Genomic DNA, 57,671 nt, shown 5'->3' on the forward strand with positions numbered 1-57,671 from the left:
GCTACAATGTCTCTGGCACTTTTACCAAATTTACTCATCTTACCTAAGAGATTCCAGACTTCATCTTTTACCTTGTTGTAGGTTTTTGAAGTAGTTATATCTGTTAGATACTCTTTTAATGCACCCACATTGGGGTCTATGGCCATGCAGTTGTCATTGAGAATTATCAGCAAGTTAGCATCTTCAATGGAACCTGCATGATTCATGCCTTCAAATGCTAGTCCAGCTGTAAGAGCTCCGTCACCAATTACTGCAATATGTTGACGGTGTTTTTCTCCATTGTGCATAGAACCCATTGCCATGCCTAAAGCAGCAGATATAGATGTGGATGAATGACCTACACCAAAGGAATCGTACTCGCTTTCTTTTCTTTTAGGAAAACCAGAAATGCCGCCATAAATGCGATTGGTATAGAATTTTTCTTTTCTTCCAGTTAAAATTTTATGTCCGTAGGCTTGGTGTCCAACATCCCAAATGAGTTGGTCGTCAGGTGTGTTGAAAACATAATGCAAGGCTACCGTAAGCTCAACCACTCCCAAACTTGCACCAAAATGACCACCATGGACCGAAACCATATCGATAATATATTGTCTCAATTCCTGACAAACCTGATGCATTTGGTCTGGCCTAAGTTTTTTCAAATCCTCTGGCAGATTGATGTCTTTTAGAAGATCGCCCTGGGTAATTAGCATATAGCGTTTATTTATTTCATTTTAACTTTTACAAAAGCCAAAATGTTTAATTTGTTTTCATCAGTTAGTCTTTTCGTTGACTAGCCCTGTATAATCTGTTTTTTTCTTCTTTGGATAAACTTTCGTACCCGCCACCTTTGTTTATTTTATCCAAAAGATAATCTATTTCCTCTTGATTAGGGATATTGTTGTCATCAAAAAATTGTCCCCCACTATATTCTCCTACTGAACTGTATTTTTTTACTACCACTTTCTTCTTGGGTTTACTTAAATTAGAAAGCCAAATGAAAAAGTTTTCTATAGGTTGTGTAACATTGAGGCCTGTTCTCATAAATTTGACTTGGAGATATCCGAAGGTTGCGGCTCCTAAGTTTAAAACACCTGCATGAGGGTTGAGCAATAGAGACAGTACCAAGAAAGCGATGGCCAAGATTCTTAGTTTTATAAAAAATCTAAAAAACATTAGCTCATATTCGGGTAATAATGCTACAGCTGCAAACATCACTGCATAAATACCGGCCGATGACCCGTAAAGAATAGATGGATTTCCAGTGTTTTGATTTAAGATATGCAAAATTGACCAAACTCCCATGTAAAAGAACACCGAGAAAATAGCACCGGTGATATAGATTATCATGGTTTTTCGTCCACCTAAAAAGTCAACCAGGATATTGCCAAACCAAAATAGAGCTAATCCATTAAATAAGACATCTAAGATACCCGAGTTGGTAAATGGGAAGGCAATTAATGTCCATGGCCTTCTGATAAGCTCTAAAAATGAGGAGTTGACGTAAAAGTTTTTCTGAACAAACGCATGGTAGATATTTGGGTCAGCCAAGAATTTAAAACTGAAATTAAGAAGTGCCAGAAATAAGAATACAAAAATATTAATCAAGATCAATTGGATGATTTGATTGTTATTTTTTTTAAAAGCATTCAATATGTCTAAAAATACGCTTCTCATTAGCTATGGTATTGAACGAAAACGAATACGAATTTAATAATAATTTCTTTTCGAAAAGCCAAAAAACTTTAATAAAATAAATCCAGTGAGCAATCCGCCCAAATGTGCGAAATGTGCTATGCCAGATTGAAGGCCTGCTGTACCTTGTACCAATTCATATACGCCATACATTGCAACAAAATATTTGGCTTTAATAGGAAACGGAAAAAACAGCAACATCATCTCTACATTAGGGAAAAGAAATCCAAAAGCCATCAAAATACCGAAAATAGCTCCCGAAGCTCCCACCATTGGAATTTGTGCTTGTCTTAAATATTCAATGCTATCAACCGAAATATTTGACATTTCGTAGTAATCTAAAGCAGAATTTAAAAATGCTGCTCCAACTCCGCAAATCAAATAGTATATCAAGAACTTCTTAGAACCCATAAATGTTTCGAGTGCCGAACCGAATATAAAAAGTCCAAACATGTTACTAAACAAATGTCCTAGGCCACCATGAAGAAACATATAACTCACAAACTGCCAAGGTTTAAACAATGGGTTGAGTAATTCAGGAGAGTTGGGTAAAAGTGGATTGAAAAATGCAAAATATTGATGAATAAAATCAGTTGAATACAAACCAGCAAATACATGCACAGCAATATTTATAATCAAAAGGTTTTTCACCATGGGTGTTATTCGGTCAAACATATTTTTTTAGTTTTTGATAGTTAAAGTTTTTTCTTTTGTAATTGGTTCAAAACTCATCAATTCAACAACAAGGTAGCTATTTTTTCTAAACTTAATATACGCATTACAGGTTTGCCATCTGGACTTACTGAAGGCATGGAGGTTTCAAAAAGCTGATTAATCAGGCCAGACATTTCGGGTTTTGTGAGAGGTTTGGACATTTTGGTAGCGTTTCTTTTCGCAAGCGTTTTTGCCAAAGCTTCTTTTTTATCCATTTTCTGGTTATTTTCGTTGATTTTGTATTGTTCAATGATGCTTTTAAATAGCATACCTTCGTCTTCATCCATAAATTGACTCGGAACACCATTGATCAAGTACGTATTTTGTCCGAATTCCTCTACATTAAAACCGATGTTTCTGATCATGTCTATGATTTCGAAACTCATCGCATAATCTATGGCTGTTAAAGTAACGGTTTTCGGAAACAATAGTTGTTGCGAAGCACTCGGATGTGTATTGATTTCTTTTAAGTATTTCTCGTAAAAAATTCGTTCATAAGCACTTTGCTGATCGATGAGCATGAGTCCACTTTTTACTTGGGCGATAATGAACTGAAAGTGAACTTGTATGGCGTTAATGTCTGTGCCGTCTTTGGGAAGCTGGACAATCTCCTCAATTCTATTCACTTTACTACTGAAAATCAATTGCTGCGGTTCGTCTTCCGCTTGATTAATTTTCGGCCCAAATCCTTCAAAGAGTTTCTCCCAATTGTTTCGATTGCTCTTTTCGTTAATTTCTGCCAAAGATTTTGGTTCTCGCTCAAAAGCAGAGATGGATTTGCCCGAATCTTGCCTAAAGTTAGGGTTTGAGGGCAAAGTATTAATGAAATTTCCGATGTTTATGTCAGCCTCAAAATCAATGCTTGGTGTGAGGTTATATACACCAATGGCTTGTTTTACTGCTGATCTCAATATGGCATAAATGGCTTTTTCGTCATCAAATTTAATTTCTGTTTTGGTAGGGTGAATATTGATGTCGATGTGGCTCGGGTCAATCTCAATAAAAAGTGCGTAAAAGGGATGTGAACCTTGAGGAATTGTAGATTCAAAAGCCCCAGTAACAGCATGGTGTAAATAACTACTTTTTATAAATCGTTTGTTTACAAAGAAAAACTGTTCACCTCGGGCTTTTTTTGCAGTTTGAGGATTGCCCACATATCCATTTATCTTAATAAAACTAGAATCTATTTGACATTGAGCTAATTGGTCGCGGTAGCTTTTGTCTAGGACGTCGACGATTCTCTTACTCAGCTTGGCTTCTGGAAGATTGTAGATTTCTATTTCGTTATGAAAAAGTGAAAACTGTACTTCTGGGTGTGCCAATGCTATCCGCTGAAACTCCTCAATGATGTGTTTCATTTCCACAGGATTGCTTTTTAGGAAATTCCGTCTAGCAGGAACATTAAAAAAAAGATTTTTAATGGCCAAATTTGTGCCTTGTGGGCTTTGAATAAACTCCTGACTTTTTACTTCTGAACCCTCAATTTTTATTAAGGTAGCAAGTTCGTCGTCGCTTCTTTTTGTTTTAAGTTCTACTTGAGCTACTGCTGCAATTGAAGCCAATGCTTCGCCACGGAAGCCCATAGTCCGGATATTAAACAGGTCAGCCGATTCTTTTATTTTTGAGGTAGCGTGCCTTTCAAAGCACATTCGGGCGTCGGTTGGAGACATTCCCAAGCCATTGTCAATCACCTGAATTAGTACTTTTCCGGAATCTTTTACAATTAGTTGGATAGAAGTCGCTTTTGCGTCTATGGAGTTTTCCATGAGTTCTTTCACCACTGAAGCGGGTCTTTGTACTACCTCGCCGGCCGCTATTTGGTTGGCGATTGAGTCAGAAAGAAGTCTTATTACATCCATTTATTTTTGATAAAAATTAAATGGCAAAGGTCAGAAATTTGGCAGTAAATTCCGAATAGCATTTCAAAAGTATTTCTATTTGCACAAAACCTGCAAAAAATTATCTTTCGAAAATCAACAAAATGCCTTGTTCAATTTTGTTATTTACTTTTGAAAGAGATATTTTGGGCTCATTTAATCTGTTCCAGCAATAGCCAAGTTTTATTGGAATAGGAAACCCACGTTTTTCAAAAATTTGATAGAAGACAAAATCAAATAATTCGTTGCTTTCTTCCTCGGAATTTAAGTATATATCAACTTGGATTTTTTCAAGTTTATTGAAAATGTTTTTAAAGTACAAAATATCAATAGTTTCCATCTTGGAGTTAGTAAATGACACGCCAACGTAGTCTTTTTCTCTTTCGAAAACTTTGAATTTTTCTTTTAAAATTATCTCATCTAAGTCCTGTCCAAATTCAAATCCTCGAAAAACTCCTTCGGAATTGCCGAAAATTTTATTGGCTAGTTTAGAAATCGAAGCATTTACGCTCCTTTTTTTAGGGTAGGTTAAGGCTAAGGTACTCAAGTTTCTAGTTACAGGTTGGTTAGAAAAAACACCGCTAAATTACTAATAAAAAGGTTTTTAAAAAAAATATTAATATACTTTTTAGATATCTCTAGAGATTCCAAAAAAGAATTTTCTCTCACCCATTTGATTTATTGAATAATACATTTTGACGTTACTATTGTACCAAGTCACAAGGTCAAGGCCAAATCCACCACCTTTTAGGAGTATATTGGATAATTTAGAATTGCTATAAATTGGATAATAGTTTTTGATGTATCCAATGTCAAAATATGCGTTGGGGTAAATGGCCAAAGGAAGCGTGCTGAATTGTGATAGTTTTATGAATTTTTTAAGATTGAATTCCTTTTTTAACAATTCATATTTCAGTGTATTTTTCCATAAACCGTAGTGTTGACCATCAATTACATAAAGTTCGTATCCTCTTACTAAATTGTTTGAATATCCCAAACCTGTAATTAAAGGATAGTATTGTTTTTTAGGATTTGAGAATTTTACCCTTGCACTACTTTCCCAAAATAATGACTTTTTTAGCGGTTGAAATAATGAATACAATCCAAAAATATTGGTTTGGTTATAACCACCTTTGACATAAAAATTGCTAAGTTGAGTATACAACAATCGACCTTTTAATGGATACTGCCGGTTGTCACGTTGATCAAAACGGTAATCATAGGTAAAACTAAAGACCTCCTGGTTATTTGTATTGGTCTCAAAATAATTTGGATTGAGCCTTGTAATGGTATCGGCCAGTGTGGTGTTGGTGTAGCCCAAGTTGATAGCATGGAAATGATAAAGGGCATTTCGGAGTCTGAGTTCAAAAATGGCTCCCTTACGCTCTCTCATCCGTTTTTCGCTAACAAAAAAGTCAAGTTTATCATTCCATGTTCTGTAGGCCATGGTGCGTTGCGTAGAATAAAAAACGCCAGTTCTAATGCCTATGCGTTTGCGTTTGTCAATATACGGTTTGGCATATGACAGCTCAAAATAAGGTATGAAACCACCCATTATTTTGGCTTTCAGTTGGTCGTTGTTTCCCGAGAGATTAAAGTGTTTGGCATTGATGCCATAGGTTAGTCGAGTAAGGTCGCGGTTGCGTTCATACCACCATTCGTTGAAACTCCTGTCCGCTAATAATACCTCTGGAAGCACGACCAAATACCATCTTTCTTTTAGAGCTATGTAAACATCAATGAATTGGTCGCTAGAATTATAAAGAATATTTACAGTTAAGAAAAGATTGGTGTTGATGAGATTTTGCTTGCTTTTTTCTATATATTTTTCAATGTCGGTTGCAGATAGACTGTCTTTCAGTTTAAAGTTTAACTCTCTGAGAATGATTTCCTCTTTGGTTTTTGAATTACCTGAAACTTCTATTTTCCTAATTTTCAAAAGGTTTTGGGCAGATAAGTTTCCGCAAAACAATGCAATCAAAACAAGAGCTATGATACTTTTTACGCTTCCAATCTTCATTCTTCAAATCTATTCCACTACCAGCCAAATCACAATATTACTCAATTATATTTTAATAAATATTCAAAAGAATCAACTAGAATATAATTTTTTTAATTTGTTTTGTAAAAATACTAACATTTGAACCTATGAATATGAACTTTAAACCCAAGCTTACTTTTGCCAACATTATCAACATGAACGTTGGATTTTTCGGCATTCAGTATAGTTTTGGACTGCAACAGAGTGCTGTAAATCCCATTTATGACATGCTCGGAGCCAGCCCTGACCAAATTCCGATTTTGAATCTTGCTGGTCCAATGACGGGTCTTTTGATTCAACCTATAATTGGAGCAATGTCTGATAAGACTTGGTCGCCGAAGTTTGGTAGAAGAAAACCTTATTTTTTTATAGGGGCAGTTATGTGCAGTTTGGCCTTGTTTCTCTATCCGTTTAGTAGTTCACTTTGGATGGCAGCCGGTCTTTTGTGGCTTTTGGATGTAGGGAACAATACTGCGATGGAACCTTATAGGGCATTTATAGCAGATAAGCTCGATTCTTCTCAGCAACCCACTGGTTTTCAGGCTCAAAGTTTTTTTACGGGTTTAGGTCAAACCTTGGTCAATTTGTCCATTTTTGTCTTTCCGATGATATTTCTCGGGACAAAGGGGTCATTGCCTACATGGGTTTATGCATCGTTTTTTTTAGGAGCAATTTGTTCTGTAGGATCGGTTTGGTGGAGTATGCGTACAACCGCTGAAATACCGCCGACAGATGAAGAATTGGCTGAAATGAAATCTTCCCCATTGAGCCTGTTAACACCATTTAAAGAAATACCAAAAGCAATTATGGAAATGCCAAAAGTGATGTGGCAGTTAGCCTTAGTGTATCTTTTTCAGTGGTATGCCTTGTTTTGTTATTGGCAAAATTCAGCCAAAAGTATTGCTCAATCTGTTTGGAAAACCAATGTTTATCAAGACAATCCTGTTTATAATGAAGCTGTTAGTTGGTCGGGATTGGTAAATGGCTGGTACAATATAGTGATGTTTTTAGTGGCCTTTAGTTTGGTTTATTTTGCAAAAAAGTATTCTCCAAAAATGGTCCATGCATTTTGTTTGGTTCTGGCAGGGTTGGGGTTTTTAGCTTTTCCGATGATAGAGAATAAATACCTGCTGTTTCCAGCCATTACTGGCTTTGGAATAGGCTGGGCCAGTATGATGGGAATACCCTATTTAATAGTGGTGGGTGCCATTCCGAAGGAAAGATACGGCGTTTATATGGGTATTATCAATATGATGATTGTAATACCCATGCTCATTCAAACATTGTCATTTGGCTATATTTTAAAGAATTTCCTGAATAATGATCCAGGAAAGGCCATAACTTTTGCAGGTGTGTTGTTGTTGATTTCGGCGGTGGCCACATTGCTGATAAAGTCAGACAATAAAGTGGATATCGGAAATATTCCGATGTCTGGTGGTGGCCATTAATAATAGATATTGTAATAGGAAAAAACCGTGATTCTATGGTGTAATCACGGTTTTTGTGTTTAAATGGTCATTAAATTGTTGTAAGTCATAAATACAATGGTGCATTTTCGTACTTTTGTATTTTATTTTAGAATATAAAAATATATAGAAAAAATGAATTACTCGCTTTCGCAAGTGCCCGAGCGTACGGTTCAACCTCGAAATGAGGGTCTTACCATGGTTATGGATAAAGGCCTTAGTATCAGAGAGACCGAAGACATGCTGAGCATCTCATCAAACTACATTGATATAGTTAAATTAGGCTGGGCTACATCTTTTGTAACCCCTAACGTACATGAAAAACTCGCTATTTACAAATCTGCCAATATACCTGTTTATTTCGGAGGTACTTTGTTCGAGGCATTTGTGGTACGTGGTCAATTTGAAGACTACATGCGTGTTTTGGATAAGTTCGGATTGGAACATGCAGAGGTTTCTGATGGCTCCATTACCTTACCTCATGACGAAAAATGCCACTATATCAAGGAGTTAGCTAAAAGAGGAAAGGTGCTTTCTGAGGTGGGTTCTAAAGACGCCGAAAAGATTTTTGCTCCATATAAATGGATTGAAATGATGAAGGCTGAACTAGAAGCTGGTGCCTGGAAAGTAATTGGTGAGGCACGTGAAGGTGGGAATATTGGTCTTTATAGAAGTTCTGGCGAAGTAAGACAAGGTTTAGTTGACGAAATAATTCACGCCATTTCTGCCGAAAATATCATTTGGGAAGCCCCACAAAAATCACAACAAGTATATTTTGTGAAATTGGTGGGTACCAACGTAAACCTTGGAAACATTGCTCCGAATGAGATTATACCTTTAGAAACCATTCGTTTGGGCTTGAGAGGAGATACTTTTGCTACTTTTCTGACAGATGAGGTGAAACAAAAATATAAATTAGGTAGATATTATCAGGACGACCGAATCAGACAAGACGACTAACATATGGAATTGATACATTTTTTGTTGGAGTTTTTAAAAGATCCATTAACCACACTGGAGGGTTTCTTAGCCGAGTACGATAAGCTGACATACGCTTTGCTATTTTTGGTTATTTTTGTAGAAACTGGATTTATTGTAATGCCCTTATTACCAGGTGATTCTTTGCTTTTTGCTGTAGGTTTACTGGCTGCCACCACTGGACAGCTGGACATAGCGATAGTTATTCCTTTATTGATTCTAGCGGCTCTTTTAGGAGACAATGTCAATTATTTTGTAGGAAGGCGATTCAGTGATTTTATAAAATCAAGAGACAAAATACTCTTTCTAAAACGGGAATATATTACGCAAACAGAGGAGTTTTATGTAAAACATGGGCCGAAAGCAGTGATAATTGCAAGATTTATGCCTATTATTCGTACCATCGCTCCTTTTGTAGCGGGTGCAGCCAGCATGAAATATTCGAGATATATTCTTTTTTGTGTGATAGGTGCTGTATTATGGGTAACGAGCATCACTATGGTTGGTTATTTATTAGGCAACAATGTATGGGTGAAAGATAATTTCGAAAAAGTGGTTTTAGGAATTGTTTTCGTTTCAATTATGCCTATGCTTTGGGGGTTCATCAAAGTTAAATTTCTCAACAAAGCATGAAAAATTTTGGCCTCGTAGGTTTTCCGCTTTCTCATTCTTTTTCTAAGAAATATTTTACAGAAAAATTTCAGAGTTTAGGTATTTCAGACGATCATCAATATAATTTGTATGAAATCGAAGATATTGTTGAGCTAAAGAATATTGTTAAAAATACGGAGGGTTTGAAAGGTTTGAATGTCACTATTCCATACAAAGTTGCTGTCAAGCCTTTTTTGAATGAAATAGATTCAGCCGCAGAACGCATTGGGGCAGTGAATGTGATAAAGATTTTAGACAATAAAAAACTAAAAGGCTACAATTCTGACTACTTCGGATTTCGTAAATCATTAGAAGAATTTCTTGGAAATGCTAAAGGTATAAAAGCTTTGGTATTGGGTAATGGAGGTGCTGCCAAAGCGGTTTGTGTGGTTTTGGAAGATATGGGAATCGAGTATAAATTGGTTTCAAGAAGAGCCTCTGACGATACCATCAATTATAGAAAAGCCAATGAACTTTTAGCAGAATCTAAATTGATTATCAACTGCACACCACTGGGTACTTACCCAAATGTTACGAGTTTTCCAGATTTGGATTATGAAAATATAGGAAATGGGCATTTCTGTTTTGATTTGGTTTACAATCCATCAGAAACGAAATTTCTCCAAAAATCTAAATCAAATGGAGCCAATACTATCAATGGCTATGATATGTTGGTGTATCAAGCAGAGAAATCTTGGGAGATTTGGAATTCGTGAGTTGGTTATTGGTGGATTTGTTATTAGTCAATTGGTTACTATTAACTGGCACTGATCACAATGAAATTCAAATGATAGTCTGAATGAAATTGCAACGGAGAGGTCACGAAGTGGTTATTGGAGAGGGACCGGGATAGATTTTCTGCTAATTAGAGAAGTCGAGGTAGGTTTTTGGTGATTATTGTAAAGAAATTTAAAACTTCGTTATATAAAAAAATAGCAAAATGAAATATACAAAACACGTTTTTGTTTGTACGAATGACAAAGAAGCTCCTAAGAAATGTTGTGGAAGCGAGCGAGGAATGGAGCTAGTGAATGCTTTTAAAGAAGGATTGAAATCGAAAGGGTTAGATATTGAAATTAGAGCTCAAAGAGCGGGCTGTTTGGATACTTGTGGAAAGGGCCCTTCGGTGGTGGTATATCCTGAGGGAGTTTTTTATGGCTTTGTAACGCCCGAAGATGTAAATGAGATTATTGAGAAGCACTTGGTGGGCAATGAGCCTGTGGAGCGATTGGTGATTGCCTAATTTCAAAGAAATTATTTTGGTGCCTGATTTTTCTATTCTATTTTGCAAAATATTAAAAATGCAAAATATAATATTTTGAAAATCAGGCATTTGTTTTTTGACCTCGACCATACACTTTGGGATTTTGAGAAAAATTCAGAAATATGTATTCGCCAAATCTACGAACAGCATAAGGGCATTTTTCCTGATAATGTTGATTTTGATTTTTTCTTTCAAAAATTCTCAACTATAAATTCCGCTATGTGGAATCAGCTAGATTTGAGTCTGATTACACATGATTATCTCCGAACTTTCAGATTTCAGAAAGTCCTTCAGGCAATAGAAATTGAAATAGACGAGCGTTTTTCTTTAGAACTCAATCAAGTACTATTGGATCTTTTGCCACATCAGCATCATCTAATGGACGACGCATTTGATACTTTAGAGGTTTTGGCCGCAAGAGATTATAAAATGCACATCATCAGCAACGGCTATCAGGATATCCAGATAAAGAAAATGAAAAGCGGAGGTATTTATCATTTTTTCGACCAAATCATCACCAACGATATTGCAGGTGCCAGAAAACCCGAAAAGGCGATTTTTGATTTTGCTCTTGATAGAGCTAATGCAGATATAGAGAACAGTATAATGATTGGCGACAATCTGATAGCAGATATTGAAGGAGCTAGAAATGCCGGTTTACGCACCATCTATTTCAATCCCGAACTCGGAGGAAATGACTCAGAAAATATTTCGGAGTTGAAGTATTTGTTAGAAATACTTTAGGATTCTCTTATTCAATAGAAAAGCTCAATTCTACTTTCCCGTTCGACTTTATTTTGTCAATATGTCCCATAGTATTCTTGTCTTTACTCAAAAAATGGGCGTGAATAAAACTATCTTTGTGGGTGTAGATTCCCTGATGTTTTTGAGAATAGAAAACTAGAATTTCACCTTCGATTTGCTCAAAATCATAATCGGCTTGTTTTTTATTTGCTTGATATCCAGGAATGTCCATTGAGCGGGGCATCACAATATGCGTAGTGAGTTGGTCAAATTTGCCTTTTATTTTTATCACCAAAGGGGCATCTGTTTTATAAGCCTTTACTTTTACAATATTTTCAATGGCTTTTTGCAGGTCGTTTAAGTTTCGGCAGTTCAGATTAACCTTATACTTTTTCCACTTAGAAACATTGGCATATACAAAAAAAGGGGCTTCAATATTCCAGTTTTTAGAAACAACTCCTATACCATCAGCATTTACTTCACTGAAATACGGCACGCCATCCCATACACTAATTTCACCTTGCATTTTGCCATAAGGTCCCATACCGAAAAGATGCCTTTTGTTGGTGATGGTATCTAATCTAATATGAGGAGCAAAGTTTTCTTTGCTCATATCGGTCATTGAACCTGTGTTTTTTACAGTTTGAGCGAAGGCAACAAAAGGAAGAAGGAAAATTAAAAAGTAGGAGAAAGTGTTTTTCATAATTCTATATTGTTCCGTATTTATTGATAATTGACATTTGACCAGCATGATAAGCGGTATGTGAAACTATTCTTCCGAAAGCCTCTGCTTTGGTTTTTGTTCCAAATTCTTTGGTACTTATTTCTGTGTTCCAATCTTCATCGGTTTGTTTTTCGACAATATTTTTCAATGTTTCAAACGAATATTTTACATAGTCTTGTAGTTCTTGGAGATTTGTCCATTCTCCAGAATCATATTTATCAATCACAGTTTTGGCAGTAACTTTTACATAAGTTGCACCAAATACGTTCTTTGCAAAAAGTAACTCTACATCACCAATGTGCCTGATTAGGAAACCAATCGAGTTTACTGAAGGGGCGAGTTTTTTTTGTAAATCATCTCTTTGAATAACCAATAATTGATTTGAAAATCTACTCCTCGCCTCTTCCCAAAGTGTCAAAAGTGTTTCTGTTTTTGTCATTGTATTTGAAAATTACCCTTCTTTTTATTTGTATATTGCAATATTACGATATAATTTTGTTGTCTCAAAGAATTCACTCTCTAAATTTTAAGATAGTTAATAATGTGAAGTCTTGATAATTTCAAACAAAATATAATTATGTCTTTTATTTTAAATATTTTAATTCTCTTTTTTATGCGGAACTCAGAACAGCAAGCAAATACAATCGATGAAAAAATACTTTTATATGTAAAATCTAATACTTTGGATTTCAGTGGAATAAGTGCCGAAAGAAAAGCGGATTTAGATAAGATTGCGGATTATGTTTCAATGAAAATCAAAGGAAATGAAACCGCCGAATTGGTATATATCTGTACGCACAATTCACGTAGGAGTCATTTTGGGCAAATTTGGGGTGCTACGGCTGCGGCATTTTATGGAATATCGAATGTGAAGACATTTTCGGGTGGTACTGAAGCGACGGCTTGTAACGAAAGATCAGTGGCAGCTTTGAAAAGAGTTGGTTTTATTATAGAAAAAACAACCGAAACTTCCAATCCAATCTATCATATTCAATATGTTTTGGATGGACCTAAACAAGTGGCTTTTTCAAAAAAGTATGATGATGAGGCAAATCCAAAAAAAGGTTTTTGTGCAATTATGACTTGCTCGAGTGCCGACGAAGCCTGTCCGGTAGTATTTGGAGCTGCTAAAAGAGTTTCCACACCTTACCAAGACCCGAAGGCATTTGACGGCACTCTAGACGAAGCCAAAATGTACGATGAAAGATGCAATCAGATAGCCACGGAGACCTTTTACGTGTTTTCTAAAGTTAAAAAATAATGGGAATCACCAAAACCGAGTTTTTTACACAAAAACAAAATGATACGGCTTTGCTCATGAAAGCGTTGGGCCACCCTGCGAGAATTGCTATAATTGAATATTTAATGTCAGTTGATGCTTGTATTTGCGGGGATATTGTAAACGAACTAGCTCTCGCTCAGCCAACAGTGTCTCAACATTTAAAAGAATTGAAAAACGCAGGTTTAATAAAAGGGAATATTTCTGGTAATGCCATTTGTTACTGCATAGACGATACTGCCATAAATACGCTTCGAGGGTATTTTTTGGAAATATCCGATAATTTAGAAAAAAAGAAAAACATGTGTTGTTAAAAAATAAATATTTAAAAAAATGAAACTTTCTGGCATAAATAAACTACTAACGACAGTAGAATCGGTAGATTTTAAATTGCAAAATGGTGAAATGGTGCCTGAACATTTCCATGTGACTGAAGTGGGCCTTATTACCAAACATTTTATAGATTGCGGAGGTACGGAAAGAATTGAAAAAGTGGCGAATTTCCAACTTTGGAATGCCAACGACTACGAACACCGACTGAAACCACAAAAATTATTGAATATAATCGAACTTTCAGAGCGTAAACTGGGTATGGGTGATTTGGAGGTAGAAGTTGAATATCAGTCAGATACAATCGGGAAGTATGGTTTGGATTTCGACGGCAAAATATTTGTACTTACCAACAAAAAGACTGCTTGTTTGGCTTCTGATTCGTGTGGAATTCCACCAGAAAAACTAAAAATGAAACTTTCAGATTTGCAACCAACTGAACAATCTTGCTGTACTCCAGGTAGTGCTTGTTGTTAATTAAAAATAAAAATACCATCTATGTCTGCAAATAATTGTGCTCCGGTGGTGGAGCGAAAAAAACTTGGTTTTTTAGATAGATTTCTGACGCTTTGGATATTTTTGGCCATGGTTGTTGGGGTTGCTATCGGGAATTTATTTCCACAATCTTCAAATTTTATCAACACCTTTTCTTCAGGAACTACGAATATTCCGTTAGCCATTGGTTTGATATTGATGATGTATCCGCCACTGGCCAAAGTTAAATATGAACAAATGGGCGAGGTCTTTAAAAACACGAAAGTTTTAGGTGCTTCCCTGTTTCTAAACTGGATTGTTGGACCAATTTTTATGTTTCTTTTGGCCATTACTTTCTTGCAAAATTATCCTGAATACATGGTGGGCTTGATACTCATTGGTATAGCTCGGTGCATTGCCATGGTGGTGGTTTGGAACGATTTGGCTGACGGAAATAGAGAATATTCAGCTGGTTTGATAGCCTTAAATAGTATTTTTCAGGTACTTCTATATAGCGTTTATGCATATTTTTTCATTACGGTTTTGCCGCCTTATTTTGGTTTTAAAGGCTTAGAAATTGATATCAGCATTGCTCAAATCGCTGAAAGTGTGGGTATTTACCTTGGTATTCCATTTCTGTTGGGCATTCTGAGCAGATACTCGCTTATCAAACTCAAAGGCGAAATGTGGTTTAATACCAAATTTGTACCTATTATTTCTCCAATTACGTTGATTGCTCTTCTTTTTACTATTCTGATCATGTTTAGCCTCAAAGGCGAACTCATCGTTCATATTCCGTTGGATGTTTTTAGGATTGCAGTTCCTTTAGTTATCTACTTTTCGGTGATGTTTGTGATAAGTTTCTTTATCGGAAAATACTTTGGAGCTGATTATTCGAAAAGCACTTCTATTGCTTTTACGGCCACAGGAAACAATTTTGAATTGGCCATTGCGGTAGCCATAGGCGTTTTTGGCATCAACAGCGGCCAAGCTTTTGCGGGTGTCATTGGTCCATTGGTTGAAGTTCCTGCACTGATAGCCCTGGTAAATTTGGCATTTTGGTTTAGGAAGCGGTATTTTTCTAATGATTTTTTTTAACTCTTTGTAAATCCTTTTTTAAAAAAACACAGATTTTGGATTTGTCAGGTCAGTCAATAATTTCTAAAGTAAGTGAGTTCCTAATAAATTCTTTTCTATCTATCCTTCCAACCAAACCTTAAAATCATTAACCCGATCTCGACTGACTATATTTGCCTCGCCTTTTAACAAATTGGAAGTGATAGATAAGCGACCATTAAAGTAGGTACTGACTTTTTCAATGGCTTTTATGTGAAGGATTATTTTTCTGTTTATTCGAAAAAAATCTTTGGGCGAAACGATACGCTCGATTTGGTCTAGCGTATAATCAATGGCATAACGGCTGCCTCTGTTGGTTACTAAAAAAGACAAGCTTTCTTGGGTCTCAAAATGATGGATATCTTCGGTTTGAATGGTATCAATCGTTTGCCCTGATTTGACCAAAAAACGACTTTTATATGGTTTGTTGAGTTGCTGGTAGGCAGTTGTAATATTTTCAATGAGTTGTTTATTGTTGGTTTGTTGCTGTTTTTTGTATTTTTCAAGTGCAAATTTTAAATCTTGTATTGAAATAGGCTTTAAAAGATAATCTATGCTATTTTGCTTAAAGGCCTGAATGGCATAATTGTCATAAGCTGTTGTGAATATGATGGGAATGTCGGGTTGAACATAATTAAATATCTCAAAACTATTTCCATCAGCCAAGTGAATATCCAGAAAAAGCAAATCTGCATCAAGTCCTTTCTTAAATGCATCCGTGGTAGACTTCACAGCATCGAAATATTGAACTACCTGAATATTTTTGTCTATTCGTTGTAACAACAAACTCAAATGTTCTGCAGATAGTTTTTCGTCTTCTACAATTACTACTTTCATTTTTTTGCAATTAATGGCAAGCTTACCGTAAAAACACTTTCATTATGAATAATTTCTATTTTTTCATCGGTGAAAAATTGGTACCGAGTTTTCATGTTTTCTAATCCAGTCTGCGAACTTTCAGACTTATCGCTACGGGGTTGAATTGGATTGCTTACAATTAAGCGATTATTTTTGGCAATAATAGATACGTTTAAAGGCTTTGCTTGTGAGGTTTCGTTGTGTTGTATGGTGTTTTCTACCAACATTTGAAGGCACATGGGCGGTAAAAAGCAAATCAGACTTTCCTCAATCTGAATATTAAAGATAATATTTTCTCCGAAACGTATTTTTAGTAAATAAATGTAATGCTCCAAAAAGTCCAACTCTTCTTGTAAACTCACTAACTCCGCATTTTTATTATCTAAAACATAGCGATAAACTTTCGATAATTCATTGATAAAATCTACCGCTTTATCTTGGTTTTGGTACACCAACGAACTCAAAACACTGAGATTATTAAATAAAAAATGGGGATTGAGTTGGTTTTTTAGATTTTGCAATTGAGCATTGGCACTTTCAGTTTTGTGCTTTTCTACTTCCAATAAACTTTGTTTCCAAGCCTTTAAAAACTGACCAGAAATGTAAATTACCAAGCTCAAAAAGGTAATTATTATGGCTGGAACAAACATTTGTCTGATCGCTCGATTGAATAATCTTATTTCGTTGAATTTGGTAAAATGCATCAAATTCATCAATATAAATAGGGTTATGGCACTAAATATAAGACTCAGAAAAAATTGGATAACTATTCTTTGAGTGGGATTAGACAACCAACTGTATTTTTTTTCTAATTGTTTATCTATGTAAAGATTACCTTCCCAAAGTATAAATACTATGAAAGGAATAACAAGCAAGTCTGGTTCTAGAAAATCGGGTAACCTAAAAAATAGTAATTTGAAAGCAATCGCTGCCAAGATAGATATTCCGATTTTTTTTAGGACATGACTTAAATTGTTTTTCACGCTATTCTGCTTTTAGTGTCTTAATATCATCAATCAATTGAAGCATTTCCAAGGTTAAAGTACCGTTATAAACGCCACGAATTCTTTTGGATTTGTCCACCAAGATAAAGTGTTCGGTATGCAAAAATTCGGTGCTGTCTTTGCTAAAACCAATATCTTCTTCGGCAAAATAAGATTGCCTTGCCAACTGATAAATAGCGGTTCTGTTTCCTGTCAAAAAGTGCCAATTGGGATTTGTTATGTTGTTTTTTGCCTTAAATTTCTTTAAAACAGAGGGTTTGTCTATCCATGGTGTGACTGAAAAAGACAATAAAACAACTTCATTTTTTAACCTATCACTCACCATTTTCATGTTTTTGGTCATGGTCGGGCAAATGCTCCCACAAGATGTAAAAATGAAATTGGCCACATGGATTTTTCCTTCAATATTTTGCTGAGAAACCTTAAGGCTATCTTCATTCAAGAAAGAAAAATCACCAATCTTATGAGAGATTTTGGTTTGTACTTCTGATTTGTTTTCAATAAAAATTGGTGTAAAATCTGGCTCATTATAATAAGGCAATGCGATTGTGCTTGATTTTTCATCATCGCAACTGATGGCCAAACAACTACCTAACAACAAAAATACTATCCGATACATTTTTACAGTTTTTAGTGCCGAGTAATCCATATCTTTTGCCTTTAATGACCACATAATTTGCCCGAATTTTACCATTATCATACCACATTTTTTGCGAGCCTTCCTCTTGTCCTTTCACATAATTTGCCAAATGAAACATTTGTCCATTTTCACTATATTCTCTCAATTCTCCTTCGTAAGCATCATTTTTAGCAAAAAACTCGAATTTTTTATGGCCGTTTTGCCAAAATGCAATTTGTCTTCCGTTTTTCTGTCCGCCCAAATAATGCCTTTCCTCCATTAGTTGTTTCTTAGAATACCATTTTTTACACACGCCATTCAATAACCCGTCGATGTATCCTTCTACCAAAATGGTATCTTTACTTGTATCTAATTCAAACAAAAAACCTGAATATTTTTTATTATCTAGTAAAACGACATCATTTTTTATCGAGATTTTGTCTGAAGATTTTCTGAAATAGTTTTTCGGAATTTCCTGAATAAGTGTCTGTTTTGGATTATTGCATGAATAAATCAAAGTAAGCACTATTATTATGGTTATTGGTTTCATTTATTGTGTTACTGTTCCTGGAGTTCCATAATAGCCGCTTCCGTTCAAATATGGGGCATCAGCAGTGAAATGATAATGATATGTGCCTTTTGGATAATCAATGGTAGTGTGCGTATGACCGTGATAGGCATCTAATAGACTGCTCGTTACGGTTGTGCCGTTTTCTTCTTGTGGTCCATAAACAGGGAAACCATCTAACAAAAAGCCCATTAAGCCTGATTTTGTTGATTTGAAGGTAGTTAAATACAATGGTTCAACGTGATAATGATACACACCCGAATTCTGCGGATGTCCATAATATTTATCAAAACTAACGATTTCATTGGTCAATGCCTGATTGTTTGGGCCTGCATATTGATTAAAAAACGCCACACCATTCAAAGCAATGCCAATGGCCCCCAAAGGTGTAGCAGCATGAGCGGCATCCACTTTAGGATTAAGCGGAATCTTGACCGTTACTGAAAGTTCTGAAATCGTATTTGGATTTTTTTTGAAAGCATTTCCTCCAAAAGTTGTTCCTGTATAGGCTTCATACAAGGCATTGCTGGTTGCATAATATGGGCTTTTGTGGTCGGGCAAGTTTTTTGTTTTGAATGTAATATAAGTGCCATCGCTGGTAATACTGGTTGCCCCATATACTTTTTTGTAAACTGCTGGCACTTCTGCGGACGAGGTAGCTGGCGTGGCAGTATCGTCTTCACTACAACTTGCCAAATTCAGTGAAATTGTGGCTAAAAATGCAATTTTTAGGATTTTCATACTTTGATTTTGTTAATTGTTAAAATTAAGAACTTTTGTTTTGGTATTTTTTAGAAAAATAATTGTGCCTATCAATAGAACTAAAGCTAATACTATACTCAGAATGATTTTTAAATCAACCCTGTTAATTTTTTCGTAATTCTCCAAACTCCATTTGCCATTTTCAAGCTTTAATTTTATTTCATTGTTGTTTTCCTTTGATAATATAAATTGTTGTTTGGGTAATTTTTCTCCTGTAAATATTAAAATGCATTGATTTTGAGGCATTTCTTTAAATATATCGTTTCTAATTTGGATTGAATATGAATCCTTTGGCATATTTAAAACTTCAGCAATCAGCTTAGTTTCATGCCCTAACATGACTTTTGTGTTACCAAAACTCATCTCGTTTTGATTGTTGGATTCCATTGAAAAACGTTCTTGAAACAGTTTGATAAACAATCCTTTAAACTCTTCTGGCGTTTTGTAGCTATTTTTTCCATATTTATAATCGACCATGCTTTCAAATGCCACCAACGAACTGGACAATTGCAGGAAATATTTTCCATCGGCATTTTGATAAATCATCAACATCGACAAATCGGGTTGATGAGCCTGGGCTGTCAAACTCATCAAAATTAACAAAAATATGGCATATAGTTTTTTCATAAATCTACAATCAGTTTGCGTATGCACCTTTCAGGCAATTTATGAAATTGTTCGAACCTGCTTTGTCAACATGATAATGATAGCCTCTGGTGTCGTCAGAATGTCCACGGCAAGCGTCCAAATCGGTATATTCTTTACCCGAAGCATCTAATCTTTCATACAGTCCATGACCATCCATGGCATAGCCAATCATAGCTGAATGTCCATCAGTTTGAGCTATTTTTTTTGAAATTCCCGTGGCGGCATGGTAGTGGTAGCCTGCAGCGAGGTTGATATGTCCGCCAGCGTCGTCAAATGGAGCAAGTGTATAGGCACCTAAAATGGCATTGACGGGAGCAGGTGCATCAAATCTTACGCCATTAAATGCCAGGCCTCGCACAGATGGTCCACTGGACATGGGCCCGTTTCCGAAAGATGTAGTTGAGGTTAATTTTACAGGAGTAACAGGAATGTAATAGGTTTGGGTTAAATTGGCCACATAAGACGGCAAACATTCTACACAAAAGTTTTTATATTCTGCACCAACATTTGGGTTTGCTGCTGCTTGGCACTCTGCTTGGGTTTTAGTTTTGGTGATTACACCCGTTGTCGCATTGTACAACATCCAAGTTTTATCTGAATAAAAATTGGCTAAGTTTTTTACAAAAGCCCCATCTACATCATAAACATTGCCATTTTCAAGCCAAATCCCACCTGCACTTGCATTGTCCGTGATATTACTGGGGCACCACGGCCCCATATTATGGTCGGTTGGAATGCCTCTGGCAACTATTTTGTAGCATTCAACGGTAGAACCATTGGAGAGCGTGCGAGAAACAACGCTGATGGGTTCGGCTAAACCATCTGAAATAAAATTAGCCGATTGTACCTTTACAATTGTGCCAGAAGCATCAACTTCGGCTTCATCAGTGTTGCAACTCAATGTTGTATTGAGTGTGATGAGTGATAGTACAACATGAAGGATTTTTGATTTTTTGAAATTCATTTTTTGTTTCATGAAATTGAAATTATTTCAGATGTTTAGTTGTCAAAACTAACATTATTATTCATTTTCATAAAACACTCTACCTTTGAGTTGTATAAATTCAAGGTCGAATTGTAGAATAAGTAAGTTGAATGATTGATTCAAAGTTGAATCAAGTCTATAAGTTAGGCGAAAGATGAGGTGGCTAATGCTATTTCAACCCCTCCAAATATCCAATCAAATCCAAATATTCAGTTTCTTTCAAGGGAAAAGCTGGCATTAGCGAGGTTTCCATTTTAGTAGCCGATTTTACTTGGTTTTTTTTGTAGGCTACAATTTGGGACTGACCAGGCATTTTTACCAAGTATTCGTCATTGGTTTTGCTAGTGATGATTCCTTGAAACACAGATCCATCTGTAAGTGAAATATTGTAGCCTTCATAACCAAAGCTCACGCCTTGACTTGGATTCACGATGGCATTATAAATGCTTTCTTTGGTAAGTTTTTTTCCGATTTGGCTGAGTGCTGGGCCAAAATCCATGCCATTGCCATTGACGACATGGCAGGTGGCACAATACATCCCGAACAATTCTTTTCCCTTAACAGCGTTACCATTTTTATTCAAGAAATTGGCTTTTATGGCTAATTGATGTTGTTGAGGTTTGCCAAATTTCTGCTCAAACTGCACTTTCAGGTCGCTGTGGAAAGTTTTGGTAAACACCACTTTTGCCGCTGGAATGAGCTCTTTGGGTACTTTATTTATTTTCACCAAATTCCATAGTTTGACATCGCTTTGGTAGCCTTCCATGGCCAATATTGCGGCTTCTCTTATTTTAAAGGGGTATTTTTTGTTTGAAAATATTAAAATAAGCTGTTTGGAAATGGTCTCGTTGTCTACCAAACCCAATCTCTGAATGGCTTTTATGGCTTTGTCTTCATTCAGTGGTTTTTGCGATATGGCTTCTTTGAGCGGAGCTACCCCAAAAAGCTGAGAAAGGACTAACGCTGCTTTCTCATAAACATCAGGCTTCGTACTTTCTAAAACAATTTTTTCGAGTCGCGTTCTTTGATTTTGAAGACCATATTTCGATACGATATCTATAAAGTCAACATCGTTTTTGATATTTTCAAGTACTTTCGGAAGGATACTGTTAAATTCTATATCTTTAACGATGGTTTCGGCATCAAAATGTTTGAATATGAGCAAACTTAATTCTTCTGATTTTGAGTTTTTTAAAAGTCCCAAAAGTGCCTGATTTTTGTAGGTTTTAACCTGAAAATCAAATGCCCTAAAGTACCTGTAAGTCTCTTTTATATGGAGGTTAGATATTATTTTTGCTAAATATGCTGAAGTTTTCTTAGAGCGACTTCTCCAAATAATATCTTTGGCGGATTCGTCATTTATCCAATTTTTACCTTTCAGGAAAGCCTCTAAATATTTATCCCACTGTCCATCAGCTCCTATTCCAATGGATTCTAAAAACCATTTATCGCCTGGTTTGTAGCTATTTGCAAGGTTTATCCAGGATAGTTGATTGTCAGTTTTGTAAATGGCTGAACCAACCGCCTGTTTAACTTGAAAAGAATCGTCAGTGGCCATTTGAGTAAAAAACGAACTGTTATTTTCTCTTTTCGCCATTCTTACGGCAGCTGCTCTAATTTGCTCATTTGTATTTTTACTTGCTTCTAAAACATACTTTTCATCCAGTTTAGAAAGTAACCAATAGGCTCGTGCCTGAAAAATAGGATTAGTAGATTTGGTAAGTTTCGCTAATTCGCTTTCAGCATTTTTACCCATTTTTGATAAAGCCGAATAAGCCAAATATCTGACAGAATTAGATGGGTTTTGCAAGGCCTCTACACATGAAGAAACAGACTTGAAATCATAGGTTGGGATTTTGTAGTCAATCTTATTGCTTGATAATCTGTAGATTCTGCCTTTTTCAAGGTCGCCAATAAAATGTCCACCCACACCTGAATCGTACCAATCCGCTACGAAAACCGAGCCGTCTGGTGCGGTACAAATGTCCGAAGGACGAAACCACATGTCTTTTTTTGTGGCATCTAAAATGAGGTTTTGTTTTATGGTATATCCCGCTCCATCATTGATTCTTTCATAGCTCGAAACATCATTGGTTCCAGCATCTGCCAAGAATAAACCATTTCTGTATTTTTCTGGCAGTAAAGAGCCTTCATAAATAAATATGCCAGTAGGGGAGCCGTAGCCCGTAACTTTAAGATTAGGAATCACACCGGGATCATTTTGATGCCAGTGTTGGTTAATAACGGAGTCCTCTAGATTCGTACGGTTTACTCGCCAATCGGCACCAGTCATTTCATCTTTGTATCCATAATTACCTCCTGGCATCACATAGTTTATTCGGTTGGCTTTTTTGCCATCGTCGTCGTTGTCAGACTGCCAGATTCTTCCATAAGAATCGATACAGAGTTCGTAGTTGTTTCTAAAATTCCAAGCCAAAACTTCGAAGTTTTTTCCGTCTATATCACATCTCAGAGCCATTCCGTCTTGAAATGGTGCTTTGGTTTGGCCAATTAATCTTCCATAAATGTCTTTGATGGGTTGGTTATTTTTGTCCAAAAGCCCTTCTCCAAAGTTTCCGAAGTTGAAATAAAGTTTTCCATCCGGGCCAAAAACGCAAGAATGTACGCCGTGGTCACTTTGTAAACCAGCAATGGTTTTGAAAAGAATTTCTTTTTTATCAGGAATGTCGTCTCCATTTTCATCAGTAAAGACAAATACATTTGGGCTACAAGAAACGATAGTTTTGTTGCCTAAGACCGTTATTCCTAATGCTGAATTTATGTCTTCTCCCTGATAAAATACTTTGGTTTTGTCAGATTTTCCGTCGGCGTTTGTGTCTTCGAGAATCAAGATTTTATCGCCTTTTTTGTTGTAGGGTACGTTGTTTACATCGTTTCTATAATTATAAGCTTCACAAATCCAGATTCTTCCTTTATGGTCAATGTCCATGTTGGTAGGATTAAAGAGGTCTGGTTCAGAAGCAAAGAGGGTCAGTTGCAGGTTATTATCTTTGAGGTCTATTCCTTCTAAATTTATGTTTTCTTTTGTTTTTCCCTCTGGAAAACGGTCATAAGAACCCTCTTGGCTTTTTTGACAGGCCAGAGTTAACAAGCAAAGAAAGGAAATTATAAGATTCTTTAGCATATTATTATTCCGTTTCAAAAGAAACTGAGATTTGTACCAAAAGTTTATACAAATGTAGTTCTGGATATACATTAAAGCAATTGTGAGACCTTATGATTTCAACCAAATTAGTCGATATTTTTTTTAATAATGGTCATCAATTCAACCTCATTTGACAACAAATCCTCCAATAAAATCCTTTGATTTTTTGCTCTGTTGAGGTTGTGTTCGGGGTATTTTATGGGATAGTAAATATCATCATTGAGGTAATCTGTTAGAAAACGAAGACCTTGCATATAAATCATAAATGGTCCTGCAAAAAACAAATTTTCCTTTTCAGCAGGAGAGATGAGGGATTTCATTTGACTCAAATAACCATTCATCAGTGCTTCAAAATATTCGGTTCGGATTTTTATTTTTTCAAACTCAGTGCTTTCTTCTGATTCTTCACAAATATATGTTCGCACCATATCACCAATATCAGAAATTATTTTACCTGGCATTAAAGTGTCCAAATCACAAACACAAAGGCTTTTGTTGGTGGTTTTGTCAAACAAGACATTGTTGATTTTGGTATCATGATGAATCATTCTGGTTGGATACTCAGGGTTTTGAATGATATTTTGGTAAACCTCCACCAAATGTTTTTGACTTTTTATGAATTCTATTTCCTGTGCGACTTCTGAAATACGATTTTGATTTCCGTTTTTAAGAGATTCCTCAAACTGCTGATAACGCCAAGCCAAATCATGAAAACCAGGAATACTGGCTTGCAATCCTTCCAAAGGCATGTGGTGAAGATTTTTAGTCAGTAATCCAAAAGCTTTACCTGCTTCGTAGGCCATTTGGGGTTCTGAAACGCTGTTGATAGAATAAGAATTTGGAATAAATGGACTTAAACGCCAATATTCACCATCAACAAAGGCTAAATCTTCTCCGTTTACGGTTTTTATTTGGTGAATAAATAGGTATTCTGGATGATTTTTGGCCAAAAAGTCAGAAGTATTTCCGACGTTTATGGCGATAATTTCAGGTTTTTTAAAAACATTAATATTTATTTTTTGTAAAACAAATCGCTTGTTTTCAGAAATTGATTCTAAAAGAAAAGTAGCATTAATGTGGCCAGAACCGAAAGGTTTGAAACTGTAATTGTCGGGTTCGAGTCCAAATAGTTTTGATATGTGCTCCAAGTCGAGGTTTTTTTTATTCAAAGGTAATAGTTTTTGAAATTTTCTCAATAGAAAAAGACTTCGTCCACAAAAAACCAACCTTTATCCCCCTTGCCAGGATGCCATGCTGGAAGTTTTGAAATGGGCTGAATAATGATTTTAATCTGTTCAATATTGGTTTTGTTTAAAGGAATATCTACTCCTTTGGTACCATTTAAGGTCATTTTGGTTAATTGAGGTATGTTTACTTTTTTGAAATGTGTCATATGTTTGCCCGCCTCTTTGATGTAAACGTCTACAAATACTGGTGGCATAATGTATTGACCAGTATTTTCAGCATAACTGATGGTTAAGCCGTTAAAACTACTTGTTTTCTTAAAGTCAAATAAAGCTTCCATTGGGTTTTCTCGAAATCCTAACCAGTTTTTGTCTTTAAAATTTACGGCATCTCCTTGTTTTCTATCTATAAGTGTTGTTTCACCATTGCCTGGATATTTTGGATTGGTTTTAGTTAACAATTTGGCATTTGTGGCTTTTATATTCGATTTAAAGAAATAATAATCTTTGATGTCAGATGCCAACCAACCTTTTTTGGTAGCTATGGTTTTTATGGCCCCGTAGTTTTTAAGTGTTATGGGGGATTTATAAACAGTAGATTTTGTTGAGTCTGGCACTGTACCGTCTATTGTATATCTGATATCTACGTTTTGAAGTGTATGTTTCAATGTGATAGTTGAGTTTCCTTCCAAAATCTGATTTTCGTTTACCAATATTGGAGGATTGAGTTTTAACGTTTCAGATTCGTCTGGAATGTAACCCAGTTCTATTCTTTTTTTAGATTTTTTCAAAGACTCATACTGTTCTTTTGTAAACTTTGTTTCCCATAAGTAAACTTCTTTCAGTGAGGGTATATCCATGATCTTTTGCAAATCCTCAAAGGTTATTTTTGTATTTGCTATGGCTAAAACCTCAAGTTTTTTGCAGTTTTTGAGCTTTTCAATACCTTTTCCGGTAATTTCGGTTTGGTTAAGATTCAAATATTCGAGGTTTTGAAACTTTGATATTTCTCCAAAACTTTCATCTGTAACTGGCATTTTAGAAAGATTCAGACTTACTATTTGCTCTCCAATTTTAGAAAGTGAATTTAATGTTTTTGGGTCGTATTTAGAACTAACATAAAAATTGACTTTTACAGCCGGTGAACCATTAGCAATGGGTTTTATAGTACAAAATGGTGTACTGAGTTCCATTAACGTGCTTTCAGATGCAGCTGAGAAAGTATAGCTTTTTGCTGCTATTTTTACCTCTGAGGTGGTATTTAAGCTGTAAAAAAAGGAACTTGGTTTTAAATCAGTAAGTTTTTGGTCATATTTTGCTCCTTCTTGAATCCATTTTTTTAGAATTAGAAGCTCCTGATTGGTCAATTGTGGTTTTCCTTTTGGTGGCATGTGTTTTTTATCCTCTAAATCCAGATACGCTCTTTTCAAAATATGGCTGTTCAATGTGTCATTTCCTACCCAGAGCTGTCCATTTTTACCACCTTTCTTGATTTTTTCGATGGTACTCATATTAAGTTGACCTTTAGTTTTTTTGTCATTATGACAACTTTTACATTTTTGATCGAGAATTGGATAAACGAATTTATCAAAAGTTGTTTCAGGTGCTTTAGCTTCTTTTTCTCCGAACAAAAAATCCTCACCGTGGGTAATATTTCCTCCTAAATGCCCAACGACTCCCACCGCCACAACTGTTAAAATTAGCGTAAGATTTGTAATTAATTTTGAAGTAAATATTTTGTTTCTGAATTCATAAATTAGGTATACCAGTAAACTCAAACCAATGCCTGTATACTTGTGGTTTTTAAGGGTTTCTACATCATAACCATTTTCAAAGGATAAGATAATACCCGCAAACGCACTCACAACACTGGTGAAGGCCAAAATAAGAAGTAGAGAATCTAATATCAAATGGAATGACTCTTGGTCAATTTTGGGTTTTATGCTATTGAATAACAACAAAGCCAAAGTAAGACCAATAGGTAAATGTAAAACCAATGGATGCACTCGGCCAATGAATGAAAACCAGCTTGGGATTTGAACCTGATTTTCGAACAAAGCCACAAAAAGCAATAGAACATTTAGTCCAAGACAAGAATACGAAAGGATTTTTTTCATAAATAGTTTAAGCCAAAAGTCCTGGGATTACTTTGCCTGCAATATCGGTGAGTCTATATCTTCTACCCAGATGTTTGTAGTTGAGTTGCTCATGATTTAGTCCCATAGTGTGCATTACCGTTGCATGGAAATCATGAATATGCACGGGGTCTTTGATAATATTATAGCCCAATTCATCCGTTTCACCGTAAACAGTACCACCTTTTATGCCGCCACCTGCCATCCAAATGCTGTAGGCTCGCGGATGATGGTCTCTACCATAATTGTCCACCCCAAATTTTCCTTGAGAGTAGTTGGTTCTTCCAAACTCTCCACCCCAAATTACCAAAGTTTCGTCCAAAAGGCCTCTTTGCTTTAGGTCTGTCACCAAAGCAGCAGATGCTCTGTCCACATCTTGAGCCTGCAATGGCATTTCGCCGGTAAGGTTGCCATGCTGGTCCCAGCCTTGGTGATAAAGCTGTACAAATCTTACTCCTGATTCTGAGAGTTTTCTTGCCAAAAGGGCGTTTGCTGCATAGGTCCCAGGTACCAAACAATCGGGTCCGTACATTTTTATGATATGGTCAGGTTCTTTTGAGAGGTCAGTAAGCTCAGGTACAGCCGTTTGCATTCTGTAGGCCATTTCGTATTGCTTTATTTTGGCTTCAACCTCTGGGTCGCGATTATCTTCAAAACCCAAATGATTCAGTTCGGCCAGTTTATCCAACATTCTTCTCCTTGAAGTTTTGTCGGTTCCTTCGGGGTTGTTGAGATATAGAATAGGGTCTTCTCCGCTCGAAAATACCACACCTTGGTGGGTAGAGTCAAGGAAACCGTTGGTCCAAAGTTTAGAATAAACTCCCTGACCGTTACCTCTTCCTCTTGACAATAGTACACAGAATGCTGGCAAGTTTTGGTTTTCACTTCCCAATCCATAGCTCAACCATGCCCCCATACTTGGTCTGTTGCCCACTTGAGCACCTGTTTGTAGAAAAGTTAACGCTGGATCATGGTTGATGGCCTCTGTATTCATCGTTTTTACGATACAAATATCATCGGCTATTTTAGCAATATTAGGAAACAACTCAGAAATCCAAGCTCCAGATTTGCCATGTTGGTTGAATTTGAAATAAGACCCCACCATCGGGAAATTGGTTTGGCTTGCCGTCATACCCGTAAGTCTTTGTCCGTTTCTTATGGATTCGGGAAGATCTTGACCAGCCAGTTTATTGAGCATGGGTTTGTAGTCAAAACTCTCCAGCTGAGATGGAGCACCATTTTGGAAAAGGTAAATTACCCTTTTTGCTTTTGGAGCAAAATGCGGCAATCCCAATGGCAAGCCAGCATCTGACGAGTCTCCCTTAAATAAATTCGGCATTAGAAGTGAACCCAAACCAAGGCTTCCAAGCCCTACGGCAGCTTTCCCAAGAAAATGTCTTCTATTGACATTGAGTCTATTTTTTAAAAATTCATTTTCCATTTCTATATTCTGATAAGGGTTTCTTCCATGTTAAACATCATCTGAAAAGTCTGTAAAAGTGCGGCCAACGAAACCGGGTCCTTGACAGTTTTATGCTCGTACTCTCCAATTTTTTGAAGCGACTTTATTTTTAGGGGCTGTTTTTTGAAAAACACTTTTTCTTCTTCATAATAATTTTTCAAAATTTCCAACTCTTTTTTAGAAGGCATGCGGCATATGATTTTTCTGAATCCATTTTTGATAGCCTCATCTATACTGATATTTTTCGATAATTGTTCCTGTGCCATTACTCTGGAGCTTTCGAGTACATGCGGGTCATTGAGCATGGCCAAAGCCTGCAATGGCGTGTTGGTTCTTGTTCGTTGCACCTCGCATTGGTCGCGGTTGCTGGCATCAAAAATCAACATTGCAGGTGGCGGTACAGTACGCTTAATGAAAACATACATGCCTCTGCGGTACAAATCTTTGCCATGGTCCTGCACATAGGTAGCCAAACTGCCTCTGCCTGACGTTGCAACTTCCCATAAGCCCTTAGGTTGATAAGGTTTTATACTCGGGCCACCAATTTCTGTATTAAGTAACCCAGATGTGGCCAAAACATGGTCTCTGACATTCTCGGCGGGAATCCGCATACGGGTACTTCTTGCCAAATATTTATTTTCAGGATCAATTTTCTTGTGATCCTCTTTTACTGCTGAAGATTGCATGTAGGTGGCCGACATAACGATTTGTTTGACCAAACGTTTAATATTCCAACCATTTTGTTTGAAATCATTAGAGAGCCAATCCAAAAGTTCAGGATGGGTGGGCAGTTCGCCTTGCATACCAAAATCGCCCGTAGTTTTTACTATTCCTCTACCAAAAAACTGCTCCCAGATACGGTTGACATATACGCGAGAAGTCAATGGGTTTTTATCATCGAAGAGCCATTTCGTTAATCCATAACGATTTTTTTCATATCCCTTGAAATTCAATATGGCTTTTGGAGTTGTAAAATCCACTACTTTGCCATGAGCATCATAATTTCCTCTTTCCAGAATAAAAGTTGGTCGCAAAACAGAAGAATCCTTCATGACCATTACTTCTAGTTTGGCCGTATCTTTTTTGTTGATGAAATTAAAAATACTTTTTACATCCTCATCTTTGATTCTCATGTTGGGAGGGTCTGCGAAAGAGGCGTCAATCGTACCAAAAAGCCCTTTTTCGGGTACTTGATTGAAAAAAGCGAATGTCCCATAGTACTCTTCGTGACTAATGGGGTCATATTTGTGCGTATGACATTTTGCACATTCTAATGTGAGAGCCAATACCGATTTGCCGAAGGTATTTGTACGGTCAGTCACATATTCTACCCGGTATTCTTCGTCTATTACACCACCTTCTTGGGTGATTTTGTGGTTTCGGTTAAAACCCGTAGCCAAAAGCATTTCTTTAGCCTTGGGATGCCATTTCATTTTATCGGCCAGAATATCCCCAGCCAATTGCCAGGTCATAAATTTTTTGTAGGAATAATTGGAGTTGAAAGCATGAATCACCCAGTCTCTCCATGGCCACATGGTACGTAGTCCGTCGTCTTGATAACCATGTGAATCCGCATACCTTGCCACATCTAACCAGTTTAAAGCCATTTTTTCTCCAAAATGTTTGCTTTTTAGTAGCTGATTGACCACTTTTTCATAAGCATTTGGGCTTTCATCTTTTAGGAATGCTTCCTGCATTTCTACGGTAGGGGGTAAACCCGTCAGGTCAAAACTAACCCTTTTGAGTAAAGTTTCTTTCGATGCTTGTTCCGAAGGAGTTAAACCTACTGATTTCATTTTGTCGTAGGTGAAATAATCAATCTCATTTTTAATCCAATCTTTGTCGGCTTTTGGTAGTGGGGATTTTAAAGGAGGCAGAAACGCCCAGTGCTTTTTTATTTTAGCTCCCTGGGATATCCACTTTTTGATGATTTTTATTTCGTCTTCTGTAATGGTCAGGTTGGAACTCGGTGGCGGCATCTTTATGGAAGTGTCTGTGCTTATAATTCTTTTATAAACTTCAGATGCCTCAGGATTGCCTTTTACGATGGCATGAGCTTTAGGGTTGTCTTCAAGTGCTGCGTAGGCACCTTCTTCGGTATCCAGTCTGAGATTGGCCTCTCGCTTTTTTTCGTCAGGACCGTGACATGCGAAACAACGGTCTGATAAAATGGGTCTAACATGAAAGTTATAATCTACAACGTCAGGAATTTCCTGACCTACTGAGGGCGTGCATTTTATGTTAATTATAGCCAAAACTGCAACTGCAGCAAAGACAAATAAACTGATCTTTATGACCTTCGAATTCATATAGTTAATATATTGTTTACAATATTAATAATTTTTTTTAATAATAAGATTGACATTAATTTTTATATTTAATAATGAAATTGTACAAACAGTTTTATGGTCATTTGTTTTTTGCATTATTCTAATAATTAGACAGTTTGGGTTGAAATCGTGAATATGGTTCTAAAACTACTTTTATTGCTCATAATTTTAAATAATTGCTTTAATTTTAGAGAGATAAAATGATGATAAATTCTTGTTTTATGTACATTCTCCTTGTATTATTTTAATATCTTCAAAATATTAATTGTATTTTTCTAATTATTTTCAGCCTGTTTAAAAAAATATTAATAGCCCTTCATTATATTGCATTTCAAAGTTTTTATATGTAGAATTTTATATTATGACGGATAATAATATCATTGTAAATGCTGGAGGTTTTGAGTTTTCTTTCACCGAAAACGAAATATCGGCTATAGATGTACTGAGCTATAAACCTGATGCTTTTTGCCTATTACATAATCAGAAAACTATTTCAGGTGAGATAATTTCCTCGAAAGACAAAGCTTATAAAGTAGAGATTGATGGCGAGCGGTTTCAGGTGCAGATTAAAAGTCAATTAGATCAGATCTTGGACAACATGGGTTTGAACAAACCAAAAGTTTCCAAAATAAAATCAATAAAAGCCCCTATGCCTGGCTTGGTGATAGAGATTAATGTAGAAGAAGGTCAAACAGTGTCAGAAAATGACAAAATTCTGATTTTGGAAGCCATGAAAATGGAGAATGTTATTAAAATACCCCACGAGGCAGTGGTGAAAAAGATAAATATTGTAAAAGGTCAAGCTGTAGATAAAGGTCAGATTTTAATAGAATTGGAATAAAATGGGTGACATTTTCTCAGAATTTAAAGCAGCGGACCATTCAGAATGGTTGAAATTGGTGGAGAAAGAATTGAAAACTCCATTGGTTTCCTATGAGATTTCAGAAGGAATATTTGCAAATCCTTTTGTTGGTAATTTAGCATCCAGTTTCGGCTCTTCTATTTCAAAATCAAAAGTTGGTTGGACCATTTATCAATTTATTGAAGGTGATTCATCTGTAGAAATCAATAAAAATATATTAACTGCTCTAGAAGGTGGTGCCTCCGGTATTAGCGTTTTTATTAAAGATTTAGATTATGATTTTGAGATCGTTTTCAAGGATGTTATACTTTCCTTTATAGAGGTAAGATTTTATTTTTCTGACGAGTTTTTTAGTTCTTCATTATTTTTTCAAAACTTAGAAAGTTTTCTTGAAGGTAAAGATGCCAATATTGTTTTTGCGGGATTAACCAAAGGGGAGCTTCAAATAGCAAAGCAGTTGGGAAAAATTGAAGTAAGCAGTAAATCAGAGGGAACGCTTGCTGAGAATCTTTCTGAGGTTTTAAGAGAAGCGGAATCACTGACTTTTTTTGAAGGATTTGAACTTGTTGTTGCTTTGCCGAGCCAAGAAAATTTCTATCTGAATATTGCACAGCACAAAACAGTGAAAATAATTTGGGCCCAAATAGCTGAGGCTTATAATTCTCCAGAAAAACAAATTTCTTTAATCTCAAAGGTAAATTTTAGTCATCAAGACCCAAATTCCCAAGTTATAGCTGCTACCCAACAAACTGCTTCATGCGTTTTTGGTGGTACAGATGCTATTTTGATGCAAAATATACCTTTTGATACTGCAAAATATCCTGAAAGTTTTTCTGCTAGGATCACCCGGAATATTCAAAATGTACTTTGGAATGAAAGTTTTCTCTACCGAGTAAACGACCCTTCGAAAGGTAGTTATTTTATAGATGACGTTTGCGAAAAATTGATAAATGAAGTTTGGAACATATTCATAAAAGATAAATGAAGAAAATATTAGTGGCCAACAGAGGTGAAATAGCCTTGAGAATTATGCGAACCATCAAAAAATTGGGCATAAAAACAGTGGCAGTATATTCGGAGGCTGATGTGCAAGCATTACACGTGAGATTTGCCGATGAGGCGGTTTGTTTGGGCGAAGCCGCATCCAGTAAGTCGTATCTCGATATGGACAAAATCATCAAATATGCCAAAGAACTCAATGTGGATGGAATACACCCTGGCTATGGTTTTTTGAGTGAAAATGCCATTTTTGCGGAAAAAGTGACTAAAGCAGGTATCACTTTTATTGGTCCTGAGCCAGATTCCATTACATTGATGGGCTCTAAATTGGCAGCCAAGGATTGTGTAAAAAAATATGACATTCCGATGGTTCCAGGAACCGATACGGCCATAACTGATATACCAGAAGCTCAAAAAATAGCTGCCGAAATAGGTTTTCCGATTCTCATAAAAGCCTCGGCAGGCGGAGGAGGGAAAGGCATGAGAGTAGTAGAAAAAGCCGAAGATTTTGTGGAACAAATGGATAGAGCAATTTCAGAGGCGAAATCGGCTTTTGGAGATGGCTCGGTGTTTATTGAAAAATATGTAGGTTCTCCAAGACACATTGAAGTCCAAGTTTTGGGTGATAAACATGGCAATATTGTTCATCTTTTTGAGCGTGAATGTAGCATTCAGCGTCGGCATCAAAAAGTAATTGAAGAAGCTCCTTCAGGGATTTTGACGCCTGAAATCAGACAAAGAATCGGTGAGGCTGCTGTAAAAGTGGGCAAATCTTGCAATTATGTAGGAGCTGGCACGGTAGAGTTTCTTTTGGATGAAAATTTAAATTATTATTTCCTAGAAATGAATACGCGACTTCAAGTGGAACATCCTGTTACCGAATACATTACGGGAGTAGATTTGGTTGAAGAACAAATTAAAATTGCACGTGGCGAAAAACTTTCTTTTACGCAAGAAGATCTGAAAATTAAGGGGCATTCGGTAGAATTGCGTGTTTATGCTGAAGATCCTTTAAATGACTTTTTGCCTTCAATAGGTCAAATTGCCAAATATGAAAGACCTGAAGGTGAAGGCGTTAGACTGGATGATGCTTATGAAGAAGGAATGGAAATTCCAATTTATTATGACCCCATGATTGCCAAATTGGTTACCTACGGAAAAGACCGTACCGAGGCCATTCAAAAAATGAAAGAAGCCATTAAAGCCTATAAAATTGAAGGTTTTGCTACCACTTTGCCATTTGGTTTGTTTGTGATGGATCACGAAGCCTTTCGATCGGCACAATTTGATACGCATTTTGTCAAGAATTTTTTCTCCAAAGAACAAGCACAAGAATGGCAAAAAGCCAAGGCCAAAAATGCCGCTTTATTGGCTTTGGCACATTGGAAGGCCAACCAAACCAATTTGAAAGTGGCAGAAGTAGAAAATACCAATTGGAAAAAGAGATGAAAAGGCCAGATTTTTCAAAAGTTTCTTTCAATTCTGCTTCTGAGATTTCAAGCTCAGAAGCCAATACTTATTTTACGGCTGAAGGTATTGATGTTTTAAGTGAAATTCCTTCAAAACGACAAATTCACCAAGGTTTTTTATCTGGGATTGCTCCATTTTTAGGTGGGCCTTACGCCAGTATGTACCTTAACAAACCCTGGACTATCCGCCAATATGCCGGTTTTTCTACGGCTCAAGAAAGTAATGCTTTTTACAGAAAAAACTTAGCTCAAGGACAAAAAGGGCTTTCAGTAGCGTTTGATTTGGCAACTCACCGTGGCTATGACTCAGACCACCCGCGAGTAGCTGGAGATGTCGGTATGGCTGGTGTAGCTATTGATTCTGTGGAGGATATGAAAATCCTATTTGACCAGATTCCGCTGGATCAAATGTCAGTTTCAATGACAATGAATGGTGCGGTTATCCCTGTTTTGGCCTTTTTTATTGTGACCGCTGAAGAGCAAGGCGTTCCGATGGAGAAGCTCTCAGGAACTATTCAAAACGATATTTTGAAGGAATTTATGGTTCGCAATACCTACATTTATCCGCCCAAACCCTCAATGCGGATCATTGCCGATATTTTTGAATTTACCTCAAAAAATATTCCAAAATTTAACTCCATAAGCATAAGCGGCTATCACATGCATGAGGCTGGAGCTCCTGCACATGTAGAATTGGCTTACACATTAGCGGATGGATTAGAATACTTAAAAATAGGTGTAGAAAAAGGCTTAGATATCGACGACTTTGCTCCGAGATTGTCATTCTTCTGGGGCATTGGTATGAATTTCTTCATGGAAATAGCCAAAATGAGGGCTGCAAGGCTGATATGGGCGAAAATTGTGAATAGATTTAATCCCAAAAATCAGAAATCATTGGCCTTGCGGACGCACTGTCAAACTTCTGGCTGGAGTTTAACCGCTCAAGATCCTTTCAATAATATAGCCAGAACCACCATTGAAGCCATGGCGGCAGTGTTTGGCGGAACACAGTCTTTGCACACCAATTCATTGGATGAAGCTATCGCACTTCCAACAGACTTTTCGGCAAAAATTGCCCGAGACACACAGAAATATCTTCAATCTGAAGATGCAGGATTCACGAAAGCGATAGACCCTTGGGCAGGTTCGCACTATGTTGAATATTTGACAGCAGAGTTAGTGGAAAAGGTTTGGGAACTCATAGAAGAAACGGAGGCGGTCGGTGGCATGGCCAATGCGATAGAAAAGGGAATTCCCAAACTAAAAATAGAGGAAGCCGCTACCAGAAAACAAGCCGCCATTGATAGTGGAACCGAGATAATAGTAGGTGTAAATCAATATTTGGTAAAAGAAGAAGTGACCTTGAGTACGCTCGAAGTTGACAATGAAGCGGTTAGAAGCGGCCAGGTTGCATTAATAAACAAAATAAAGGCTTCAAGAAATAGCGAAAAGGCCCAAGCTGCTTTGAATGAAATTACCGAAACAGCCAAGACTGGAAATGGTAATTTATTGGAAAAAGCCATTATCGCTGCAAGAGAAAGGTGTACTTTAGGAGAAATTTCTGACGCCATTGAAGTGGTTTTTGGAAGATATAAGGCTGATATTCAATCTGTAAAAGGCGTGTATTCTAAAGCTATGCAAGACAATAAAATATTTGAGGAGGCTCAAAAATTGAGTAATGTTTTTTTAGAAATGGATGGTCGTAGACCTCGGATTTTGGTAGCGAAACTGGGTCAAGACGGTCATGACCGGGGTGCTAAAGTTATCGCAACGGGTTTTGCCGATATTGGTTTTGACGTGGATATTGGTCCTTTGTTTCAAACCCCACAAGAGGCTGCCAGTCAGGCCAGTGAAAATGATGTGCATGTCGTAGGTATTAGTTCTTTGGCGGCAGGACACAAAACTTTGGTGCCTGAAGTTATAAAAGCCTTGAAGGATTTGGGAAGGCCTGATATCAAGGTAGTTGTAGGTGGTGTTATTCCTCCTCAGGACTACGATTTTTTATATAAAAATGGAGTGGTAGCAGTTTTTGGCCCTGGAACTCCAATTGCGAATGCAGGAAAAGAAATTATTGAAATATTGATGAAAGAAATTAATTAACCGCCAAGACGGAAAGTCGCAAGGATTTCTAAAAAGTTTAGTAATCTAGACTTACTTAACCAAATGGAGTTCTTCATAAAACTCAGCGACATAGCGTCTTAGCGGTAAAAAAAATATAGACAATGGCGAATAAAGTAGAAACATTACAGAAAAAATTGGCCGAAGCTGCTTTGGGCGGTGGTCAGAATAGGATAGATGCTCAGCACAAGAAAGGCAAGCTTTCTGCAAGAGAAAGAGTAGAATTGCTTTTGGACGAAGGTTCTTTTGAGGAAATTGGGGCTTTGGTTACGCACCGCACAAAAGATTTTGACATGGAAAATCAGATTTTCTTGGGTGATGGGGTAATTACAGGTTACGGAACTGTCAACGGCAGATTGATCTATGTTTTTTCACAAGACTTTACGGTTTTTGGTGGCTCATTGTCTGAAACTCATGCTGAAAAAATCTGTAAAATAATGGATATGGCCATGAAAACTGGTGCTCCGGTTATTGGTTTGAATGATTCGGGTGGTGCCCGTATCCAAGAAGGTGTACGTTCTTTAGGTGGTTATGCCGATATTTTTTATAGAAATGTACGGGCCTCGGGTGCGATTCCACAAATTTCTGCCATCATGGGGCCTTGTGCTGGTGGTGCAGTTTACTCGCCAGCGATTACAGACTTTGTGATGATGGTAGAAAATACCAGTTATATGTTTGTGACTGGGCCAAATGTAGTGAAAACTGTTACCAATGAGGAAGTTAGTTCGGAAGAACTAGGCGGTGCTATGACCCATGCTTCCAAGTCTGGGGTTACACATTTGACCTCGGCCAATGATTTTGAATGCATTCAGCAAATCAAACAATTATTGAGTTATATACCACAGAATTGTGAAGAAACTCCTGCTAAACTGCCTTATGGATTGGGTGACGAAATAAGACACGTTTTGGAAACCATTGTTCCAGAAAATGCTAATCAACCTTATGATATGCGAGAGGTGATTTCGGGTATTTGCGATGTAGAATCTTTTATGGAAATTCATAAGGATTATGCGGAGAATATTGTAGTTGGTTTTGCAAGATTAGCAGGTAGAAGTGTGGGAATTGTGGCCAATCAACCTATATGTCTTGCGGGAGTTTTGGATATAGAAAGTTCGAAAAAGGCCGCCCGTTTCACCCGATTCTGCGATTGTTTCAATATTCCATTGGTGGTTTTGGTAGATGTACCAGGCTTTTTACCAGGTACAGATCAAGAATGGAAAGGAATCATAACCAACGGAGCTAAATTGCTTTACGCACTCAGTGAGGCCACAGTGCCGAGAGTTACGGTTATCACAAGAAAAGCCTATGGCGGAGCATATGATGTAATGAATTCCAAACACATTGGAGCAGACATGAACTTTGCTTGGCCAGGTGCTGAAATAGCCGTAATGGGAGCCAAAGGTGCCTCCGAAATCATATTTAAAAAAGAAATTTCTGAAGCTGCCGACCCTGCAGCCAAATTGGTAGAGAAGGAAGCAGAATACGCCAACCTATTTGCAAATCCATATACGGCTGCCGAAAGAGGATTTATTGATGAAGTGATTGAGCCACGTTTCACCAGAAGAAAACTCATAAAAGCCTTCGCCATGCTCGAGAACAAAGTAGATCATTTGCCCAAGAAAAAGCATGGGAATATTCCGTTGTGAGGAAGAATGTTGACTAGGAAAATTGTAATGAAATACGCAATAATTGTTTTTATTTCCTTGCTATTAGTCTTATCACTAGAAATTGGGGTCAAGTATAATTGGAATGAAATGTTTCCAAAATATTACGGGTGTCCATTCGTATTTAAACAAACTTCCCTAGGAGCATATAATGAATATTTCTACAGCGTTTTTGGAATATTACCCAATGTTCTTGTTTAGAGCATTATTGTGTTTTTTGTTAGATGTATTTATTTAAAAGTGCTCGAAAAAGTAAATAGAATAAAGCTACTGAAAATTTTCAATAAAATAAGCGTTGGAGTTTTTGTGAATTTTTCGACCATTAATATTATTTACACTTGTTGGACCATGGATTCAGGTTTGAACAGAGGACATAATTATTGGTATTTTGATAATCAGGCTAAAGACTGGGGAATGACTTGTAAAGGTAGTTTTCAAATAAACCCTCTAAATTTTTAAAGAAATATCTCATGTAGTTAAAGCATTCAGACAACGAGGAGTTCGAATTTAAGTATCCCAGCATAAAATTTTGGAAGGTTTAGGGAATTTTAGACTCAAGAAGGGTTGAATATCTAGGCACCCTTTTTTTTAAGAAAATAAAGTTTTCATCTTGCATTCTTGTCTTTGGAACGACGCTTCAAGTGTCTTATTCTTCCCAATTTCCTAAGTAGTTTAGTTTAATTCCCAAGTCTTGGTTAGAAAACATAAAAGCGAATATTCCATCTTTAACTAAACTTGGATTGCATTTAAGTATCAATTTTCGTCTTGCGGAAAGTCCTTTCCAAATAAATACCCTTACCATGTAGAGAAATTTCTAATTCTTGGACTTTATAATCTTCTTTTCAGAAAATAGTATGATTTAATATGAATGTCTTTGCAGTTTTAGTTTTACCAGAATTGTATGAGTCAGATGTAAATTCCTAATGTAATTAGATTTTTTTAAGAATTCTTATAATCTTACATTATTTTGTCATTAATTTTGAGTCATTAACTTCATTTTTAAACAATTATCCTCTTTTCTTAGTAATCTCATTAATTATCTATAACCAATTAATTTTTCAATTCTATGTTTAAAAATTTACTAGTATTTATGATGCTGGTCAGTGTAGCTACGTTTGGACAAGAAGTTCGAATTTCAGGCACTGTTACAGCCAAAGACGACGCTTCGCCTTTGCCGGGCGTAAGTATTTATGCCAAGGGGACTAAAAAAGGGGTTACCTCAGATGCAAGTGGCAACTACAGCCTTAGCATAGCAAAAGGTAGCCAAGTTATTTTTTCTTACGTGGGTTTTGAGCCCGTGACCGTTACAGTTGGTAGTCAGAGTATCATCAACGTTCAATTAGAGACTGGGGCTAATGTTTTGGAAGAAGTCATAGCGACAGCTTTCGGTACAGCAAAAAAGACCTCTTTCACGGGGTCGTCTGCAGTAATAAATGCTGATGCTATAGCAACTAGACCTGTGACTTCAGTACTTCAGGTTTTGGCTGGAGCTGCTCCAGGTATTCAATCTAGTATGGGTAGTGGTCAACCTGGTGCCAGCCCTAACATACGTGTTCGTGGCTTTGGTTCGGTTTCTGCCTCAAATAATCCATTGTATGTTGTTGATGGTATGCCGTTGGGTGTAAACATTAACAATATAAATCCAAGCGATATTGAGTCGGTTACAGTTTTAAAAGATGCTGCCTCTACAGCCTTATATGGTGCTAGAGCAGCCAATGGTGTCGTTTTGATTACAACAAAAAAAGGTAAGGATGGTAAAAATAACATCGACCTTACCTATACAAAAGGAAACAACTCTAGAGGTATTCCTGAATATGAAAGAATAGGTGCAGCTGACTACTATACATTAATGTGGGAGGCCAATAGGAACAGTTTGGCTTATAGACAGACGAATCCTGTAGCTTTGGCAACAGCCGGTACAACGGCTACAAATGGCTTAGGTGCCTTAGTTGGATATAACGTGTTTGATGTTCCTTTTAATCAGCTCGTAAGTCCTGAAGGCGTTTTCAATTCAAGTGCCAAGATGATTTATGATGCAGAAGAAATGAATTGGGAAAAGCCGCTTATAACTCCCAACTCAAGAGATGAAGTCAATCTGAAATTCTCCGGCGGAGCGAACAAATCTGATTATTTGATATCACTTGGCTATTTGAGCGACAAGGGTTTCTTGGTAAACTCGGATTTTAAAAGATATACGCTGAGATTGAATGTAAATACGCAGTTGAAACCTTTTTTTAAAACCGGTTTAAATATAAACGGGGGTCTGACAGATTCTAATTCTGGACAAGATGGTACAAACACTGCATTTGTCAATCCATTCTTCTTCTCTAGAAACATGGCTCCGATTTATCCAGTTTATGCTATAAATCCAGCCGCACCAGGTCAATTTTTATTAGATGCAGATGGAAATAGGATATATGACATTGGTAATATGTCGGCATTAGGCCTTCCAAATAGGTCGCAATATGCTGGTAGGCATAATGTTTATGAGACGCTTTTGAATAAGAACTTCTTCAAAAGGACGAACGTAGGAGCAAGAGCGTATGTGGAATTTACTTTCCTCAAAAACTTTAAATTTACATCAAATCTTGGTACGGATATATCCATAGTAAATTCTAAATCATTTGGTAACCCGATTGTGGGTGACGGTGCTCCTGCTGGCTCAGGAAGTAATGAATTTGAGAACTCTACAGTTGTTAACTTTAATCAATTGTTAAATTATAATAACAATTTTGGGAAGCATAATATTGATGTCATTTTAGGTCATGAAAGCTATGATGATAGAGATAACAGACTAAGAGGGTCAAGAACAGGCCAAGTGTTGGACGGAAACATTGAACTTATAAATTTTACTACCACAACTAACTTGGATTCACGTGCAAGAGATAGAAGAGTGGAGGGGTATTTTTCTAGAGCTACCTATGATTTTGATGAGAAGTATATAGTTACACTCTCTGCAAGAAGAGATGGCTCGAGTAAGTTTAATCAAGCCGTAAGATGGGGTAATTTCTACTCAATAGGAACTGCATGGAGAATTGATCAAGAGAAATTTATGGAGAGTTTGCCTTTCGTAAGTAACTTGAAATTACGTGCCAATTTTGGTGAAACCGGAAACGACGAAGATATTAACCTTTACGCATGGCAACCCACTTACAGTTTAAGTTTTAATAATGCCACAGAGCCAGGTATTTTACAAGGTAGTCTTGGAAATCTGGACTTAGTATGGGAAAAAAGCACAGCTGCTGATATAGGACTTGAGGCCGGATTTTTAGATGATAAGATTAATGCAAGCATCGAGGTATTTCAACGTACTTCTTCAAATTTATTATTTAATGTGCCGTTGCCAGTTTCCTCAGGAGTGGCTAGTCAAACTAGGAATATTGGCACAATGTACAACAAGGGAATCGAATTGGCTGCTTCTGCTGTTGTTTTCAAGAAAAATGACCTGAGCATAGTATTATCTGGAAATGCAACTTCATTTATCAATAGATTTACAAAACTACCAGCAGAAACGCCAGTAATAGTAACTGGTACAAAAAGATATGAAGAAGGTAGAGACATCCAAAACTATTGGCTTAGGGAATATATGGGAGTAAATCCAGCTACTGGTGAGGCCTTGTATAGAGCTGCAACTTTGGTACCCGCCAACTCGTTTGTTAAAGAAAACGGAGATACGGTTACAACCAATATTAGCAATGCAAGATTTATAAATGCTGGTTCAGCCATACCGAAATTTAATGGAGGTTTTGGAACTGCAATTAATTACAAAGGTTTTGAACTTTCCGGTCAATTCATTTATCAAGTGGGGGGTAAAGTTTATGATGGTGCGTATGCAGGAATCATGGGTGCAGGTTATCACAATGCTAAAAGTGTTGATATTTTAAAAAGATGGCAAAAACCGGGCGATATTACTGATGTACCACGCATGGATGCCTCAAGGACTTCAGACTTTGACGCAGCTTCAACTCGTTGGTTATTAGATGCAACCTATTTTGCTTTAAGAAATGTCAATCTCTCTTACTCTGTTCCTGCCAAATGGGCTTCGAAAATTAAGTCTAGGGGAGTTTCATTTTATGTTAGTGGAGAAAACCTTGCGTTTTTTGGTAAACGTAAAGGAACTAATATTCAGCAAGATTTCTCAGGTGTAACTTCTAACACTTACCCAGGTGCAAGATCCATTGTATTTGGTACTACTTTAGGTTTTTAATTTTTAAATTTACTAAAACAATGAAAAATAGAATAATAACCATATTGTCAACTATCCTGCTAGTCTTTAGTTTTACGGCTTGTAGTGATGATTTCTTAAATACAGTACCTACAGAATCTGTAGATGCCACTTCTGCTTATGCTACTACCAAAAATGCCTCAGCGGCAATTAATGGAATCTACCGTTCATTAGTAGTTAGATATCTAGGTTCTCAAGGACATTTTGGCCACCCTGCCGTTATGCTTATTATGGACCACTTAGGTGAGGATTTGATTCAAGGAGCTGCTTCGGCAAGTTGGCATGTAGCCGAAACACGGTGGGTAGCACATAGAACTGACAATACTGCTGGTGTTAGATTACCTTATGAAATGTATTATAGAGTAATTGCCAATACGAATGTGGCGATTGAGAATACCCCAAATGCCGTAGGAACTCAAGCACAAAAAGATCAAATTTTAGGTGAAGCCCTTGGCCTAAGAGCATGGTCTTATTTTAACCTAATACAACTCTATGGAAAGCGGTATAATGCTGCAGCCAAGCCGAATAGTTCGCCAGGTGTGCCACTTGTTTTAAAACCTACTGTAGAAGGTTTGCCAAGAGCAACAGTGGAGGAAGTTTATACACAAATCAATAAGGATCTTGCAGAAGCTTCTAAGATTTTGGGGACAACACGTACTTACAAGTCGCACATAAACTTGGATGTAATCAAAGGTATTCAAGCTCGTGTAGCGTTAACACAACAAAACTGGGAGGCTGCGGCAAAATTTGCTAATGAGGCACGTAAGTCGTATCCAATTATGAATGAGGCAACGTATCAAGACGGATTTTCAAACATATCTAATACAGAGTGGATGTGGGGTTTTGATCACCTAGAAGACCAGTCGGAGTTTTTTGGTGCTTTTCATTCATATGTATCTTGTAACTACAACTCTACTGTAATTAGAACTTATCCAAAAGTTATAAACAGCAAGCTTTATGATCAAATTCCAACTTCAGATGTAAGATCAAAAATGTGGATAAAAGCTCCAACGGCGGCCAATGCTGTAACCCCTCCGGGTGGAATTAGACCTCCTTATTTAAATCAAAAATTCAAATTGCCGGGAACCCCATCTACTTCTACAATGGGCGATATTCCGTATATGAGATCATCTGAAATGGTTTTAATAGAGGCTGAGGCTCTAGCTCGTCAAGGAAAAGATGCAGATGCTGCTAAGGTACTCCAAGAGTTGGTTGTCAAAAGGGATGCCTCAGCCGTATTGAGCACCAATACTGGCGAAAAACTAATTGAACAGATTATGTTTAATCGTAGAATTGAACTTTGGGGTGAAGGCTTCCGATTCCTAGATCTAAAGAGAACTAATACTGCACTCAACCGAAATGGGGCCAATCATATTGCTGCTATTACAACTATTTATGATGTACCTGCTGATGACAAAATGTGGGAGTGGTTGATACCTAGAGCTGAGTTGGATGCCAACAAGGCGGTGGTTCAAAACCCCCTTTAAGTGATATGAAATTTTGTTTTTTAAAAGAGGTTGCCAAGGCAACCTCTTTTTTTTGGAACCTATTAAACGCTTAAGTTCAATTAATCTTTATTCAAATAATACTATCAGAAATAGTTTAATATTCTCATATCATGAAATAAAAGTCAACTTCGGAATGGCTTTTTTAGAATGTGTTTTTATAGGATTAAACCTTATATTTTTAATACTTATACTTCCCTTAGCCCTCGACAATCTCCTTAGTAGGATCAATGAAAAACCAAAGTGCAGAGGCAACTATCAAGCAACCTGCAATCAGAAAAAGTGGATAATTGAAATTCCCAGTTTGCTGTACAATGGTTCCGAAAATAATCGTGATAAAAAATCCGCCCATTTGTCCTGCAAAGTTCATGGCTCCAGTTACAGTTCCAGCGTTTCTTTTGCCAATATCAACACAAACCGCAAAGGCAACGGGCAGGGTAAGGTCTTTTAGAAACACACATAATGCTAGTAGATAGCCTGCTAATTGATTGTCAGTCGTCAAGCCTGCACCTAAAAAACAAATACTAGAGAGTCCTAAACCAGCTACTCCTACAATTCTTCTTCCCAACTTTAATCCAAATTTTTTGCTCAAAAAATCACTCGCAAACCCACCTACGATACAACCAATGGCACCAAGGAAATAAGAGAGCGAAATGAAATTTTTGGTTTGGTCCTCGGTCATCATTCTGCCTTCTTGGAAATAGGTGGAGGACCAATTGGTAAAGAAATACGAAGCATAAAAAAACAAGTGACACATGATCATCAAAAGCCAAATGTTTGGATTTTTGATGATGGTTTTCCAATGAATTTTATGAGAAATTGGGGCATTTTTTCTGGCAGTTTCTATTTCTTCTATTTCTTTTTGCGTAATGCCTTTATGTTCAGAAGGATTGTCTCTGAACCAATAATACCAAGCTGCTGCCCAAATACTTCCGACCACGCCAAGAATGAAAAAAGCCATTCTCCAGCCTACCAAATGTACCAGAGGAATTACCAAAAGTGGGGTTAGAGCCCCGCCAATGCGTCCTGCGGCCCAAATAACGGACTGTGCTCTCCCAACTTCAACAGCCGGAAACCATCGAGCAATGGCAATGGAGGCGTTTGGATAAGCACCCGCTTCGCCCATGCCAAATAAAAACCTGACAATGAGCAAGTAAACAAATCCAAAAGCAGTTCCAGTCAAGGCCGTAAATCCCGACCACCAAAGTACTACTCTGGTCAATACTTTTCTTGGGCCAATTCTGTCTCCAAGAATACCTGTTGGGAGTTCGAACAAGGCATAGGCCAATGAAAATGCCCCAAGAATATATCCAAAAGATTGATTGTCCAGATCAAGGTCTTCTTTAACATACTTGCTCACTACGTTCATACATACCCTATCCAAAAAAGTTATGATAGACAGCAAGAACAAGAAAAAGAGGACTTTGTGGCGTATTTTCACGGTTATAGGGTTTAAGTTTTTTCAAATTTAAAAAGCTTTTCTCCAAAACCATCACAAAATATTTGAACCAGTTAAAATTATGATTTTAACCTTTCATTTCTTTCATCAAATCCATCAAAACATCTATCCATTTTTCGGTGAGTTCTCGTTTTGGGTTGGTGTCCCAACTTCCGTCTATGCCGTTGCCGCCCAAGTAAATACCGTCTTTTCTGGTAATGAAATATGCACCTTTTGTGGCTAATTTATAGTTTACTTCATTTTGTGGTATCAAACAGGCCAATTGCCCCGAGATGGGCATCAATTCTTCATCATTAAAAACACTTTTGGCCCCCAAGCCCATACAGTTGACTATTACTTTTTCTGGTAAAGCATCTAGGTCTTCCAAAGTTTTGATGTCATGTATTTTTAATTTTCCGCCACGAAGCAGGAAGTTGTTTAGATGGAAATTGAGATAACTTGGAATATTAAAAATCATATTACTCCTTTTTCTAACATAATCTGCCTGAAAGGGGTGGTTTTTCTTATCCATCAGTACCCAATCAGGAGCCAAACCTTCTAAATGGAAAATTTCTCCGCCACCATTTCCGTCTGTTGTACTTGGGATAGATTTATGCACCACATAGTCATCGCACCAGTTCACGATGTCTTCCATACCCAAAAGCATTTGCAATCTTCGGAATGAAAATCGGGTGGCTTCTTCCCATTTTTTTTCAAAATCTGGAGTAGATTTTGTCTTGTCGCAAACTCTTGAAGCAGGTGACCAAGTACCGGTGGCCAAGTTTGAAGTGATGTTTGGTGGTACGTCTTTGGTATATATGGTCACTTCATAACCACTCTCCTGAAGCAGCGTTGCGGTGGCTATTCCTACAGTCCCGGCTCCAATTAAGGCTATTTTTTTGTCAGGTTGTTCCATCACAAGTTTTCTTGCCAAATGTCCAGTTCCCCACGACAAAGACCAACCACTTCCTCCATGTCCATAATTATGCACAATAGTTTTATTGCCCAACAATTGCTTTTCAATTCTTGGCCCAGAAGCTCTGAAAGGCCTAAGACCTACAGTTTCTTTTATGATTCTATCTTTGGAAAGCTTTAGTTTGGGTATAAATTGATATCCCCGATTGATGTTGTAGTTTTTATCGCCGTAAAGAATTGGGCCTGTAGCACACGAACTCAATAGTTGGCTAGAAATGGCAGCACTACCTAATGCAGCATTGATAAAAAAGTCTCTTCTTTTCATATTTTTTTCTTTGGTTAGTTTGAACGTATTTCAAATTAGTCTGAAAATTCTTGTTTTCGAAATTTTAAAATACTATTTTAATCTTCTGATTATAAACTATTTATAATTTATTCGAAAAGAAAAACTAAATATTAATATAATGCAAAAAGTTAAAACTGTTGTCGTGTTTTTAGTCCTTTGTTTGAGTTTGGGCATTTCTCAAACTAATGCTCAAAAAGTAGAAATGATAGGTGCTGAAAGTAGTATTATTTCGAATGCTGCAATTGTACCTGAAGGTAAGAAGCTGTATTTTTCTAGTGGCCTCACTGCATCTGCCCTTAATTCAAGTTTGCCCGAAGGTGATTATGCCAAATATGGTGACACAAAAGCCCAAGCCATTTCGATTTTAGAAAAATTCAAAACTTCTTTGGCTGAAAAAGGGCTAAAAATGGCAGATGTATTCTCGATGCGGGTTTATTTAACTCCAGATGTAAAAACTGGTGCTTATGATTTCGATGGTTGGAATGCTGCTTACAAACAGTATTTTGGTACAACCGAAAATCCCAACAAACCTGTAAGGGCAACTTTGGGAGTTTCGGCTCTTGTGAACAGATTTAAGTTTATCGAAATAGAAATAGTGGCAGCTTATCCTTGATAAACCGTGCTATTTTTCAGTAGGTAATGAATCTATCCAATCCGAAATAAGTTTAACGCCTTCTTTGTGTACACTCACTCGGCCAATCTCCGGCATCATTATGCCTGGATGGGTAGAATTCATACGGTAAGTGAGTATAGATTCCATGCCTTTACCTGGATTGATGTCGAATTTGAAGGTACCTGCACCGATTCCTGCCGCCACTGGTGATTTTTTTACACCCCAATGATAAGGATCGGTTTCTTCGAAATTTAGTCTTAAACCCGAACTAGCAGCTGGGCCATAAGTGCTGTGACAATGGCCACAATTGACATCCAAATAAGACCGAGCCTTGATGTCCAAACTTGCCGAAGCGTCGCTGATTGACTTCAATCCATTTATCTTATTTTTGTCTGGTAAATTGTTCAAATACCCAACTTTTACCCATTTCTCGAGTTGGTTCATCTTTTCTGTCCCATAGGATATCTCATGATTAAGTTGTTTTGTTTTAGGGCCAATCGGGCTAAAAGTTCCATTTCGGTTGTGGCAACTTTTACATTGATTCTTATTTGGCATGGCGTATTTTATATTGTGCATTTCGCCTTTTTCGTCTTTCCAAGAGAGTGGTATTATTCCACCAATAGATTTATATTCCGCATCTTTTTGGTCTTTGTTCCATTTGTAAGGATATGCTTCCCATTTATTGTTTTTCTTTACCAAGAGCCTAGTTTCTAAGATTTGTTTTTCTGCATTTGGTTTTGAAAAATCCGTGGGGTAGTAAAAAGTTTTTACAATAATGGTATGTTCTGGAAAATCAAGTGGCTTATCTTGGTCTTTGATGTCAAAATTAGCTTTTGAGCCTTTTGGCATCCATACAAAACGGCTTTTATGTGCGTAATCTGTAAATAAGGCTGCTGCGGGTTCATACAAAAGCACACCTTCGTTACTTTCTAACTTCGCCATTTCTCCTTTGAAAAAACCATACTCCGACAGTTTTTTATATGGGAGTTTGTCAAATTCTATTTCTGAAGGCAATTTGCTTTGTTTCATTTTAAAGCATGCGGCAATTAACCAAACCAATACTGCCAAAAGAGCTATTTTTTGAAAAAGTTTCATATGCCTTTAACATCGGTTTTTACCTCAACTTTACATTTGTTGAAGTTGTCAAGATCGCTTACAACAGCTATATCCATAATTCCGCCTTTGTCAGGAATCACAAACCTAGTAAAACGGAAATCAGCCGATTTTTCGTTGATACAGATGTTCATTGGGTTTTTGGTAGGGTCTTTGCCTACTTTCTCATCAATTATTCCGTCATAAATCAAATCTTGTGGTTTGCGACATTTGGCAGTAATCAGTTTTCCAAAATCTTTTGAAACATCTGGAATGGCCATTTTTCGTTCGTAAACATTATCATGAAAATAAATATCACTTGAATAAGGCGACCAACCCGGATGGTTCGGGACTTTGAGTTCGGTTATTTGATAGTCCAAAATGGCTACGCCTGTAGTTTTGTGGTTAATGATTTGGTTTTCATATACTTCTACATTTTTTCCAGCCATGATAATTACACCACTACCAGGAGGAATCATCGTGATGGGGTTACCGTTTTCTGAAGCTTCGCCCTGTGCAAAGTTGTCGTGATTGTTATCCTTTATGAGGTTTTTATACACTTTGGTATTCACTCCAAAAGCCTTAGGCAAACCAGGTAAGTTGAATACCAAAATGCCTGAAGTATTGTTAATGGCTTTATTGTTATACACTTCTGCATTGTCTGAATTTTCAATTTCAATGCCCGCCACATTCTCAAAAACGTAATTGTTTCTCACCACAATGTTTTCAGATTGGCCAACGTAAATGCCTGCATCTCTTGAATGTGAAACTTCACATTCTTCTATTAGTACATTTTTGCATTGCACAGGATAAATCCCATAAGTGCCGCTTTTCGCCAAATCGGAATTCGTCCAAGTTGTATTTACTCTTCTGAATGTCAGACCTATGCATTTCTGTGTTTTTATATCGTCTCCTGGTGCATCCATTACTGTGAAATCCTCCAAAATAATGTTATTGCCTGCTATTTTCATTCCCTCTCCACCAGTGCTCAGTGTCTTAAATGAAATTACTGTTTTGTACATCCCAGCACCTTTTACAGTAATATTGTTTAAACTATCTAAAATTAGCTGAGTGCCAATTTCATAAAATCCTTCTGGGATTTCTATCAAGTCACCGTCTTTGGCATCAATAAATTTGGTTACTAAATCCTCAATATCTTCTTCAGATGCTTTTTTTATGGAACTTAGATCAAGTTTTGAGGTGGTTTTTTCTCCAGAATTGCAAGAAATGAAAAATGGAATGCAAAGGAAAACAAGCAAAAGGTTTTTCATGATATTGAGGGTTAAATTGAATTATTGCAAATCTATTTCAAATTTGATGAAACATATATTGACAAAAGTCAAAATCAAGATTTTTTGGCTCTTATTCGGCTTAAAGTTTCATTTGAAACACCTAAATAACTGGCAATATGATGGAGTGGAACTCTGTTGTAAATCCACATTCTGTCCTTTTGAAGTTTTTCAAAACGCTCATTAGCTGTCAAATGGTGGAAGTCATAATGGTAGGTTTCTGTACTCAATAAATATTTTTCGGTAACCTTCCGGCCCATTCTTTCTAGCAAATGGTAATCGTTGTACAGTTGTTCTAAATCGTCTTTTTCAATGTAAAAACCCTTTGAATCTTCTAAGGCTTGAAGTCCTGTGTTGCTTTCTTTAGAATTTACCAAACTTGAAAGGGAGGCTACTATGTCCCCTTCAAAACCAAACCATACAGTGATTTCTTTTTGATCTTTGTCCAGAATAAATTCTCTAATTGCTCCCTGTGCTATAAGATATATTTTGTCGCTAATTTCTCCTTTTTTAAGAAGGAAATCTCGCTTTTTAAATGAGAAGGGGTGTAGTTTTGATGAGATAGCTTCCTCTTCGGCCTTACCAAAGGGTACTATTTCTTTGAGATTATCTAATAAAGCTCTCTTTGCAGTTTCCAGATGCCATCAGGTTTAAATTTGATTACAAGTTAGAAATTATTTTTCAGAAAAAAACTAATTTTATCTTCCAAAAAACTCAATCACAGCTTGTTGGCCAGCCATCATCATCATTTGTTTTTCGTTGTCAGGCACTTTTCGCACTCTTGCACTAAGGCCATTGTCGTTTATATAAATGGTTCGCTCCAAATCTCGTTTGTTGGGAGCGTTTACATTTCTCATCATTAGGCCACCAAGGGCATCCATGTATGAACTGATATCATGGATAGTTTGAACTGCGGCACCATCTTTTTTCGCCAATTCATGGTCAATTTGGGTGCATTTTTCTAAACGTAAACCTATGGTTTGTTCGTTGAAAATCTCTTTTTCTCCTTCGTTGCTCATATATTTGGGTTTATCAAAAATATCAATTGGATAGTTAAGCATAAGCCCACCATCCACAAAAAGGTTACACTTTTTGTTGGCTATTGGCTCTTCATATACGGTTCCTTCTTGATCAATCCATATACTTTTATAATAGAGAGGAATGGACATCGAAATCCTTACTGCATCTGCAATTCTCATTTTTGGATATGTTTCGTGAGAAAAAATGACCAATGATTGCTCAGTAAGGTTAGTTCCGGTCACGTATAAATCTCTAAAGGGCGTGGCCTCAGCCAATCTATGGAGTTCTTCAAAAGTCAGATTTGCATTTCCAGTTCTTTGAAAAATTACATTTTCCATGGTTTTTAAAAAACTTTCGCCTTTAAACCAACCATATTCTTTGATAAGTCTCTTGGTGCCTTTGGCCACAAAACCGTCATCGTTGAAGGTTTCAATGGGAGTTTGGTTGACTATTTCTATGATTTCTTTTGGTGAATAACCCACTGAAAGTAAGCAGGCTTGTATCGCTCCTGCAGAAGTGCCTGCTACTCTTGTAATGTTTTGTAAGATTCCTTTTTTCTCCAACTCGAGCAATGCTCCGCCATAAGCAATTCCTTTTATGCCCCCGCCCTCCATCACAAGATTTCGGTAAGTGTTTTTTTGAGAAAATGAGCTCTTTAAAATTAAAAATGTAAGCAGAAAAGTGATTGAAATTCTCATTATATGTGTTCCAAATGTTAGAAAAACAACTTTAAGAATTGCGAAATATTGTTTAAATGCCATGGATAAATGCCAAAAAGAATAAATTAGTGGTATTTTTGTGAAGGCAAATAAACCGCCAAAAATGAGATTCAGTATCATTACAGTTTGTTACAACAGCATAAATACCATAGAGCATACTATTCAGAGTGTTTTAAATCAGACCTTTACGGATTTTGAGTACATTGTTATAGATGGCGGTTCTAAAGACGGAACTGTGGAGGTTTTGGAAAAATACAAAGATAGAATTATTTATATATCTGAAAAAGACAAAGGGATTTATGATGCCATGAACAAAGGCCTTAAACTGGCTAATGGTGAAATTATCGGCATGATAGGGTCTGACGATTTTTATCCTGCAAATGATGTTTTGGAAGCCGTTGCCTCTGGTTTTGATACCTACAAAACCGATGCTATTTATGGCGATAAACAGTTTGTAAATCCAGATAACATTGACAAAGTGGTGCGTTATTGGACCGTTGGCGAATACAAAAAGGAGTATTGGTTAAAGGGATTCATGCCACCGCATCTTTCGTTTTATGTAAAAAGAACTTGCTATGAAAAGTTTGGTGAATACAGAACTGACTTTACTTGCTCTGCTGACTATGAGCTGATGCTGCGGATGTTATATAAAAATAATGTTTCGGCTCATTACATCCCCAAAGTTTTGATGACTATGAGAAATGGAGGAACGAGTACTGCATCGTGGAAACACCGCTGGGTGGCGAATCAAGAGGATAGGAAAGCTTGGAAGGTTAATGGGCTTAAGCCAAAATGGTATACACTTTGGTGGAAACCACTTTCTAAGATAGTGCAACTGTTCAAGGATAAGTGATTTTTTAGATTTTTGGAAAACCAATTTAGGATTTATAAAAAATGAGAATAGTAATTCTTACGCAAGATGACCCATTTTATTTGGGGAAAAACATTGATTTTTTGGTAAAGAATATGCCAAAAGCTGCTGAAATAGTTGGAACAGTGTTGTTCGAGGTTTCGCCTTTTGGCAAAAGAGAGACGTTTTTTGAGAAAATGAAAAAGACTTTTGATGTATTTGGACTTCAATTTTTTTCCTACTATAGTTATAAGTTTATCAAATCAAAGTTCGATTCAGGTAATTCTGTAGCCAAAGTATTGGATAAATACAATATTCCTCTTATTAAAATTGAAGGTGGAATAAATAGTAAAGAAAATAGAGGAATTCTGAAAACTTATCAGCCTGATTTATTGGTATCAATAGGTGGGAATCAGATTTTCAAAAGACCTTTGTTAGACTTGGCAACTTATGGATGTGTAAATCTGCATACGGCTCTTTTGCCTAAATACAGAGGCTTAATGCCTTCATTTTGGGTTTTGAAAAATAACGAGAAATATACAGGCGTTTCTGTTTTCTTTGTAGATGAAGGCATAGATTCGGGTCCAATATTGGTTCAGAAAAAAGTAGAAATTGGTGATAGAAGTCAAGAAGAGCTGATAAAATACACCAAACAGATAGGTATGGAATGTATCATAGAAAGTATAGAATTAATTCAAAAAGGTGGTTTTAAATTGATTCCTAATCCTGCTGAAGAAATGACTTATTTTTCTTTCCCAACAAGAAAGGATGTAGACGAGTTTTATAAGGCTGGCAAAAGATTTTTCTAATGAAAATATTGACTTTCGACATAGAAGAATGGTTTCATATTCTAGACAACGACGCCACCAAAACTGAAGCTGACTGGGTGGGATTTGAGTCAAGAATTCATAGAAATATGGACAAAATTCATAGCATGCTTGGCGACCAAAAAGCCACTTTCTTTTGTCTAGGTTGGGTAGCTCGTAATTTTCCTGAAGTTTTAAAGGAGATAGATCGGAGAGGGCACGAAATAGCTACACATTCGGATTTGCATCAATTGGCGTATGAACAAAATCGTCAGACATTTGAGCAAGATTTAGAGCGATCTATAAAATCGATAGAGGATGTAATCGGGAAGAAAGTCAGAGCTTACAGAGCTCCAGGTTTTTCATTGATGGCACAAAATAAATGGGTTTTCGAGGTTTTGATGAAGAACGGAATCGAGATAGATGCTTCTATTTTTCCAGCAGAGCGTTCGCACGGAGGTTTTCCACAATTTGGTCATGCAGAACCTTGCTGGATAGACATTGATGGCATGCGAATGAAAGAGTTTCCTATAAACCTATCTTCTTTTGCAGGTAAAAATTTGATATTCTCAGGAGGAGGATACTTCAGACTTTTTCCCTATCCTCTATTGGATGCTATGACTAAAAACTCAGATTATGTGATGACCTATTTTCATCCCAGAGATTTTGATGCAGAACAGCCAATGGTGCCTGGATTAAATTTCATTAGAAAATTCAAGTCATATTATGGTCTAAAAGGCTGTCTTTCAAAGCTTGATAAACTGATTAAAAAACACGAATTTGTAGATATTCGTACTGCTGAGGCTTCTATTGATTGGGAGAAGGCTAAGGTGGTTAAGTTGTAATAAAAAAAGGACACGAACAAAATCTATTCGTGTCCAATTTATTAATTCTTGGTGCTGATACTAGCCCAAAAACGGATACTTGTAATCTACAGGTGATACAAAAGTTTCTTTAATGGTTCGGGCATTCACCCAACGCAAAAGATTGAGTTTTGAACCTGCTTTGTCGTTGGTTCCTGAGGCTCTGGCTCCGCCAAATGGCTGTTGACCAACAACTGCACCTGTTGGTTTGTCATTGATATAGAAATTACCAGCTGCATTTTCTAAAGCCTTTGTGGCTTGATCAATCGCATACCTATCTTGCGAGAATACCGCTCCAGTTAGTGCATAGGGCGAAGTTGTATTTACCAATTCTAAAGTTTCTTCCCAAGCATTTTCTTCATACACATAAATACTTAAAACTGGTCCAAAAATCTCCTCACACATGGTTCTGTATTTTGGGTCTTTTGCCAAAATTACGGTTGGTTCAATAAAATAACCCTCCGATTTATCAAATCCACCACCAGCGATAATTTCTACGCTTGGGTCATTCTTCGCAGCAGAGATATATCCTGAAATTTTGTCAAAAGCTTTCTCATCAATGACAGCATTTACAAAATTGGAGAAGTTCTCAGTCGGTCCCATTTTGATGTCTGCCAAATCCGCCAACATATATTTCTTTACATCTTCCCAAATGTTTGAAGGAATATAGGCTCTCGACGCTGCTGAACATTTTTGACCTTGGTACTCAAAAGCACCACGAACCAATCCAACTGCAACGGCTTTAGCATCAGCAGATTTATGTGCGATAACGAAGTCTTTTCCGCCAGTTTCTCCAACAATTCTTGGGTATGATTTATATTTATGGATGTTGCCTCCAATGGTTTTCCAGATATTTTGAAAAACAGCCGTGCTACCAGTAAAATGAATCCCTGCAAAATCAGGGTGATTAAAAACTATTTCACCAGTAACTGGCCCATCGACATAAACCATATTGATTACGCCATCAGGTAATCCCGCCAATTTAAAAACTTCCATAATTACATTGGCTGAATATATTTGCGTATAAGCTGGTTTCCACACAATTACGTTGCCCATCATGGCTGCACTTGCTGGTAAATTGCCCGCAATGGCTGTAAAATTGAAAGGTGTAAGTGCAAAAACAAACCCCTCTAATGGCCTGTATTCTAGTTTATTCCAAACGCCTTTGGAAGACTGCGGCTGCTCTGCCATTATCTCTTGATAAAAAGCCACATTGAATCTCAAAAAGTCTATCAATTCACATGCAGCATCTATCTCGGCCTGAAATGCATTTTTTGATTGCCCCAGCATGGTGGCTGCATTTATTTTTGCTCTATATGGACCTGCTAATAAATCTGCGGCTTTTAGGAAAATGGCTGCCCGCTCATTCCATGGTAATTTTGCCCAATTATTCCTGGCTTCAAGTGCTGAATCTATGGCAGCAGAAACATGCGAAGCATCGCCTTCAGAGGCATAACCCAACACATGCTTATGGTCATGAGGAGGTGAAAGTTTGATTTTTTTGTCGGTAAAAACTTCATTTGCACCAATGTACATCGGTACTTCAATGGTTTTTGAACGAAGTTCTTCTAAGGCTTTTTTTACATTTATGGTTTCGGCACTTCCTGGAGCGTAATTAAGAACAGGCTCGTTTTGAGGAAGCGGAACTTGGTATATGGCATTATGCATTTTCTGAGGTTTTTATTGATGAGTATAAATCTTTCTGCAATTTCCGTAAAAATCCATTAAAAGAAAATCGAAGCTACAAAAATCTTTCCTTCAAGTCTTCTGTTGGCAGCCAACAGCTTTCTCTTTGACCGAACCATTTCAAACGGTTTTTGGAAACAATATCATAGAAAAAGTCAGAAATAAATATGGGTAAAAACTTGAAAATATTCAGCCAGCTATATTTGGGGAGATATTTGACTATTTTAAATACGGCTTTCGACTTTATGAAAACTTCTTCATTTTCTATTAAAATCAAAGTATCAAAGTTTTGAGTTGGAAGTTGGTGCTTTTTTAAAAAATCTTGTGCGAATTCAGATTGAAGCGATGCAAATTTGAAGGCTTTATTTGGGTCATTGCTGAGTACAAACTGGACCGCACCATTACAAAGGTTACAAACGCCATCAAATAAAATAATAGGTGAATGCATAAAAAAAGCCCCTTTCGGGGCTATATTTTAAAATAATTTTTCGAAAGGAAGTCTGCTCAAAATCAATATTAGAGCAAGCCCAAAGAATATCATTGAAACTTTAAACTTGCGACCGTTTCCTACTGCTTTTTTAGATTTTGCATTTCCAATTGTAGCAAAAACAGCGGCAAGTATATTAACAAAAGGATGCTCTACGACAGCTTTTCTAACTGCACCGTCTTTCATTGCAGCCCCCATGTCTGCAAATGCATTTTGTGCAATAGGCGAAATAATCAAAAGAACTATCCCCAAAAGCAACATGGTGTGTGTTGAAATCAAAGCAAATAAGTTGATTTTTCTGTGAGAATCATCAAATACTTTTTCAGAATTTGAGCCTATAGCTCCGTTTATAGTAGCATAAGCCAACAACGCCAAAGCGATAAATGCAATCCAATGATGAGCTTGTAAAATGATAGAATACATAATATTTGGTTTAAATGTTTGTCAAAAATAATTGAATATTTCAATATAAACACCCAAAAACCGTATTTTGGTTTAGCATGGTTTTTTTATTCCTAATTTTCGGACTAAATTACTGTCTGAAAAACCCTGAAACTCGAATGAAAAAATGGTATGAATATATTCCACACCCTGTAATTATTCTATTTGGAATGATTGTCTTGGCCTGGCTTTTCACCTATATCTTACCTGCTGGGGAATTTGATAGAGTGGAGATAGATGGCAAAATGAAGGTAGTGGCGGGTTCATTTCATTTTGTGGAGTCTTTAAAATTGAGTCCAGCAGTTATTTTTCAATCTATGCCCAAAGGTTACAAAGCCGCCATTGAAGTTATCTTTATAATAGTTGCCAGCGGAATAATGTTCGGAGTCTTGAATGCTACTGGAGCTGTTGAAAACGTGGTCGGTTCGTTTGTGAAAACGCTTGGGAAAAACAACCAAAACGTACTCATTGCGGGTATGACCTTTGTTTATGGAGTTTTGGGAATGTTTATTGGTTATGAAAACAACATTGCCATGATTCCTATTGCAGCCGTTTTGAGTTTGGCCATTGGTGGCGATTTGGTGCTGGCAACTGGCATAGCGGTAGGTGGGGTAACCGTTGGTTTTGGCTTGTCTCCTTTTAATCCTTATACCGTTGGTACGGCCCAAAGAATCGCCGATTTGCCGCTATTTTCCGGTGCTTTATTGAGAATTATTTTGTGTATTTTGGGGCTGGCTATTATGGCTTGGTATAATATTTCTTATTTCAAAAAAATAAAGGTCAATCCTGAAAAAGGATTAGGATATGAACTAGATTCTTCAGGTTTTTCACTTTCAAAACCTATAGAGTCCTTTAAAATGCATTGGAAAGATTGGTTGATTTTAGGAGCTTTTGTGGCCATGTTGATCATTATGATTTATGGTGTTTTTGAATACAAATGGTATCTCAGCGATATATCGGCCTTATTCTTGATTTTGACGTTTTTCTTGATATTTTTCTTAAAAAAAAGCAACATAGAAATAGGAGAATTAGTGCTAGATTCCGTAGCGAAAGTAGCCCCTGGTGCATTTATGGTAGGTTTTGCCGCAACCATAAGAATCGTAATGGAAGAAGGGAAAGTGAGTGATTCCATCACCTATTTTTTGGCAAATTCATTAGAAGGTTTGCCAAATTACCTTTCAGCTGTCGGAATGGTCATTACTCAAAGTTTG

51 protein-coding genes (2 of these 51 cut by a window edge) are annotated in these 57,671 nt (G+C 36.9%); 22 read left to right on the forward strand and 29 right to left on the reverse strand.

All coding sequences use genetic code 11. The features are described from left to right. From dxs to EGI24_RS01805, 6 genes are all read right to left on the reverse strand, one after another. Positions 1-692 carry the 5' portion of a 1-deoxy-D-xylulose-5-phosphate synthase gene (gene dxs, locus EGI24_RS01780; RefSeq protein ID WP_255046516.1) on the reverse strand. Its footprint begins 1,237 nt before the window's first position, so 692 of the gene's 1,929 nt are visible here — the first part of the coding sequence; the start codon lies at positions 690-692; its stop codon lies off the left edge, out of view. Between the two features lie 64 nt (positions 693-756). Then, complete coding sequence (locus EGI24_RS01785) at positions 757-1,656, reverse strand: rhomboid family intramembrane serine protease (RefSeq protein ID WP_255046517.1); 900 nt, start codon at positions 1,654-1,656, stop codon at positions 757-759. Between the two features lie 33 nt (positions 1,657-1,689). Beyond that, positions 1,690-2,349 carry a rhomboid family intramembrane serine protease gene (locus EGI24_RS01790; protein ID WP_255046519.1) on the reverse strand — a complete coding sequence of 220 codons (660 nt, stop codon included), beginning with the start codon at positions 2,347-2,349 and terminating at the stop codon, positions 1,690-1,692. A 56-nt stretch (positions 2,350-2,405) separates the two neighbouring features. After that, positions 2,406-4,247, reverse strand: coding sequence for a DNA mismatch repair endonuclease MutL (mutL, locus tag EGI24_RS01795; protein WP_255046520.1), 1,842 nt, complete (start codon positions 4,245-4,247; stop codon positions 2,406-2,408). 100 nt (positions 4,248-4,347) lie between these two features. Beyond that, on the reverse strand, positions 4,348-4,812 hold the full coding sequence (locus tag EGI24_RS01800) for a hypothetical protein (RefSeq protein WP_255046521.1): 465 nt from the start codon (positions 4,810-4,812) through the stop codon (positions 4,348-4,350). A gap of 81 nt (positions 4,813-4,893) precedes the next feature. Next, a complete protein-coding gene (locus EGI24_RS01805) occupies positions 4,894-6,285 on the reverse strand; it encodes a BamA/TamA family outer membrane protein (RefSeq protein WP_255046522.1) in 1,392 nt (463 codons plus the stop codon). A 128-nt stretch (positions 6,286-6,413) separates the two neighbouring features. Between EGI24_RS01805 and EGI24_RS01810 the strand changes: the two genes are divergently transcribed. The 6 genes from EGI24_RS01810 (at position 6,414) to EGI24_RS01835 (ending at position 11,409) form a co-directional block, all read left to right on the forward strand. Further along, positions 6,414-7,754, forward strand: a complete 1,341-nt coding sequence (locus tag EGI24_RS01810; protein ID WP_255046523.1) for an MFS transporter — start codon at positions 6,414-6,416, stop codon at positions 7,752-7,754. A gap of 153 nt (positions 7,755-7,907) precedes the next feature. Continuing rightward, positions 7,908-8,732, forward strand: coding sequence for a phosphosulfolactate synthase (locus EGI24_RS01815; protein ID WP_255046524.1), 825 nt, complete (start codon positions 7,908-7,910; stop codon positions 8,730-8,732). Positions 8,733-8,735: 3 nt separating this feature from the next. Then, on the forward strand, positions 8,736-9,383 hold the full coding sequence (locus EGI24_RS01820; protein ID WP_255046525.1) for a VTT domain-containing protein: 648 nt from the start codon (positions 8,736-8,738) through the stop codon (positions 9,381-9,383). Beyond that, complete coding sequence (locus EGI24_RS01825) at positions 9,380-10,117, forward strand: shikimate dehydrogenase (protein WP_255046526.1); 738 nt, start codon at positions 9,380-9,382, stop codon at positions 10,115-10,117. The genes EGI24_RS01820 and EGI24_RS01825 overlap by 4 nt, the downstream gene beginning before the upstream one ends. Positions 10,118-10,341: 224 nt before the next feature. Beyond that, on the forward strand, positions 10,342-10,644 hold the full coding sequence (locus EGI24_RS01830) for a ferredoxin (RefSeq protein ID WP_255046527.1): 303 nt from the start codon (positions 10,342-10,344) through the stop codon (positions 10,642-10,644). Positions 10,645-10,719: 75 nt separating this feature from the next. Next, positions 10,720-11,409 (forward strand): YjjG family noncanonical pyrimidine nucleotidase, encoded by a 690-nt coding sequence (locus EGI24_RS01835; RefSeq protein ID WP_255046528.1) that lies wholly within the window; start codon positions 10,720-10,722, stop codon positions 11,407-11,409. Between the two features lie 7 nt (positions 11,410-11,416). Here the strand turns inward: EGI24_RS01835 and EGI24_RS01840 are convergent, their stop codons facing one another. Both EGI24_RS01840 and EGI24_RS01845 read right to left on the reverse strand, forming a co-directional pair. Continuing rightward, positions 11,417-12,112, reverse strand: a complete 696-nt coding sequence (locus EGI24_RS01840; protein ID WP_255046529.1) for an acetolactate decarboxylase — start codon at positions 12,110-12,112, stop codon at positions 11,417-11,419. A gap of 4 nt (positions 12,113-12,116) precedes the next feature. Further along, complete coding sequence (locus tag EGI24_RS01845) at positions 12,117-12,572, reverse strand: DinB family protein (RefSeq protein ID WP_255046530.1); 456 nt, start codon at positions 12,570-12,572, stop codon at positions 12,117-12,119. Between the two features lie 174 nt (positions 12,573-12,746). Between EGI24_RS01845 and EGI24_RS01850 the strand changes: the two genes are divergently transcribed. The 4 genes from EGI24_RS01850 to arsB are packed head-to-tail and all read left to right on the forward strand — an operon-like array spanning position 12,747 to position 15,314. Beyond that, positions 12,747-13,394 (forward strand): protein-tyrosine-phosphatase, encoded by a 648-nt coding sequence (locus EGI24_RS01850; protein ID WP_255046531.1) that lies wholly within the window; start codon positions 12,747-12,749, stop codon positions 13,392-13,394. Continuing rightward, on the forward strand, positions 13,394-13,726 hold the full coding sequence (locus tag EGI24_RS01855; protein ID WP_255046532.1) for a helix-turn-helix transcriptional regulator: 333 nt from the start codon (positions 13,394-13,396) through the stop codon (positions 13,724-13,726). The genes EGI24_RS01850 and EGI24_RS01855 overlap by 1 nt, the downstream gene beginning before the upstream one ends. Before the next feature lie 19 nt (positions 13,727-13,745). Next, complete coding sequence (locus tag EGI24_RS01860; RefSeq protein WP_255046533.1) at positions 13,746-14,219, forward strand: DUF6428 family protein; 474 nt, start codon at positions 13,746-13,748, stop codon at positions 14,217-14,219. A 21-nt stretch (positions 14,220-14,240) separates the two neighbouring features. Further along, complete coding sequence (arsB, locus tag EGI24_RS01865; RefSeq protein ID WP_255046535.1) at positions 14,241-15,314, forward strand: ACR3 family arsenite efflux transporter; 1,074 nt, start codon at positions 14,241-14,243, stop codon at positions 15,312-15,314. 99 nt (positions 15,315-15,413) lie between these two features. On the opposite strand, the gene EGI24_RS01870 is transcribed toward arsB, so the two are convergent. From EGI24_RS01870 to EGI24_RS01925, 12 genes are all read right to left on the reverse strand, one after another. Then, a complete protein-coding gene (locus EGI24_RS01870) occupies positions 15,414-16,169 on the reverse strand; it encodes a LytTR family DNA-binding domain-containing protein (protein WP_255046537.1) in 756 nt (251 codons plus the stop codon). After that, a complete protein-coding gene (locus EGI24_RS01875) occupies positions 16,166-17,173 on the reverse strand; it encodes a sensor histidine kinase (protein ID WP_255046538.1) in 1,008 nt (335 codons plus the stop codon). Before EGI24_RS01875 ends, EGI24_RS01870 begins: the two co-directional genes overlap by 4 nt. A 1-nt stretch (position 17,174) precedes the next feature. After that, the gene (locus EGI24_RS01880) at positions 17,175-17,813 is read right to left on the reverse strand and encodes an SCO family protein (protein WP_255046539.1); all 639 of its coding nucleotides are present in this window, start codon (positions 17,811-17,813) and stop codon (positions 17,175-17,177) included. Next, positions 17,782-18,363: a toxin-antitoxin system YwqK family antitoxin gene (locus tag EGI24_RS01885; protein ID WP_255046540.1), complete on the reverse strand. Its 582-nt coding sequence runs from the start codon at positions 18,361-18,363 to the stop codon at positions 17,782-17,784. The genes EGI24_RS01880 and EGI24_RS01885 overlap by 32 nt, the downstream gene beginning before the upstream one ends. Continuing rightward, positions 18,364-19,122: a YHYH protein gene (locus EGI24_RS01890; protein ID WP_255046541.1), complete on the reverse strand. Its 759-nt coding sequence runs from the start codon at positions 19,120-19,122 to the stop codon at positions 18,364-18,366. Positions 19,123-19,134: 12 nt separating this feature from the next. Then, the gene (locus tag EGI24_RS01895) at positions 19,135-19,770 is read right to left on the reverse strand and encodes a hypothetical protein (protein WP_255046542.1); all 636 of its coding nucleotides are present in this window, start codon (positions 19,768-19,770) and stop codon (positions 19,135-19,137) included. Positions 19,771-19,780: 10 nt separating this feature from the next. Then, positions 19,781-20,755, reverse strand: a complete 975-nt coding sequence (locus EGI24_RS01900) for a YHYH protein (protein ID WP_255046543.1) — start codon at positions 20,753-20,755, stop codon at positions 19,781-19,783. 190 nt (positions 20,756-20,945) lie between these two features. Beyond that, positions 20,946-23,921 (reverse strand): PVC-type heme-binding CxxCH protein, encoded by a 2,976-nt coding sequence (locus tag EGI24_RS01905; RefSeq protein ID WP_255046544.1) that lies wholly within the window; start codon positions 23,919-23,921, stop codon positions 20,946-20,948. A gap of 107 nt (positions 23,922-24,028) precedes the next feature. After that, positions 24,029-25,111, reverse strand: a complete 1,083-nt coding sequence (locus EGI24_RS01910; RefSeq protein WP_255046545.1) for a phosphotransferase enzyme family protein — start codon at positions 25,109-25,111, stop codon at positions 24,029-24,031. Positions 25,112-25,134: 23 nt separating this feature from the next. Next, positions 25,135-27,243 (reverse strand): FN3 associated domain-containing protein, encoded by a 2,109-nt coding sequence (locus tag EGI24_RS01915; RefSeq protein ID WP_255046546.1) that lies wholly within the window; start codon positions 27,241-27,243, stop codon positions 25,135-25,137. Positions 27,244-27,250: 7 nt separating this feature from the next. Beyond that, the gene (locus tag EGI24_RS01920) at positions 27,251-28,702 is read right to left on the reverse strand and encodes a DUF1501 domain-containing protein (RefSeq protein ID WP_255046547.1); all 1,452 of its coding nucleotides are present in this window, start codon (positions 28,700-28,702) and stop codon (positions 27,251-27,253) included. A gap of 2 nt (positions 28,703-28,704) precedes the next feature. Next, positions 28,705-31,032, reverse strand: coding sequence for a PSD1 and planctomycete cytochrome C domain-containing protein (locus EGI24_RS01925; RefSeq protein WP_255046548.1), 2,328 nt, complete (start codon positions 31,030-31,032; stop codon positions 28,705-28,707). A gap of 382 nt (positions 31,033-31,414) precedes the next feature. Here EGI24_RS01925 and EGI24_RS01930 point away from each other — a divergent pair, with 382 nt between their 5' ends. From EGI24_RS01930 to EGI24_RS01960, 7 genes are all read left to right on the forward strand, one after another. Beyond that, complete coding sequence (locus EGI24_RS01930; protein WP_255046549.1) at positions 31,415-31,894, forward strand: biotin/lipoyl-containing protein; 480 nt, start codon at positions 31,415-31,417, stop codon at positions 31,892-31,894. A gap of 1 nt (position 31,895) precedes the next feature. Next, positions 31,896-32,900 carry a methylmalonyl-CoA mutase family protein gene (locus EGI24_RS01935; protein ID WP_255046550.1) on the forward strand — a complete coding sequence of 335 codons (1,005 nt, stop codon included), beginning with the start codon at positions 31,896-31,898 and terminating at the stop codon, positions 32,898-32,900. After that, on the forward strand, positions 32,897-34,363 hold the full coding sequence (gene accC / locus EGI24_RS01940) for an acetyl-CoA carboxylase biotin carboxylase subunit (RefSeq protein ID WP_255046551.1): 1,467 nt from the start codon (positions 32,897-32,899) through the stop codon (positions 34,361-34,363). Before EGI24_RS01935 ends, accC begins: the two co-directional genes overlap by 4 nt. Beyond that, complete coding sequence (gene scpA, locus EGI24_RS01945; protein ID WP_255046688.1) at positions 34,360-36,483, forward strand: methylmalonyl-CoA mutase; 2,124 nt, start codon at positions 34,360-34,362, stop codon at positions 36,481-36,483. Before accC ends, scpA begins: the two co-directional genes overlap by 4 nt. A 122-nt stretch (positions 36,484-36,605) precedes the next feature. Next, entirely contained in the window at positions 36,606-38,147 is a 1,542-nt protein-coding gene (locus EGI24_RS01950; RefSeq protein WP_255046552.1) for an acyl-CoA carboxylase subunit beta, read from the forward strand. 1,084 nt (positions 38,148-39,231) lie between these two features. After that, positions 39,232-42,372, forward strand: coding sequence for a SusC/RagA family TonB-linked outer membrane protein (locus EGI24_RS01955; RefSeq protein WP_255046553.1), 3,141 nt, complete (start codon positions 39,232-39,234; stop codon positions 42,370-42,372). A gap of 20 nt (positions 42,373-42,392) precedes the next feature. Next, complete coding sequence (locus tag EGI24_RS01960) at positions 42,393-43,877, forward strand: RagB/SusD family nutrient uptake outer membrane protein (protein WP_255046554.1); 1,485 nt, start codon at positions 42,393-42,395, stop codon at positions 43,875-43,877. A gap of 217 nt (positions 43,878-44,094) precedes the next feature. Here EGI24_RS01960 and EGI24_RS01965 read toward each other — a convergent pair whose 3' ends face one another. After that, positions 44,095-45,336 (reverse strand): MFS transporter, encoded by a 1,242-nt coding sequence (locus EGI24_RS01965; RefSeq protein ID WP_255046555.1) that lies wholly within the window; start codon positions 45,334-45,336, stop codon positions 44,095-44,097. An 85-nt stretch (positions 45,337-45,421) separates the two neighbouring features. After that, complete coding sequence (locus EGI24_RS01970; RefSeq protein ID WP_255046556.1) at positions 45,422-46,573, reverse strand: FAD-dependent oxidoreductase; 1,152 nt, start codon at positions 46,571-46,573, stop codon at positions 45,422-45,424. Between the two features lie 139 nt (positions 46,574-46,712). Between EGI24_RS01970 and EGI24_RS01975 the strand changes: the two genes are divergently transcribed. Then, positions 46,713-47,207: a RidA family protein gene (locus EGI24_RS01975; RefSeq protein WP_255046557.1), complete on the forward strand. Its 495-nt coding sequence runs from the start codon at positions 46,713-46,715 to the stop codon at positions 47,205-47,207. A gap of 9 nt (positions 47,208-47,216) precedes the next feature. On the opposite strand, the gene EGI24_RS01980 is transcribed toward EGI24_RS01975, so the two are convergent. The 4 genes from EGI24_RS01980 to EGI24_RS01995 form a co-directional block, all read right to left on the reverse strand. Continuing rightward, on the reverse strand, positions 47,217-48,302 hold the full coding sequence (locus EGI24_RS01980; protein WP_255046558.1) for an SO2930 family diheme c-type cytochrome: 1,086 nt from the start codon (positions 48,300-48,302) through the stop codon (positions 47,217-47,219). Beyond that, positions 48,299-49,570 carry a parallel beta-helix domain-containing protein gene (locus EGI24_RS01985; protein WP_255046559.1) on the reverse strand — a complete coding sequence of 424 codons (1,272 nt, stop codon included), beginning with the start codon at positions 49,568-49,570 and terminating at the stop codon, positions 48,299-48,301. The genes EGI24_RS01980 and EGI24_RS01985 overlap by 4 nt, the downstream gene beginning before the upstream one ends. A gap of 74 nt (positions 49,571-49,644) precedes the next feature. After that, on the reverse strand, positions 49,645-50,226 hold the full coding sequence (locus EGI24_RS01990; RefSeq protein WP_262926166.1) for a Crp/Fnr family transcriptional regulator: 582 nt from the start codon (positions 50,224-50,226) through the stop codon (positions 49,645-49,647). Positions 50,227-50,286: 60 nt separating this feature from the next. Further along, positions 50,287-51,447, reverse strand: a complete 1,161-nt coding sequence (locus EGI24_RS01995; protein WP_409035462.1) for a patatin-like phospholipase family protein — start codon at positions 51,445-51,447, stop codon at positions 50,287-50,289. Here EGI24_RS01995 and EGI24_RS02000 point away from each other — a divergent pair. The 3 genes from EGI24_RS02000 to EGI24_RS02010 are packed head-to-tail and all read left to right on the forward strand — an operon-like array spanning position 51,431 to position 53,828. Next, positions 51,431-52,180, forward strand: a complete 750-nt coding sequence (locus tag EGI24_RS02000; RefSeq protein ID WP_255046561.1) for a glycosyltransferase family 2 protein — start codon at positions 51,431-51,433, stop codon at positions 52,178-52,180. The genes EGI24_RS01995 and EGI24_RS02000 overlap by 17 nt on opposite strands. A gap of 41 nt (positions 52,181-52,221) precedes the next feature. Next, the gene (locus EGI24_RS02005) at positions 52,222-52,986 is read left to right on the forward strand and encodes a methionyl-tRNA formyltransferase (RefSeq protein ID WP_255046563.1); all 765 of its coding nucleotides are present in this window, start codon (positions 52,222-52,224) and stop codon (positions 52,984-52,986) included. Then, positions 52,986-53,828 carry a polysaccharide deacetylase family protein gene (locus tag EGI24_RS02010; protein WP_255046564.1) on the forward strand — a complete coding sequence of 281 codons (843 nt, stop codon included), beginning with the start codon at positions 52,986-52,988 and terminating at the stop codon, positions 53,826-53,828. The genes EGI24_RS02005 and EGI24_RS02010 overlap by 1 nt, the downstream gene beginning before the upstream one ends. Positions 53,829-53,888: 60 nt before the next feature. On the opposite strand, the gene pruA is transcribed toward EGI24_RS02010, so the two are convergent. From pruA to EGI24_RS02025, 3 genes are all read right to left on the reverse strand, one after another. Further along, positions 53,889-55,514: an L-glutamate gamma-semialdehyde dehydrogenase gene (pruA, locus tag EGI24_RS02015; RefSeq protein WP_255046565.1), complete on the reverse strand. Its 1,626-nt coding sequence runs from the start codon at positions 55,512-55,514 to the stop codon at positions 53,889-53,891. Between the two features lie 73 nt (positions 55,515-55,587). After that, positions 55,588-55,980 (reverse strand): thiol-disulfide oxidoreductase DCC family protein, encoded by a 393-nt coding sequence (locus EGI24_RS02020; protein ID WP_255046566.1) that lies wholly within the window; start codon positions 55,978-55,980, stop codon positions 55,588-55,590. Between the two features lie 27 nt (positions 55,981-56,007). Next, on the reverse strand, positions 56,008-56,442 hold the full coding sequence (locus EGI24_RS02025) for a hypothetical protein (RefSeq protein WP_255046567.1): 435 nt from the start codon (positions 56,440-56,442) through the stop codon (positions 56,008-56,010). Positions 56,443-56,579: 137 nt separating this feature from the next. Between EGI24_RS02025 and EGI24_RS02030 the strand changes: the two genes are divergently transcribed. After that, positions 56,580-57,671 carry the 5' portion of a YfcC family protein gene (locus EGI24_RS02030; RefSeq protein ID WP_255046568.1) on the forward strand. Its footprint extends 297 nt past the window's final position, so only the first 1,092 of its 1,389 coding nucleotides appear in the window; it begins with the start codon at positions 56,580-56,582; the stop codon falls past the right edge of the window.

This window comes from Lacihabitans sp. CS3-21, from assembly GCF_024343675.1.
Lineage (GTDB): Bacteria > Bacteroidota > Bacteroidia > Cytophagales > Spirosomataceae > Leadbetterella.

Bases quoted from the DNA above. Each gene is read 5' to 3' on its own strand.
- EGI24_RS01785 (WP_255046517.1), bottom strand. From the start codon at position 1,656: ATGAGAAGCGTATTTTTAGACATATTGAATGCTTTTAAAAAAAATAAC.
- EGI24_RS01790 (WP_255046519.1), bottom strand. From the start codon at position 2,349: ATGTTTGACCGAATAACACCCATGGTGAAAAACCTTTTGATTATAAAT.
- mutL (WP_255046520.1), bottom strand. From the start codon at position 4,247: ATGGATGTAATAAGACTTCTTTCTGACTCAATCGCCAACCAAATAGCG.
- EGI24_RS01805 (WP_255046522.1), bottom strand. From the start codon at position 6,285: ATGAAGATTGGAAGCGTAAAAAGTATCATAGCTCTTGTTTTGATTGCA.
- EGI24_RS01810 (WP_255046523.1), top strand. From the start codon at position 6,414: ATGAATATGAACTTTAAACCCAAGCTTACTTTTGCCAACATTATCAAC.
- EGI24_RS01815 (WP_255046524.1), top strand. From the start codon at position 7,908: ATGAATTACTCGCTTTCGCAAGTGCCCGAGCGTACGGTTCAACCTCGA.
- EGI24_RS01820 (WP_255046525.1), top strand. From the start codon at position 8,736: ATGGAATTGATACATTTTTTGTTGGAGTTTTTAAAAGATCCATTAACC.
- EGI24_RS01825 (WP_255046526.1), top strand. From the start codon at position 9,380: ATGAAAAATTTTGGCCTCGTAGGTTTTCCGCTTTCTCATTCTTTTTCT.
- EGI24_RS01830 (WP_255046527.1), top strand. From the start codon at position 10,342: ATGAAATATACAAAACACGTTTTTGTTTGTACGAATGACAAAGAAGCT.
- EGI24_RS01840 (WP_255046529.1), bottom strand. From the start codon at position 12,112: ATGAAAAACACTTTCTCCTACTTTTTAATTTTCCTTCTTCCTTTTGTT.
- EGI24_RS01845 (WP_255046530.1), bottom strand. From the start codon at position 12,572: ATGACAAAAACAGAAACACTTTTGACACTTTGGGAAGAGGCGAGGAGT.
- EGI24_RS01850 (WP_255046531.1), top strand. From the start codon at position 12,747: ATGCGGAACTCAGAACAGCAAGCAAATACAATCGATGAAAAAATACTT.
- EGI24_RS01855 (WP_255046532.1), top strand. From the start codon at position 13,394: ATGGGAATCACCAAAACCGAGTTTTTTACACAAAAACAAAATGATACG.
- EGI24_RS01860 (WP_255046533.1), top strand. From the start codon at position 13,746: ATGAAACTTTCTGGCATAAATAAACTACTAACGACAGTAGAATCGGTA.
- arsB (WP_255046535.1), top strand. From the start codon at position 14,241: ATGTCTGCAAATAATTGTGCTCCGGTGGTGGAGCGAAAAAAACTTGGT.
- EGI24_RS01870 (WP_255046537.1), bottom strand. From the start codon at position 16,169: ATGAAAGTAGTAATTGTAGAAGACGAAAAACTATCTGCAGAACATTTG.
- EGI24_RS01880 (WP_255046539.1), bottom strand. From the start codon at position 17,813: ATGTATCGGATAGTATTTTTGTTGTTAGGTAGTTGTTTGGCCATCAGT.
- EGI24_RS01885 (WP_255046540.1), bottom strand. From the start codon at position 18,363: ATGAAACCAATAACCATAATAATAGTGCTTACTTTGATTTATTCATGC.
- EGI24_RS01890 (WP_255046541.1), bottom strand. From the start codon at position 19,122: ATGAAAATCCTAAAAATTGCATTTTTAGCCACAATTTCACTGAATTTG.
- EGI24_RS01895 (WP_255046542.1), bottom strand. From the start codon at position 19,770: ATGAAAAAACTATATGCCATATTTTTGTTAATTTTGATGAGTTTGACA.
- EGI24_RS01900 (WP_255046543.1), bottom strand. From the start codon at position 20,755: ATGAATTTCAAAAAATCAAAAATCCTTCATGTTGTACTATCACTCATC.
- EGI24_RS01905 (WP_255046544.1), bottom strand. From the start codon at position 23,921: ATGCTAAAGAATCTTATAATTTCCTTTCTTTGCTTGTTAACTCTGGCC.
- EGI24_RS01915 (WP_255046546.1), bottom strand. From the start codon at position 27,243: ATGAAAAAAATCCTTTCGTATTCTTGTCTTGGACTAAATGTTCTATTG.
- EGI24_RS01920 (WP_255046547.1), bottom strand. From the start codon at position 28,702: ATGGAAAATGAATTTTTAAAAAATAGACTCAATGTCAATAGAAGACAT.
- EGI24_RS01925 (WP_255046548.1), bottom strand. From the start codon at position 31,032: ATGAATTCGAAGGTCATAAAGATCAGTTTATTTGTCTTTGCTGCAGTT.
- EGI24_RS01930 (WP_255046549.1), top strand. From the start codon at position 31,415: ATGACGGATAATAATATCATTGTAAATGCTGGAGGTTTTGAGTTTTCT.
- EGI24_RS01935 (WP_255046550.1), top strand. From the start codon at position 31,896: ATGGGTGACATTTTCTCAGAATTTAAAGCAGCGGACCATTCAGAATGG.
- accC (WP_255046551.1), top strand. From the start codon at position 32,897: ATGAAGAAAATATTAGTGGCCAACAGAGGTGAAATAGCCTTGAGAATT.
- scpA (WP_255046688.1), top strand. From the start codon at position 34,360: ATGAAAAGGCCAGATTTTTCAAAAGTTTCTTTCAATTCTGCTTCTGAG.
- EGI24_RS01950 (WP_255046552.1), top strand. From the start codon at position 36,606: ATGGCGAATAAAGTAGAAACATTACAGAAAAAATTGGCCGAAGCTGCT.
- EGI24_RS01955 (WP_255046553.1), top strand. From the start codon at position 39,232: ATGTTTAAAAATTTACTAGTATTTATGATGCTGGTCAGTGTAGCTACG.
- EGI24_RS01960 (WP_255046554.1), top strand. From the start codon at position 42,393: ATGAAAAATAGAATAATAACCATATTGTCAACTATCCTGCTAGTCTTT.
- EGI24_RS01970 (WP_255046556.1), bottom strand. From the start codon at position 46,573: ATGAAAAGAAGAGACTTTTTTATCAATGCTGCATTAGGTAGTGCTGCC.
- EGI24_RS01975 (WP_255046557.1), top strand. From the start codon at position 46,713: ATGCAAAAAGTTAAAACTGTTGTCGTGTTTTTAGTCCTTTGTTTGAGT.
- EGI24_RS01980 (WP_255046558.1), bottom strand. From the start codon at position 48,302: ATGAAACTTTTTCAAAAAATAGCTCTTTTGGCAGTATTGGTTTGGTTA.
- EGI24_RS01985 (WP_255046559.1), bottom strand. From the start codon at position 49,570: ATGAAAAACCTTTTGCTTGTTTTCCTTTGCATTCCATTTTTCATTTCT.
- EGI24_RS02000 (WP_255046561.1), top strand. From the start codon at position 51,431: ATGAGATTCAGTATCATTACAGTTTGTTACAACAGCATAAATACCATA.
- EGI24_RS01995 (WP_409035462.1), bottom strand. From the start codon at position 51,447: ATGATACTGAATCTCATTTTTGGCGGTTTATTTGCCTTCACAAAAATA.
- EGI24_RS02005 (WP_255046563.1), top strand. From the start codon at position 52,222: ATGAGAATAGTAATTCTTACGCAAGATGACCCATTTTATTTGGGGAAA.
- EGI24_RS02010 (WP_255046564.1), top strand. From the start codon at position 52,986: ATGAAAATATTGACTTTCGACATAGAAGAATGGTTTCATATTCTAGAC.
- pruA (WP_255046565.1), bottom strand. From the start codon at position 55,514: ATGCATAATGCCATATACCAAGTTCCGCTTCCTCAAAACGAGCCTGTT.
- EGI24_RS02020 (WP_255046566.1), bottom strand. From the start codon at position 55,980: ATGCATTCACCTATTATTTTATTTGATGGCGTTTGTAACCTTTGTAAT.
- EGI24_RS02025 (WP_255046567.1), bottom strand. From the start codon at position 56,442: ATGTATTCTATCATTTTACAAGCTCATCATTGGATTGCATTTATCGCT.